Source organism: Alteromonas aquimaris (genome assembly GCF_026183695.1).
GTDB lineage: Bacteria > Pseudomonadota > Gammaproteobacteria > Enterobacterales > Alteromonadaceae > Alteromonas > Alteromonas aquimaris.
On the sequence record NZ_JAPFRD010000009.1, the window covers coordinates 173,015 to 230,685 of the forward strand.

The following is a 57,671-nucleotide window of genomic DNA, read 5'->3' on the forward strand; positions in this document are numbered from 1 at the left end:
CATACGTCCTTTAAAATGTTCACGGGTGATGTCGTCACCAAAAATGGTAGGCGTGATGAGCTGAAACAAATTATCCGGTATCCGAAGATAGTTTGCTGACGTGGCTTCAAGTAGTTGTTTGATGGCTTTTTTTTGCGTTTCCCCATCGATAATTTGCTGGCCGCTCACATCCTGAGCCGATGACTTTATTTCATATTCATATTGCAGCCCTCCAATCTGTTTGGCTAGCGCAGAAAGTTGGTAGCGATGGAGTAAATAAATGGGTACCAGTACGTCCTCTATGGCTGACAAGCCTTGTCCTTCGCGAATAGTGTCCATCCCTAACTGCGCTAACGCTATTTCGCGAATAGCCGAAATTTCTTCAAATGCGCTGATGGGATCGCCTCCATTGTCCCACATGTGTCCGCTACCTGATGCTTCAAAGTGAGCCCGGGTATCTACATCGGTTTTGTAAGGTAGCTTTTGCTGCTTCGCCGATTCGATTTGTTGCGCCAAACCGGCATCCTCGGATGCATGGGTATAGTCCTGATAACCGTACGCAATTGCATGCTTATCCCATTCCCCTATTCCACTTTCGTACGCGCCTTCCAGTGATAGCTTACCGTTTTCGAGTTTAATTAACGGATGAGGGTAATCCATCACCGAGGCGCGATTATTTTCAGAGGCAGCAAAATTATGAGCGATCCCCAACGTATGTCCCACTTCATGCGCAGATAATTGTCGAATGCGCGCCAATGCCATTTCAACCTGGCTATCGGTGGCGCTTTCGTTATCTGTAAATGGGCTGGTTAAACCCAATGCAATGAGGTAATCCTGTCGAACGCGTAACGAACCTAAAGTTACGTGGCCTTTAATAAGTTCACCTGTTCGTGGGTCCACGACCGATGCCCCATAAGACCAGCCGCGGGTTGCGCGATGCACCCATTGAATAACGTTATAGCGTACATCCATCGGATCTGCATCTTCGGGTAACATTTTTACCTGGAACGCGTTGGTGTATCCAATCGACGAAAATGCTTCATTCCACCAGCTGGCTCCATCCCTTAGTGCCGATAGAACAGGTTCGGGAATGCCGGGATCCAGATAGTAGACGATAGGCTCGACAGCTTCACTTTGTTTGGCAGCAGGATCTTTTTTAGCCAACCTATGCCGTATGATATATTTTTTCTCCATCGGCTCATTGATAGCCGAGGCATAGTCAAAGTAGGAGAATTTCCAATATCCTGAATACGGATGAAATGCTCGGGGCTGATAGCCCGCCTCGGGCAATGCGACAAAAGAATGATGCATATGAACCGACACACTATTGGCATCCGGTGCTACCTGCTGCATGTATTCGCCCGGCTTATCTTTCGCAGTGAATGTTACTAACGCTTCCAGCTCTGAATTTTTGATAAATCCCTTACTTCGTGCAAGCACTACCCCACTGCGCGCGGCATCCACTTCGAACGTGCCTTGTTTAGTGTCTTTCAAACGCTTGACAACGCCATGCACGTCACTAAACAAATAAGGGGTATAATCAATCAGCACCCCATCTTTGTTACTGGCAACCACTTCAAATCCGGCTATTACAGAATGGGCAAATGCTTCTTCAATACTTTGTTGCTCAGCTGGGTTGTTAGAATCAGCTCGAAACCGGGTGTTAAGTTGTCTAAGTAGAACTTTATTGCCAAACCGTGAAAATTTAACCAGCCGGGTATCTCCTAGCTGGCCTCGATCCAGGCCAATATCATTGGAGCCTATTCCCCTGGGCAAACTGGTTTGGAAAAGCAGCTCATCATCCAGGGTGGTTAATTCCAGATAAATTTTATCTTTTGACTGGTCATAGTAAAAAGGAATAAATCCGTCATGCCGCTGCATATCGCGGGTAAACTCACCAATAATCGGCAAGGCAGCGGCCGCCTGCAATGTAATCATACACAGAGTAAGTAAAATGACCCTTATCATGCTTCATCCTTCGATATGTGCGTTTGTTGTTTTCTAATGTGTTCACTCAATCCAGAAAATCGTTGCTGACGTGATTGTACGGCGTCCATAAATACCTTTTCCTCACACACGAATGCACAACTATATTTTCCTCGCGTTAATCCTGTATAGAGTAATTCTCGACAATTCAAGCTGAATTGCTGATCACTAGTGGTGTCAGGTAAAATCATCATTACGTTGGTGAATTCGGACCCTTGAGATTTATGTATGGTCATCGCATAGGCTGACTGTACTGAAGGTAAGCGGGATAAATTCACCGATCGCAACCTGCCCATATCAGTATCGAACCATGCTTTCAGGTTGCCTTTTTCATCAGGCCATACAATTCCAACGTCCCCATTATAAAGTTTGTTGGCGTAATTATTTTCCAGCACCAAGATGGGTTGACCCGCGTAAAAGCGTGCTAAGGCACTGCTACCTGTTTGATTAACCCGTGCGGCCCGTTGCCTGGCCACAGTTTCAATCTGCTGATTCAATCTCTCCACTCCCCATCGGCCTTTTTTTACGGGGGTCAGCCAACGGCAAAAGAGCGAAGCATCGAGAGCTTCTCTAGCGCTGGCTGCGCTGAATAGTGGTTGAAAACATTGCTGGATCAACAAGGTTAGGTTGTGGGTGAAAAGCGATGGGGATAAGCGAAAAACTGACTGCGTATTAAACAGGGAGGGTAACTGATCTGAATTTAACTCAATCTGCCGGTTCCACGCCTCTTGCCCATCGCCGGAACGAATTAATTGCGCACCAGCCGCTAATTCTCCCCCGAAGCGCTGAGATGTTTGTAAGGTAAAAGTAAATGACTGAGATGGCTGTACCCGGGTATCTAACAAGAGATTGGGGTTTAATCTGTGTATGTGCTTCAATAAATCCTCACATACAACGTTAGTGGCTGTTTGGGCACCCACTAACGCTTCCAATACATTCCCGGACTCAATGGCCGGCAATTGGTCGGCGTCTCCAACGAGAATTAATTGGCACGCGGGCTTTAGGGCGCGAACGGTACGCACCATTAGGGCGAGATCAACCATTGAAGCTTCATCTATAATCAGGACATCACACTCTAGGGGCTGACTTTGATTTCTTTTTGTACTGACCTCAAAAGGACTGATCCCGAGAAGGCGATGTAATGTGACAGCTTGGGTAGGAACAATTTGCGCCATTTTCGCCAGTGTAGGGTCATTATTTGTCGCTGTCAGCAATTCAACGGTGTGGGCAATGGATTCCCCTAACCGCTGCGCGGCTTTTCCCGTGGGTGCGGCCAATTGAATATCAAGGCTACCGTTTGCTACCGTTTGCAGAGCGAGCAAGATCCGCGCGACAGTGTAAGTCTTGCCGGTTCCGGGTCCGCCGTTAACAATACAAAATGGCAGCATAAGGCTAGCCGCAGTTGCCACCTGCTGCCAATCTTCTGAAGCCGTGGTATCAGGAAATAACAATGGCCAGATTGTGGCCAGGGCATCATATTTCTGGGATGACAGACTATGTAATTTTTGACGTTGGCAAATGGCTGCAGCCAGTTCTTGTTCAAACGACCAATAACGCTTTGTATATAACCGAGTTTCATCCAGAATGATTAAAGCATCAGTCAAGCGGGAACAAATGCTGGCAACAAGTGGTTGTAATTTTTCATAAGGAGGGATATTAATTTCGACACTACTATCGTCACAGTTCTGCACGGTGCGACCGGCAAAGGCGGTTAAATCGAGACACGTGTGCCCCTGCCTTTGCGCCTGACTTAGCAAAATCACGATATTGCGCCATAACACCGCGGTGGCGTCATCTAATTCATAGTCACTTAACACCTTAGCTGTGTACCAATCTATAGGCTCGATATTATTATCTAATTGTTTTCTACCTCCCGGCATGATGGATTCAATGAGTTTCATACAGCCTGCTCCAACTGCTCGTTCTCATTAAATATCGCATCGAGTTCATTTAATAAGGAGCTCTCAAGCGGGCTGTGAAAAACGCCCTCGTATTGGTTATTGTCAGGGTGCATGCCACGAAGATACAAATAGTAGACTCCTCCAAAATGCAATTGAGGCTCGTAACCCGGTAACATTTGTTTTAGATACCTGTGTAAAGCAAGTGCGTAAATCAAATATTGAAGATCATACAAATGATGCTGGTTGTTTCTGGCTAACAGTTCTTCTTGATAATCTGCGTATGCATTTCCCAGGTATGTCGACTTATAGTCTGCCACAAAAAACCTGCCTTCCCATTCGAAAATTAAATCAATGAATCCATGCATCATCCCGCTGAGTATTTGCTGCCCTGGCATTATGAGAGGAGTCGAATCTGTCAGTCTATTCTTACGATGCGCATTAACTAAAGCGGCGAGCTTGGTCGCGTTCAACTTATGTATGGGAAAATAGAATTTGGCTTCACGAATGGTTTTGTCCTTAGGAATCGCTGACAGCGTTAGTCCCGGTGCTGACGCTGAAAGGGGGGTATGTAATGTTTCATCTAACCAATGGAAAAGATCAGTAGATTGAGCATCAGCGAGGAGGTTATGTCGCTTAAGTACTGAGTCCACATTATCACACCAAGCCTCTTGCGCTGTGGCGACATGGGAAAAATCTTTTTCTTCTAACAAGTCGTGTAATAAGTTTCCTGCGGCTGCGCCTTTCTCAAACGAAAAACGAAAGGGGATTGTCTGCACTTCATTATCTTCCTGTTCAACGATTGGAGTAGGCACAACAATTTCCCGTTCCCGCATATCCTGGCGTGTAATGTTTTCGAATCGCGCGATAGACGAAAAGGAATAAAGTCGCCAATCATCCTTTACCGCCCCCGTAAATGTATTGCATTTAAGTGTTTGAGGGGCAGCGATAGGCGCGCTCGTCAGTTGTTGGGCCTGTGCAGAATCAATTGAAATAACACTCGTATCACCACATTCGTTTGCTATCGATTGCAACTGCTCGAGCCATTTTCCACTTGCTTCAACATTACAGGCTTTAGCCAACGCGGACGATTCACTGCCAGCAAAGGGTGCCACCCCAAGATAACATCGATGAGCAGCTCGCGTTACCGCAACATATAAAAGGCGCATGGATTCTGCATTCCCCTCTTCGCGGCAGCGTTCTATGGCAGCATAGGTTGCGCCAAGCTGCAAGCATTGACTTTGATTGACCTCATCAAAATACCGATATTGTTGGGCCAGCTGATTGCCAGCTTTTACTGGATCACGATAATCACTGGCAAAAGGCACAAACACAATCGGGTACTCCAGTCCTTTCGAACCATGTTGTGTCATGATTTGAATTAAATGCGCGTCACTTTCCAGCCGCTGAATATATTCGCTGGCTAACGCGGTGTCGTGGATATGGTGGTCCAGCCATAACAACAAACGTTCACCTTGCTGGTTTGGAATAGTCGCATGCTGGATCACTTCAGCCAGATGCATGTAGTTGGTTACCTGACGCTCATTATCATCTGAATAACTGACAAAATGCTGTTTGAGCAAATGAATGATGACACTCATACATCCCTGTTGCTGCCACATCACCTTTAACTGCATCATATGGGTAACAATGTTATCCCACTGTTGCTCATCTTCACTATGCAAAAACTGAATTAACGAATCTGCCCCCATCCCTAACAAGGGGCTGGTGAGGGCTGTGCGTAAAGCACTGTTGTCTGAAAAGTGCCAAATCCCAGTCAGTAACTTGAGTAAGTCCTTTGCTTCGGCGCTTGAAAACAAGTTTTCTTTATTACTAAGAAACACTGCGCTAAGCCCAGCCTTCGCCAGAGTCTGTTTAACGATAAGAGCTTCCGGAGTATTTCGCACTAAGATAGCGATATCTTTTGGTTCAACGGCTGATGCGCCCAACCTCGCCTGTTCAAATAACCGTACAATTTCATTGCTTAGCCAGGTAGCCAACCCCCTTTGCATGGCCGTTTTATTGTCAGCGAGTTGCGCATCATCTGATAACAGAGCGTAAGTTAATGCACTGCGATCGATAGCGGGATCATGGAGTAGCGTTTTCGTTGCTTTTGCTTGCTCAGTGTACTTAACTGGCTCGTAGTGAATATCAAATCCAAACACATCTGTGGGGTCTGCAGAAAGCGCATTACCGTAGAACAAACGGTTGTATGCATTCACCATTCCTTTAACAGAACGCCAGTTAGTATCCATCACCCAGCGAAAATCTGCGTTTCTGGCTGCCTGTAAATAGGTAAAGATATCCCCGCCCCTAAACGCATAGATGGCCTGCTTGGGATCGCCAATCATCATCAATAAGGAGTGTTCGTCGGCTTTCGGATAGACATGGTCAAGTATTCGATATTGAAAGCTATCAGTATCCTGAAACTCATCAATAAGTGCTGCAGGGTAAAGCGTATGCAGTTGTTCGGCTACCTTACCCCCGGGTTCACTTACTTGTGTAGCGAAAATTCGTATCAGATCATCGAAATCCATTACCCCTAACTGGCGCTTTTGTTTTTCTACATGTTCACGAATAAACAATATGCCTTGCCGCGCCAACGCTAATGAAGCCTGCTTCTCCATACGCGACTGCGCGTCTTTCTCCAGTTGGCTTACGCTGTTTTTGACTTCAGTGATTAATTCCTTCAAAGGTTGGAAAAGTGTTTTTAATTCTTCGTTACCGCGGTAGCGATTACCATTAATAAAACGACCAACCTCAGCGGGAGGCACAGTGAGGGCGCTAGTTGATAACCACTCTAATACACGATGCCATTCCTCTCGGCGCTCAGAAGCGTCCTTTTTACCCTCTATCAGCGTATCGACGATGACGGGTTGGTGTGCTTCCAACGCACTTTTCACCGCAGTAAACAAAAGCTGAAACTTTGCTGCCAGACTTATACGGTACTGAGCCTGGTCATCACACTGTGTTTGCGTATCAGGCACAAAAGGAATTAAATCTGCATAGATAGCCTGTTTGAAATGAGCAAGAAATACCTCTGGTTCATGCCAGCCTTGCTCAGCCAGTATGTCATATTGGCTGGCATGGGCTGCTATAATTCGGATCCAATCCTGAGCGGCTTGCAAATATAATGATGCTGTATCAGTCAAAAGAGTCTGCTTCATTGACACCTTGCTTTCGAACGCAAGCTGGCTGATCATCTTTTTACAAAAACCGTGGATGGTAAATACCGCTGCTTCATCAAGCTCTAATAAAGCTGCTTGAAGACGAGCGATGCCTTCATCCCCTGGCAGATGCTGATACATCGACATATAAACGGGATCACAATTATTCGCCATTTGTCCCGGATTATCTCTGAGCCGCTGCCACACCTGTAAAGCATCTCGCAGCGTGGCACCAATACGCCCACGAATTTCTTCGGTTGCAGCATTGGTGAAGGTCATCACCAGAATTTGCTGCACAGACAGTTGCTTCTCGATCAACAGGCGAAGATAAAGACGGGTAATATTATAGGTTTTACCGGTTCCCGCACTGGCTTCAATTAAATGACGGCCAAATAGAGGTAAGCTGGTAACATTGAGCGGTTGAGGGCGACTATCCATCATACTTTCTTACTCTTTAAGTCCAACGCTAATGCACTGAACACATTCAGCATTTCAGTTATTGGCAGCAAGCCATGCTCTAGCCCGGCGGGGTAAAAAAGCCGCACGTAAGGATCCTGATTAAGACCACTAATCAGTCCCTGTCCGTTAAGTTGGCTGGCGACTATTGCCTTTGCTTCATATGACTCATACCAATCTGCAAAGTCCTGCTCTTGTGGCAATTTTTTTAGAAGTGCATGTGATACGCTGGCGAAAGCGGGCAAAGGCCTGGAGGCGGCACGCTGCATGAAAGACGTAACTCGCTTAAGTATGTCCGCCGCCACCTCTGGTTCTTGCGGAGGAATTACAGCCTTGTAAATACTGGCTTCTCCCCCACTCCACTTCACTGAATAGACTTCCAGCGGTTTGCTAATGCCACCCATATTACAGCTCAGCGCAGTTAGAAGCTGTTCCATAATGCGTTGAATGGATTGGGTACCATAATGATAGGCAACCAGCCGCACGTCCTCTTCCCACACATTTGCAGTAAGCTGAACCTCTTCCACTTCGATATTCAAGGATATTTGTTGCCCATTGGCTAGCCCTATTGCATCAAAAAGCTGTTGCGCGCAGCTTCTCCAATTCTCCATCAATACGGGAGCGAGTGGCGTCGATGGAAGATCTCCACTTAATTCAATAAAACGCTCAACAGTTTCGCTACTTTGCTGTTCACGTATGGCTTCCCCCAGTGCGGACAATGATTGATACCGCGTCAGAGCACTGGTGGAAAAGGGTTCGGCATCATCCAATATTTTACCCTCTGATTCTAAGTATATAGACAGACGTTCATGGGCGAAGAATTTAAGCGGATGGGCTAGACAGCGAGCTAACTTGCCCACGGAGAGTTGCTGGATCGGCACAACTTCAGCCGGTTCGTAAACGGGCACAACAGATTCGTCAATGGGTTGAATTTGCTGAGCCAGACGCATCCAGCCATGGTCAAACGAGCGCGGCTGGTCTATAAAATTAGCCACACTAAACGGGTGTAACGACTGTTGTTGAATGGGAAAACCATCGGTTTTACCCAAGTAACCCTCGTTCAGCAAGGATAGAAACTCTGCCAATACCAAACTTGGTTGCCGTTCACTGTTGTCTTGGGCATGTCGGCCCTGATAACTTAGATAAAGATGATCACGCGCCGAAAGAATGGCTTCTAAAAACAAATATCGATCTTCCTGCCGCCTGGATCTGTCTCCGAGTCTTGCAGGTGTCGTAGCCATTAAATCCACACTCATCGGCTGACTTTGCCTAGGAAAGTCACCGTCGTTAAGACCCAGTATACAGACCACCTTAAACGGTATACTTCGCATGGGCAGCATAGAGCAAAAAGTAACCTGCCCTGTATGGAATTGACTTCCGGTATCGGGTCGGGAAAAACGTTTTATCATGATCTCGCGTAACTGAGATAAGCTTAACTGCTCGAAATATTCCGCTTCATTACAATGTTCTTCAACCGCTGCGGCGGCGTGACTAATTTGCTCCCAGGCATATTCATCGCTTGCAAGGGGAGAAAAACATGAATCTCGCAATTCAATTAGAAAAGTATTCCACTGAGCGGGTGTGCGCTTTTGTTTCAACGCAAGGGCATAGGTTTTTAATTGAGTCAGGACTTGGATAAGCTGGCCCAGCACCAGCGTATTTCGCCCTTCCACATCCGGCACAGTAAGAACATTATCCACAATTAATGAAACATCTTCTGCCAGCATCCCCTTTAATAATCGTTCGAATCCCCACTCCCAGCTATATGTTTCGTTTGTTTTTGGTTGGCCTAATATAGCTGATTGCTGCTGGCCATCTAACCCCCAATGGACATGCGCCTTGTGAAGCCAATGGGTAATCAATTCCAAGTCTTCATTACTCATACCAAATTTAGCCTGGACACTTTCCAGGCGAAGGTAGGCCATGATTTGATTGACGCCAAAGCGGCTGTCAGGCAGGTGAAGAAGTTCTAGGAACGCGGCGATTAACGGTTCTGCATCCAGCGGCGCCCTGTCTGCAATTGAGCATGGCAGCCTGACGGTAGCTGACGCTTCCCACTCTGCGGCGCCCATTACGCTAAAAACCGTACTGACCAGAGGCGCATAGTTTTCAACAGCGGGACACATGACGACAATGTCAGATGGTCGCAATGTTGGATCGTTTTCAATCAACGCCAACAAGTGATCATGCAATGCTTGCACCTCTCTTAGCGCACTGTGGGATGATGAAATGACAATGCTCTGATCGTCGGTATCCCGTTGATCGAAACGACGTGGATAACAAGCATGTAGTACGTCTTGCTGAATTTCCGCTAGAAGTGTCGCCGGTTCAGCGGCTGATTGCTCAGCGAGATCCACATCAAAGGCACTCACTTCAAATGACTGTAGAGGGGTAAGCAAATTAAATAAATCCCTGCCTTGCTTACCTAAATTATTCAGTAGCGGGTTTGCCTGCTCTTCATTTGCAAACGCTTGAATACCTTTTTCTCGAAGCGATTTAGCTAATTGCCGATCACTTTGTCCTTCTCCCCAATAATTGATACAGGGGTTAAGATGAAAAATATGCACAGTAGTATGTTTTGCTAATGCGTCTAAAAAATGGACTAGCTGAGGGGCCATGGTGTTGATGGCAAATACAATCACGTGGGGTGGTAAACTTCGGTGACTATTCGAGTTTAAGGCATCCAGCGTCATTTGATGTAAGCTGGCAGGATGTAAGGGCTCATCATCAGTCAGCATTTGCCAGATAAGCGCCTGCCATGGTTCATCGTCACTACCTAGTAGTGCTGACTGCCGGTTTTCCCACTTTGCCAGCCAATCTGGGCGATATAACAGGTATTGCTCGAACACATCGGCAATGGCAGTGGCAAACTGCAATCGTAGCGTTGATTTTTCGTCTTCAGTGGTTTGACTTTGCCAGTACTGGCATACAGGCTTCGCAGCGGGATGCTCACAAAATGCGTCACTCAACAATATCTCATCAATGCGCCAGACCAAAATTTCACGACGATATGCTGATTGTTTAGGTATTTTGCGCTCCCCCAGTATTTGACGCGCGGTATCCCACATAAAACGAACAGGCAAAGGAAATTGCATGTTCATGGCAATCCCATGGTTGTGCGCTAACTGCATGCTCAACCAGTGCTGCATGCCGGGGCTTTCGACTAATATTGGGTGGGTGGAAAATACAGTCCCTGGTTGCTCTTTAAGCAATGCGCTGAGCAGGAAACTGAGGTGTTCTAATTTATTAGAGGGATAAAGTGCTAGCAAGGCGTCAATTTTTTAGTATTTTGGTAGCCAATACGTTACCAGTTTATCTGGCTATTGCGAACCTCTTTGAGAAAGAAAAGCCATACTAATGCCCGCGCAAAAGGATCGGGCTGGGTAAGCGCGGCAGTGGCATCAGGGATTGACTAACATACCTGTCAGTTGGCAATGAACCGTGTTTCATCACCACCAATCAAAGGGTGAACCGCAACCCCTCGTTTACTAACCAACTTCGCTAGAAGTATATAACCTTCTTGAATTTAAGGGTTATCACGCCCCCTAACACATTCCGATATAGAAGATGCACCTTATTACATCACATATGCCTTGAGATGAGGTCTCGTCATATACACTTCCTATCCAAGCGGCGTTTCGTTACAATTTAGCGATCATCATCTTCATAATTGCAGGCTTTATTATGTTATCTCAACAGCAACTTGCCACCATGCTTAGTTTACAAAATAAAATGAATACCAAAGTAAATGAACAGTGGCTAACGGCAGGCTACGGCTATTTACGCGCCGCCATGGTGGAATCGGTTGAAGCGATAGAGCACCATGGATGGAAATGGTGGAAGGCGCAACACAAAGATTTACCTCAATTACAAATGGAGTTAGTAGACATTTGGCATTTCGCCCTCTCTGCGTGCATTATCGATTACCACGGTGATGTAGATGCGGCGGCAAATGCAATTTCTGCCCAATTAGCTCAAGCGCAACCTCATGTCCAATTTGATGGCAAGGACTATAAACCCGACAGCCAGTCTTTGCTGGATAACTTAGAGTTAATGGCAGGCCTCTGCGCAGCTAAACGATTTAGTGTTCCCCTATTTATGCAAATTGTTGAGCAATGTGAAATGACAGGTGAAGAACTCTATCGACAGTATGTTGGGAAAAATGTGCTTAATTTCTTCCGTCAGGATCATGGTTATAAAGAGGGAAGCTATATCAAGACCTGGCAAAACCGCGAAGATAACGAACATTTGGTGGATGTACTTTCCAGTTTAGATATTAACTCTACCCACTATAGTGATGACATTTATAAGGCACTGGCGCAACGCTATCCCAACTGAGCTCAAAATGGGTAAGGTAAAAAATATGCGGGATGCGAAAGCTTTTTGTTTTCGCTATTTAGAGTGTATTAAATGCACGGAAAACATCCAGCGTGGAAGATGTGGCGTTTCAATAGCTGGGCTACATTCACTCAACATTACCTGCTAAATACCCATATATTCGCTCGAGTTATATGCAAAAAAGCGATGCACTGACGCATCGCCTTATCGAGAACCTTTGTGTATCGCTTAGAACACGTAGTTAACAGCGAAACGAACCAATGACGCATCGTTCGCATCATTAATGTCATCATCGTATTTAGTAAAGTCTGCTTTCAATGCCACGTTGGTATCCCAGTCATAACGGACCCCAAGGGAATATGCATTATTTTTAGCCACTAACTGCTGCTGTAATCCACCCACAATTTGGCCTACGACCGGTTGTACCTGCTCAGGATACTGCGCGACCTTTTCAAGGAATTTCAGGTCGTCCTGGGCATCATTCCACTCAGCGGTCACAAATGGGGTAAACTTACCTACTCTTATACCTGCCGTAATGTAATAGTTCACATCGTTCTGGTAGTAAGAATCTTTAATATCGACTTCTGTATATTCACCCGCAACAAACCAGTTAAAGTTGTCATATTCAAGACCAACCCCGACAAAAGTGCCAGTATCATCCTTTGCATCAAGCAGTTCTGCCAAGTTAGGATCGATACTTGCCAAAGCCTGGATAGTTGGAGTCACGGCAGGAATATCGAAAGTGGCTTCAGTCCGTCCAATGACACCTCTTAATTTCCAGTTTCCATAAGTGGTTTCCGCGGTAAGGTTGACCGCGTTTTTACCTTCAACATTTCCTTGTTGTCCATTTAATACAAAATCCGCATCTAAGGTGCCATATGCAAGCTGAAAGTTATATTCCAGATCTCCAACATAGTTGCTGTAATCAAGTCTGGCGCCATCAATATTATTAAAAACGACCCCATAAACAGATTCAGGTGGAGCAACCCAGTGATAAGAATAACCTACATCAAGGGAGGCTGAATAACGAAACAAGGGCAAACGCAGACGACCAGCGGTAACGCTTACATTGTCTGTCGCAGCATAAGTCATATAGGCCCATTCAAAATCTACATTATAGTCATCGCTGCCTCTTGCAACCAGCTGACCGGTAGCGGTAAGTTTGTCATTTACATCACCACTTACCTGAAGAGCAAATAAGCTTTGCTGATCAAATGAAATATCATCGTTATAACCGTATAACGTGTCATCGCTACTCGCCTTGCCCGCAACGAGATTGGCAAAACCATTAATACGGACCTCAGCTTGAACGCCGGTACTCACAGCCAGTGCAACTGTACTTAATAAAAATAATTTACGCATAATTTTTTTCCTGACTTATTGAGCTGAGATAACTTTCACAGCATCGGTAACAGCGCTACTGTCTACATAGCTAATTGCTGAAGGATCCGCGGCGACTGCGGCGACCGCTGCCGCATCGTCGGCTACTTCTTTTGGTGGTGTACCTTTGCCGGTAAATACCAGTTTTGACCAATATGCTGAGATTTGACTTGAGTTACGCTCAAGCACCTTCTCATCAAACTGATTACGAGTCGCAGCATCACCTTTCTGGTTAATTGGCGTGGCGGCGGTACCGCCTGGAAATTTTTTCTCTTTACCCAGAAAAATTCGTTTAACTGTTTCGTTATCTACCGTACTACTGTTAGCCGGATTCACGATCACCACAACATCAGCTAATGCATAAGGAGCAATAGACAACAATGTCCCAGCGATCATCGAGGTCATCATAGTTGCTTTTTTCATAGCCTTTCTCTTTGTTATTTCAGGTTAGGGCGCGAAATGTAATGTGATCGCGCAGGTAAGGCAACGCCTTAACCCTAAGCGAAATTATAACTATTTATATAAAATTATACCTTTACGTTACCCCTCTTTATTTGAGCGTTTTTTATACAGCGCCATCTATAGGTGAGAAAGGAGATAAACTTCTAATAAAATCAACGTGAACAGTTAAGTGGGTTAGTGTTTTGCGTGAAGGGGAAATCAAATCAGGAGGAGTGAGAGCTAAACATTAAATTTATTTAATACTCCCACTCATCTCGCGCTTACGCTTCGATTCTGGCAATTTTTGAAGGGTACCGAGCCTGTATGATTGTGTCGAAACGTGATTCAAGGATATGTCGTTTAACTTTTAGCGTGGGGGTTAGTAAGCCATTTCCAATACTCCACTCATTCTGCATGATGAGAATATTAGAAACAACCTGATGACTTTCGAGGTGACTATTTAACTGCTTTAGCGTCTCTGTTAAGGAGGCTTCAACTTCATCCTGTGAAGACTTTCTCGCTTCTTCACTTAACACGACCAGCGCGAGAGGTTGCGGTAGATTGTTGCCAGTGACGCACACCTGCTCTATGTAAGCATTTTCCATCAATTTGGCTTCAATAGGTGCAGGCGTAACGTATTTACCTTTCGCCGTCTTAAAAATATCTTTCAGACGACCGGTAATTTTCACGTAGCCTTCGTTATCAATAATGCCCTTATCCCCGGTGCGTAAGAAGCCATCTTCAGTAAACACCTCCTGGGTTTTTTCTTCATCCAAATAATACTCTTTCATATTACAAGGCGCTTTCACCTGAATTTCGCCTTCGTCAGAAATACGAAGTGTGACACCGTTATACGCCTTTCCTATCGTTCCGACTTTGTCGCGACGAAATGGCACGCTGGCCGTGCCATACGCGCTATTTTCAGTCATCCCCCAGCCCTCACAGATGGGAATATCGATGTTGGCAAACCATTCAATGGTAGCAGGTGCCAACGGAGCAGATCCGCTGGCAAATAGACGTGTTTTATCTAAACCCAACCCTTTCTTAATCTTTTTAATAATGAGTTTATTAATGATGGGAATACGCAATAACGTATTCAGTTTCCTTTGCGGCAATTTTGCTAAAATGCCCATTTGAAATTTAGTCCACAACCGAGGGACAGACACAAACAAGGTTGGTCGACATGCTTGCACATCGCGTTGGAAAGTATCGAGCGATTCGACAAACGACACATGTGAACCGGAATACAGGCTTGCCAATTCAATCAACACGCGCTCTGTTATATGCGCCAGTGGCAAATAACTTAATAATCTGTCTTTCTCGGTAGTGGTAAGGGGTTCCAGGCAATGTTGCGCGGCCCAGCATATCGAATGAAAGGTGTGAACCACTCCCTTGGGTACCCCCGTGCTTCCGGAAGTATATATTATGGTCATGATAGACTGCATATCGGGAAGCGGCGAATCCTGCATAGGTTCGCAACGTATAAAATCATTCCAGTCCATATCGGATGGGGTACCAGGATAGGGAAAGGATACTGTGGGTATATGATTATCAATAGCAGCAAGTTGAGCTTCAGGGCTCTCTAATTTACCCACGAATACCAATTTTACATCAGCATGCTCAAGTATATGTCTAATGGTACTTTCACCCGCTGTCGCGAAAATGGGTACCGACACATGTCCAGCCATCATGATGCCAAGATCAGTAATAAACCATTCTGCACAATTTTTAGCAAAAATAGCAATTCTGCTACCCGGGGTAAGGTTTTTTTCATTAAGTCTGGCTGCCACGCGGCGGGCCTGATCTGCAACCTGCCCCCAGGTGTAATGCCTATATTCACCGTTTTCTGGCTGAGAAAGATAAATTTCGTTACTTTGGGAGTTTTCCCAATAATATAGACGTTCCAGTGGTGACTGAATTCGTGCATTCTTGCTGATTAATGATGCCATAAATACGATCCACTTCCTGATGCTTGATTATATTATTATGTTCGGTTCCTTCATCATTTCATACCATACAAATTCGATAAAACTCAATATCGTTGGTTGCCATGTTGAATATTTCGCAAACCTATAATGTTAAACTTTTACCATTGTCTGAAAAGCAATTCGGGCACTTCGTGAGCCGCAACAGGCTCAGAATAATAATACCCTTGCTGAGCAACACACCAATTTTCAGCAAGATATTGAGCCTGAAATTCTGTTTCAATACCCTCTGCTACACACTTCAAATTCAATTTATGTGCAAGGTTGATAGTTGCCATCACCAATGCATGTTCATTGTTATCTTCGCTGACGTCATCTACAAAGCTTTTATCTATCTTTAAGACATTTAACGGAAACTTTTTAAGATAACTTAATGAGGAGTATCCCGTTCCAAAATCATCCAGCGACATCACGAAACCTGCATCGTGAAAACGTCTAATTTGACGAAGTGCATCGTCGGCATTGTCAATTAACACGTTTTCGGTTATTTCGAAACGTAAAGCAGCCACTGGTAAATCAAATTCCTGAAGCATTTGGAGTACACCGTCAAGATCAAACTCAGTTTTAAAGTGTAGCGCTGATAAATTGACTGACATGTAACCATTGAATCCTTGATCATACCAGCTTTTCAGATCTTCCAAGCCTCGTTCCATCGATAATCGAGTGGCATCGATTATGTAACGAAGTTGCTCCAGTACAGGAATGAAATCATCTGGATCAATTGTAGTTGACTGAATGCGGCAACGCATTAACAACTCTACCCCTTCGGTTTTGCCTACCAAGGTATTGACAATGGGCTGATAGTGATTAAAGAATCCCTGCTCCTGCCACGCCAGCTTTACCAAATTTTCTAACTGTAGCCTATTCTTTGCGGCTTCATTCATTTCATGCGTATAAAACGCAAAACCGCTAAGCGTATCTTTTTTAGCTGTGTACATGGCCACATCAGCCTGTTTTAGCAATTCAATTGAGCTAACGGCATCTTCGGGATAAAAAGAAATGCCTACACTACATGACACTCTAAGAACTTCTTTGCCTATGGCGATGGGAGTTTCGACTGCTTCGATAAGGTTGGAAACGATAGGCGAAATCGCTTCCACCCCGGTGACACGCTCTAGCACAATTACAAATTCATCGCCTCCCAGTCGAGCAACTGTATCGTGCTCGGAGGCAATATTAAGCATTCTATTCGCCACCACCATCAGTAATTTGTCACCATAGTCATGGCCGAGGGAATCGTTAATTCCTTTGAATCTGTCCAAATCCACAAATAATACTGCTACTTTGGTGGCATGGTTTTGCGCAAAAGCAATAGCCCGCTCTAGCCTGTCCAATAATAAATTACGATTGACCAAACCTGTTAAGGCATCGTAATTAGCTATTTTAATCAGCTTTCTCTCTGCATCCTTTTGTATAGAAATGTCGGAAAACACCATTAAATAGTGATCAACCTTGTCAGGGTGTTTATCGTCACCCACGGCTGTGATATCAACGAGAACATCAAAACGCTGACCATCAATACCCGCGATTTGACCATCTTCTTTTAAATAAGCGCCTGGCGATAAATTGTTTAGCCGCTGATCAAACTCGCTTTTTAGGGAAGGAAACTGTTTATAAAGGCCCTGAAATTGTTTGCTCAAATCTTTTCTAGATGACAAACCGAAAATACTTTCAAAGGCGGGGTTGATTGCTAAAGGCTGCTTTTTAGCATCAAAAATCACCACCCAATCGCGGGTTTGCTTGAACGCCTCGCCGAACAATCTGACCTGCTTTTGGGCTCGGTTTAACTGTAAAATTTGATTGTGGCGGTGTTGAAGATAGAGAATGGCTAATAGAATCCCCAGAAATATAAAGCTACCGATGGCCACTGGAGAACGAAAAGGTGCGTGCGGCATATCGAATGTGATGGCAGCAGGCAATAAAGTGTAATCGGCGTGTTGCTTATCGGGAGAGACTTCAAATCGATAGTCTCCCGCAGATAAAAACCCAAAGGTGATTCGAGGCTCTCGGGTCACCCCTTCGCTAACCACTTTGTTGTTGCGCACCAATCGATATCGGAACGATAAATCTCCTGCCAAACTGGTTAGATTGGCAGAAAAGTTTATTGTCATACCAAAATCGGTATAGTGCAGGTCAAAATGACTCCCAGAAAGGTTATTCATTGATGTTGGCAGGACCCGCGAGTCTAGTTCGACGGACGTAATGGCTAGGGGCATGGAATACCGATTATCTTCTGAATATGTCAAGATTTTCTGGGGATCAAACAGTAGCATTCCATTTGTCGAACCGAAGGCTAACCGTTCATCCGTTAACTTGACTGCTGCTCCTTCGTTAAATTCGGAAACTGCTAACTCCTGCCCATAGCGGTAATTTTTTATTAGGTTCTTTGCAATGGAATAGTGATGCAGACCAGAATGGGAGCCAAACCATAAGTTGCCTTCTTCATCAGCAGTGAGGCCATAAACAATGTTCGAAAGAAGCAGGTTCTTTGCATCAAGTTTATTTTTTATTGCAAACGTATTGGCATCCAAGCCGTAAATACCATAACGAGGAAAAGCCACCCATAACTTTCCTTTTGAAATTGCATAAGAACTGATGGCTGCGTCATTATTTGTTTGCGACTGGGTAAAGTTGAAAACTTTTCTGGTAGTAAAGTTTTCGGTATCTATTAACCAAAGACCGTCAAGGGTAGATAAGAATATTTCGCCGTCATAAAAAGAATGCTCATTGAGAAATGTCACTCCAAAACTAGGGTCAAATAGATTTTCGGGCAAGGGTAATGTTTCAAGAAGCTGTTCAGAAGGATCGTAACGATAATAGGCATCGGAAATAAAATAAATCCGCCCTTGTTTATCCCTACCCGCCCCATATCCAAAATTCTCGAAAACCTGTGCGGTTTGTTTATCTTGTGTAGGGGGCAAAGAGAGGGAATGCGCAGAGGGGTCAAAAAGTTTTAATGAATCAGACGTTTGAATGATGAGTTTGTCTTCAGACGCGGGAAAGATTCGATTTATCTTAACAGACTTATAAAATTTCTTATCGTCACTGGTAAGGAAAAAATCAGAGGCATTGTTAGTGAGGTTTAATCGCGTAAGTCCATTTTCGGTACCAATCCATAATATATCGTTGTCCTGTTGCCAAAAACTCCAGATTGCGTTGTCACTTAAAATGGGTTGAGCATTAACGGCATTTTGCAACGACTTGATCGACATGGTCTTTGGTGACCAATACAGCGCCCCCCCATTCACCGAACCCAGCCAGAGGTTTCCCCCCGCATCGATTGTCAGGCTGGTAATGGATGTGTTAGAGAGTATCAACTTTTCGTTATCTGGCTCGAGTAAGTGAGTCCAACGCCATTCACCTTCTTCCTTCAGCAATTTTACTAAACCGAGATTAGTGCCCAGCCAGAATAAACCTTCAGATACTTCAACCTGGTCCCAGATATTAAGATCGATGCTAACCATATCAAATTCAGGTTCTGCTGCATCGTTTTGATGTACATACCGAACAAGGCTTTTCATGTCGACGACAAAAAGCCCTTCAACGGTGCCGATCCAAAACTGCTTTTTTTCATCCAGCAAGAAGTGTTTAACATTAATATTGTCAATGGTTGGCGCCGTTTCACCAAGGTAATTAATGTGTTTTTCCGCGGGCGTTGAATCTTTTAAATCAATCGCCACCAGTTTGTGAGTAGCCCCCACCCACAAGATTGAATGATAAAGACTTGCCACACGAATGCTTTGCACCTCTTCCCGATCGCGTTCTGGCAACCGATATAACAGTGAGACATGCTGATCTTCAGGCCGGTAGCGGATGACCTCTTCAGCGAGAGCTATGATCATGTCATGCTGATCACTTTCGAAAAAATGGGTAGCGGGCTGTATCCATTCAGGTGAATCGTTGTACGGTCGTTGGATGACACTTTCGATTTTATTTGCAGATAAATTGTAGCGAAATACTCCGTTACCGGCAGTGCTTATCCACAGATTATTTGCACTGTCGACGAACAGCGTCGTAATACTGGCGTTAACAAACACATTATTTGGGCCAGCGATAACCTCATTGCGATACCCATCCCATCGGTTTAGTCCACCATCTGTGGCAAGCCAGACAAAACCATCTTGGTCAATAACCACTTTATTTACAGTGTCTTGGGATAAGCCGTGTTTCGAGGAGAGATATTTGAAGGTGGGATTTGATACAGCCGGTTCAGCAGCGAGCAAATGACCCCAAAATGTTAAGATGAGTAAGATTACTCCATACTTCATCTGGAAAAATACCCGGACATTACCCGTATCGTAATGCCTGAATTTTGTAATAAAACAAAAGCGCCATCCACTAAAGTATGAGTCCTTTAAAACGACAGGGTTATATTGAATATGTGCGGATTACACGTGTATGAATGATATATCACCAACAAGTTGAATTCAAAAAGAATTCAACTTGTTTTTTTTCAAAATGCGGAGTATAGGGAATACTTTTTATTTTATGGTAATCTGACGTTATTGATGCAACTGTACATTCAACTGATCGATCACCTCAGCCCATTCCGCATCCTCTATTAGTTCTCGTTTAAGAAACTCTGACTGTGATGCATTCCAAAACGGGGCTTCTTCAATATGGCGACTGTCGTTTAGACCACGATGTTTTTCGATGAACTTTTCAATACTTTCATCGCTTGAGTCCAGTCCGAGTTGTTCGAAAAGATCCTGCATAGTCGGTTGATGTGTGTACATAATATTTTAGCCTCAAAGGAGTTTAGATTGATTTCAGCATGCGCCTATAGTTTCAACGAAAACATGAAACGTAGGGATCACGCCCACACATGACCTTTCACTACCGTCACTTCATTGTGAGTTAACATCTCATTATTACACACAAGTAAAAACTAACGACGAAGTTTCTCTGAGAACTCCGAGGGTAATAGTACTTCACCTTCCTCGCCCGGTAATGGGCATACCATAACCAATAAATCATCACCAGTAAGTCCTGGTTGCCACTTATTCAGCCAGTCATCTAAAGATATGCTTAATGGTTGGCAATCGGCCCACTCATCGGTGGCCCAAAGTTGCGCAAGGTCACTGGACGGCCAAATGGGAACCCCATCTTCTTCCTCATCAGTATTTAACATGACGCAGCCATGCTCGTCGTTGAGGATCCAAATTTCTTTATGTTGGATGATTAGATTCAGCGTCTCTTGTAGTCGCTGTTCAGGTGCCATTGCTAATAATGGATGCTCATGTGTTGCCATAATGTTCTCAGATTCATCAGAAAGTTAAAAATAGTTACCCATCTCTATATTGTGTCTAATTTACAGGGTTCAACTGGGTCCACGCTTTGATAGCAGTAAACATATCGGCGACCCCTTCCCGCTTGCTGGTTTTCAACATACTTAAATAAACGGTTACGCCTATCCCTTCAACAGGCTGCAGCAACCTCGCGTGCGGAAAATGAATAGAGTGACCGTTGGGTTGCATTGGTAATATTGCCAGACCCCCTTCTGAACTCAACGTCGAAATAGCTACATTTAAGGAGTTAGTTTGCAGTTTTGCATCCCTTAAATCGGGGTGCAAATGCATCAAAAATTCGTGCGCCTTGCTACCCCAGTCCACAGCAACAAACTCACTCGACTGGATCTTCGTATTTTCGTTCAAGCTGAAAAGCCCCAAAGGAATAGAAACAATGGGATGGCATATTACATCCTCCGATTTAACTGGCTCGGTGGATAACGCAAAATCGACCACCCGCTCGTGTAACTGACGCGTCAGGTGGTCTAATGTTAACACTTCAGCCTTAATCGACCATGCATTGAAATCACTGTGTAAAAATCTGAGCAGATCCACCAGTCGCAGATCAGACGCTAATTGCGTTGCCCCCAGCACCACATACTCTGCTGTTTGTTCACGCAGCGCTCGTTTAGCTTGATTCAGTGTGTCACACAGTTGTTGAGCAAAAGGAAGTAATTTCTCACCTGCCTGGGTTAATTGAATACTGTTTCGATGCCGTTCAAATAAAGAAGTATGAAAATATTCCTCTAACAATTTGATACGAGCGCTCACAGCGGACTGAGTCAGGTATAAATTTTCTGCTGCTTTGCCAAAATGACGGGTATTTACCACTTCGAGAAAAGTAGTGAGGAAACGAATATCCATGAAATTTTGTTATAGAAGTGAATCTGAGACATAAGCTGTCACAGATTCACTTGCATGTAAACCTTATAGGTAGATTTACCACCAACAAGGAGTGGTATGAGATGCCGCTGGAGCTGACATCTTCAGGTAATGTTAAGGATTATATGATTAGTCCTGATGAAGACGGCGCTGTTTTTCCTTTCGCTGAAGATCTCTCTTTTGTTTATCTTTAACCAAATGACGACGATCAGCACCTTTCTTTAAAGGTCGATCATCATCTTCTACCGAGTCCCATTCTTCTCGCTGGTAACGATAGTCTTTACTCATTGTAGCCTCATTGTGATAGTTCCATGCGCATTATCATGCGACTATTAAAAATAGGAAATGAATAATAATTGTCGTAACGATGAATAATTTTTAACCGAGCAGCTAGTACATTGCAAGCTGATTTTTGCTAGTTAGCTCTGTATACCGTCAATCAGTAAATTTAGCACAAATATTTTATCGGTCTATTCTGCCCAGCGACTTGCAGCAATTTTTTTTATGGATAAGGACATTTTTTTTTGTTTCCCTTTTGCTGAATTCTCTATTAAAAGTCAGCCTGAGTTAATTAACAGGTGTGAGAGTAATTATGAGAGCCCCTGACATCCGCATTTCTGCCAAACCATTTATAGATCGTCAACATTTTCCCTATGGTTTTCGCAAATCAGGCGATTTTAGTATTGCCGAGTCTGATTTACTGACCCAATATGGCAAAAACCTGCTCGCATTTGAAAGCGGCGAATTAGCGCCTGAAACGGAAGACGAGAAACATTTCCTGGATTTTATTCAGGGGAAAACTGCTGCAACGAATGCGGTGGAAAAGGCGTGGCAAAAATATGTTCACCTTGCCCGCGGTAAAAAACATTTTTATACATTGCATAGTTCAGCCAGTAATCAATCCGATTATGATGAAGATTTCTCAGACGAGGAATTCGATGTAGCATAACACTCGCATATGCTTAGTCGGAAAAAGGCGAACCCGTTTACGAGTTCGCCTTATTTATATGTGGTAGCGCTATGATCCTTCCTTAAATTTCCAACGAATGGAGTTAAAAAGCGTTTTTCCCTCTACACTTAGTAGACGTAGGAAGTTTAAGGAATCGATATGTTAATTTCATTTAATCAACTTACCCACTTTGCTATTCATGCCACCGATGGTGACATTGGCGGATGTAAAGATATTCTGTTTGATGACCAGGATTTTGTTATTCGTTATTTTTATGCCGATACGAATACCTGGCTTCCACTGAGCCGCAAAGTCGTCCTACCCCCCATCGCCATTATTAAACTGGAAACAGATGATAAGAAAATTCATGTCAACATGACGAGAAAAGAACTCAAGGACAGCCCATCGATTGATGAACACAAACCCGTCTCAAGAGAGTATGAAGAAACCTTATTTAAGTACTTCGGATACGGATATTATTGGATTGGGCCAGGAGCGTGGGGCGATTTTGCGCATCCAACAGAGTTAGCCAACGTCGACTTGGACAAAGCGCAACAAGATGGCCATACAAACGTGGTCAATCATTTGCGCGCATGCAGTGAAGTTCAGGGTTATGAAGTCGCCTTGGGAGAAGATGAAACCGGGCACGTTGAGGATTTCTTAATCGATCCTCAGAGCTGGCAAGTACAGTTAATTGTGATTGATACCCATAATTGGATGCCCAATGGCAAAAAATTTGTGATTGCTCCTTCCCACGTTGAAAAAATTGATTGGTCCTCACATAAAGTCGGCGTTAAATTAGATAAGGATGCGCTGCTTTCGCAGCCCGAAATTGATATGGATCGCATACAGGATGAATCATATATCGCTGAGTTAATGGCGCAGGTAAGGTAAGTGTCATGAGCGATCAACATCTCTACCAAAAGCAAACAAGCTTAGCTGTTGAAAACTTTACTATCGGCAATACCCCTATGCCCGCCACGTTCATACAGGCGCTTGGATTTGTTAAAGCATCCTGTGCCCAGGTCAATAAAGAATTGGGGTTACTTGACGACGATGTAGCCGAAGCAATCTGGGAAGCAGCCACCGCTGTCGGCCAGGGCGAATACTACGACCAATTTCCAGTCGATGTGTTTCAAACAGGTTCGGGTACAAGCACAAATATGAATGCGAATGAAGTTATCGCGTCGTTAGCCAGTGAGGCACTTTCCCGCGCAGTTCATCCCAACGATGATGTTAATAAGGGCCAAAGTTCAAATGACATTATTCCTACCACTATTCATGTGAGTGCACTTTGGCAATCCACTACAGTGTTACTCCCTGCAATCGACCGACTTATTACGGCGATTGATGAAAAAGCAGATACCTTCGCCGACGTTATAAAAACAGGGCGAACTCATTTAATGGACGCCATGCCCATTAAATTATCCCAAGAACTATCAGGCTGGCAGGCACAATTATATCTAGCAAAGAACCGTCTTACTGATACCCATGTCAGACTCAGTCAATTAGCCATAGGGGGAACGGCAGTAGGTACAGGTATCAATACTCACGCTGAATTCGGAGCCAGAGTCGCATCCTGCCTCACCCAACAGCTGGGTATCACGTTTACGGTTACCGACAATCACTTCGCGGCTTTATCCTCGCAAGACACTGCCGTAGAATTTTCTGGCCAATTGAATACTTTAGCTGTGGCATTAATGAAAATTAGTAATGATTTACGTTGGATGAACAGCGGCCCATTAGCAGGTTTAGGCGAAATTGCGCTGACTAAATTACAAGCTGGCAGCAGTATTATGCCGGGTAAGGTGAATCCGGTCATTCCCGAAGCCGTGGCTATGGCTTGTGCTCAGGTAATGGGTTTACATACCGCCAATACGCTTGCTGGACAATCTGGTAACTTTCAATTAAATGTGATGTTGCCATTAATTGGCTTTAATCTGTTAACTGCCATTCAGCTACTTTCGCAAAGTTGTGACCATTTAGCCTCTAAAGCCATTTCTGAAATGACGGTGAACCAGCAACAGCTTAAAAAGGTGCTTGCCAAAAATCCTATTCTGGTGACCGCGCTTAATCAGCACATTGGATATGAAAAAGGTGCTGAAATAGCGAAGGAAGCCTACGATAGTGGTGAAGATATTCTTACTGTAGCCGCGAAAATGACAGACTTCAGTGAAGATGAATTAAAACGTATCTTAGACCCTGCCAAACTCGTAAGCCCAGCAGGGTAAAGCGCTAGCAGTAAGCTCACCCACAAGAAGGGGTGGACTATGCCACCTCTTTTTGTTCACAAAAGAAGGAGTAAAGTAACGCTATTGTCTGCTCGATGCGACTATCTTTCAGGCTGTAATAGATGACTTGTCCGTCTCGACGGGTAGCCACCATTTTTGCTTCTCGTAATAGCGCTAAATGTTGGGATAAAACCGGTTGAGTCACTGGGATGCGGGTTAACAACTCTGAGACCGATAATTCGTTTTCAAGTAAAGAACACATCACCATAAGGCGGGTTTTATTGGCAAACTGCTTAATGAATCGCTCAGCACTAGATGCGTTGTCAAGCATTTCGCGGGTATCAATTGTATTGTCTAATTCCATGATAAAACTCTTAGAAACCTGCACGTATTTCTGCTGCGAAAAATGTAACCAGCAGAATAAAAATAGTTAAACCTATCGTATGATAATCAACCAGATATTTCGTTTACGCTATGAGGGAAAATATAAGACGTTTCTTATAGTAAACTTCACGCAAACCTTTATGGAGACACGTTTACATGATACTCAACATGCAGCAAAGATTGCAATCAATTTCACCGTTAGTTCGAAAAGTAACCGCCCAGGAAGCGGCGAAAGAATGCGCACAAAATAAGGGAACCGTTTTAGATGTGAGGGAGCCTGCCGAATGTGAAACTTCGCCAGTGAAAGCAAGCATCAACATTCCTCGCGGCGTGCTGGAAATGAAGATAATTGAAAAGTTTAAGGACCCTAACCATCCTTTTTACATACACTGCGCGTCAGGCGTAAGGGCACAATTAGCGGCGGAACAATTGATTCATATGGGTTACACAACGGTCAGCGCCATCACCTGCGATATTAAAACGCTTACCAGCGTTAACTTTTCTGACTAGATCGCATTTATCCCCTATCGGAAATAATTCATGTCGTAGGACAGTTTGATATGGTGTACGCTGTTAAAAATCAATAAATATTACGTAGTATTATGCCTAAAGCAACGTTAGAACAATGGCGTATGTTTAAAGCTGTTGTTGATGCCGGGGGGTTCAATCAAGCCTCAAATGTGGTGCATAAAAGTCAGTCAAGCGTCCATCACGCTGTTAACAAACTAGAAGAGACACTCGGGGTGGCTTTATTTGATAACGATGGACGCAAAATAAAGCTCACTGAAGAGGGAAAGTTACTGCTTTCGCGGGCCACTTGGCTGCTGGAAGAGGCTAAAAAATTAGAATCAGTTGCTCATGGTCTGCAGCATGGCGTCGAGAGCCAACTTCGCATCGCCGTTGATTTGATATTCCCAGCAGATATTTTGCATGCAGTGCTCAATACCGTTTCTGCCCAATATCCCTATTTACGAATTGAATTAATCGAATCCGTGCTAAGTGGTGCGAACGCCTTACTAACTTCCGGCCAGGTGGATTTGGCAATATGTCCCTTCCCCTACCCTGATGGCTTTACCGAAGAATTATGTAATATAAATTTTATTGCTGTGGCCAGCCCTGATCACCCATTAAGCCAGCAAAATAAGACATTGACGACCAAAGACTTAAAAACGTATCGTCAAATTGTGATACGAGACTCATCAAACGAAAGGAAGACAGATGCAGGTTGGTTAGGTGCGGAGCAACGTTGGACAGTCAGTCACATAAGTACATCAATAGAAATGATAAAAAAGGGTTTTGGCTTTGCCTGGCTTCCTGAAAAATTGATAGAAAAATATTTGTCGGATAGCACCTTAAGAAAATTACCCCTCAAACAAGGAAGCAGTCGACAAGCTACGCTCTATTTATGCTTTGAAGATGGTGAACTCCTTGGCCCCGCCGCGCGTGAGTTCATAGGTAGACTGAGGTATGAATTAATGCAATTACAACAAATTGAGAGCTAGTCAATTAGAGGAGTATCTCTATTAAAACAAGGGAGGAATCATTGCACATTCAGACAGAAAGCGTTATAACAGGGACGTTGCCGTATAAAAATCAAAAATAAAGGCGCTTATCATGTTCCCTAAGACGAAAACGGAATTCAAATCCCCCTATTTGTATATCCTGCGGGAAAGGTCAACAAACCCCGAAGTATTATTTATTCAGCCTTATATGGAAATTTGCTGAGATCTCATTATGCCTTCCAAACTTAGTCTTCTAAAAGAAAACAGCCAAATCAGAAAACGGATGTTAATCGGCTCTGTGGGTTTGACTCTTATAGTCATTTCCATATTTTCCTATCTTGGCTCAGACATGTTATTGAACTTGGAATCACGACTTGCCCAACGTACATTTAATGGGCAATTAAGTGGAATTGCTCGGGTGCTCAATGAATATCCAGAATTAGTTCATGCTTCACTCCCGCAAGCTGAAAGTGAGTCTGCCCCCACGTTTTTATTGCCTGTTCAACGAGATTTGGTGGTGTTACTGGTTGGCAACCAAACCGTGTTCCGAAGTCCTACAAACGCACCATCCCTACCCCTTGATATCAACTTTATCAAACGCAGCCCCTTGGGTTTTACCTCAATCAGCAACGTGCCTGTCTTTATTAGCAAACAATGGTCAGATCAGCACAAGCAATACGTTACAGCCGTCTGGTTAGCCAAAAGTCAACATATTGCTACCCGAGAGGTAATTAATCATCTTACATTGACGGCGATATTAACTTTTATGATTGCGGTTTGGGCGGCAGTCATCATTTCTGTTTTAGTAACCCGAAGATTTGAAAAGGCTAACCGTTTACTGCAAAAAATGGCACTGGTAGATGCATTGACTCATTTACCTAATCGAAATGCATTGTTAAACAGTGTGCGCGTAACGGGCAATTCGGGAGCGTTATTCTTTATTGACTTAGATCGTTTCAAAGAGGTTAACGATGAGATGGGTCACGACGTTGGCGACAGTTTATTAATCGCATTTGCAAAGCGGTTAACGCAAATCGCTGGTGACAATGTCAGGGTGTACCGTAATCGTAGCGACGAGTTTGTGTTATGGCACCCGGACCTGGCGCAGAGCAATGCTAATGAATGGGCTTTTTCCTTGCTGTATCAGTGTCGAAACGCGCTATCTATGCCAGACTACACATTTGAAGTGGGTTGTACAATTGGGGTAGCCTGCTTTCCAGAACATGGTAAAAACATTAGCATGTTATTGAAGAATGCTGAACATGCTATGCACAGAGCCAAGCAGCTTCGTCTAGGCATCGAAATTTACAATGATGCTCATGAATACGGCTCAGGGCTCCAGGTTGCCTTGCGAAGCCAACTTTATCATGCATTGCAACAGCGCCAGTTTCATCTTTATTACCAACCTAAAGTTAGAATGGACTCTCAGGAAATGACGGGCGTCGAAGCTATCGTGCGCTGGCACCACCCTGATGAAGGCATGCTTTTACCAGCCTCATTTATCGACTTAGTGGAACAAAGCGGCATCATTCATTCCTTTACGCGTTATACGGTTGAAGAGGCGGTAAATCAGATCAAAATTTGGCAGAAGCAAGGTTTTGACGTACCCGTTTCAGTTAATTTGTCAGCGTATAACCTACTCGATGATGCATTTATCGGGTTTATTGCAGATTTGTTGGCAAAAACAGGTGTGAGCCCCAGCCTGCTTGAATTCGAGTTGACCGAAAGTGCCACCATGGTGGATATTGATGTTAGCAAAAAAATGATAAAAACGTTTAAAGAGATGGGAATTAAAACGTCTATCGATGACTTTGGCACAGGTATGAGTTCATTTGCTTACTTGCGAGAATTAGATATTCATACTGTCAAACTGGACCGTTCCTTTGTCAAAAATATTCATCAGATTGAAAAAGATGAACGCATCGTTGAGGGTATTGTCGCCTTGTGTCGCAGTTTATCTATTAATATCATTGCAGAAGGTGTTGAAACCGCGAGGCAGGCGGAAATATTACAAGGCTTGGATTGCCAGTTTGCACAAGGATTTTTATTTGGCAAACCCGTGCCGTCAGGCTTGGTGCATTCGTTACTCCCTTCTATGAAGTCATTAGCCACACAGCCCGTCTAAACGTTTGAGAACGTCTAATTTATCAGGGGTAAAAGATGATAACCCGCAGTAGCCAGACCAAATGTGGCGAGCGATAACCCGAGTAAGGCTACGGCTCCATCATCTGTGGCCATACCGATCGCCATGATTAATACCGCGAACGCTGGAACTAACCCCATGAACGGGACAAGCTCCAACGGGACCATCAAAATGCCACAACATGCACAGGTCAGCGCAATGAAGGTCCTAAACAACGGCTGGCGAATAAACAACCACCTGGGAAAAAGAAAGCGGTCAATTTGTAATGCCGCAGGCTTAATCTTGGTGATGCCGGAATTAAGCGACACTTTGTCGATAGTAATTTGTTTGATGGCCGACGGTAGCCATGGATGACTCCTCGACAGTAAAACTTGCAAAGAAATAAGAAAAATAGTGATACCCGTTACCGTTGGTATACCCGGAATCGCACCAATGGGCGTCGCGCTGATAAATGCCGGTACCGCCAGCATTGCCCCGAAGCCCCGCTTTTCCACCAGATGCAGAAGTTCACCAAAGGTAACTTTGTCGGTGCTGCCTGACGTTTGCATACGCCCTAATAATTCGTATAGCGTCAATGAGCGTGATAGAGTTTCGCTATACATAGCTGATTCCTTGTCATCAATGTGCGGCAACATTCATTAACCCAATGTAACCAGAACTGGCGAGTAACATTTGTTATGCGAGTTTCCTGCCAGGTTTGTTTTAGGATTAACAGTGGACTGCGCAAACACTTTTAGAATAAGCTACACAGAAGAAATTTATTGATCTTAACCTCCACTTTGAATGTACATTTGTCATTCGTAGTTAAAACCATAATAAAAGGAAGTACCTGTGCTAACAGTATTACTCGTTGATGATGATCCAGAGTTCACCGACGTAGCCTGCACAATTATAGAATTCTTAGGTCATGAAGTCTTAACTGCCGGAAACTTACAGGAAGCGAGGGACTGGTTGGAAAAAGAACAGTTTGACCACGTTCTGCTCGACTTTATGCTTCCTGATGGTAGCGGCGTGCATTTGTTTGAAGAATTGGATCAGCTTGCCAAACGACCTCGTGTCACTCTTATTACTGGACATCCGTCTGTACGTGGAATCATAAAAGGGTTATGTGGCCCCAATATCGATTATCTTGTCAAGCCTATCCAACGTGAAGAAATCGAAGCCGTTCTTGAAGGGAAAAAATCCTCGAAAGGGACAGGTGGATCAAATATTAAAAAGCATTTTGGGCACTTGATTGGCGAATCAGCCCAAATGAAAGAACTGTATAAACTCATTGAAAGAGTTAGTCGAACCAGCGCTAACGTTATGCTGTTAGGTGAAAGTGGTGTTGGTAAAGAGGTGGTAGCAGAATCCATTCATGAAGCATCCGAAGTGGAAGGACCGTATGTTGCGACAAACTGTGGAGCCTTCTCAAAAGAACTGATTGGCAGTGAATTATTTGGCCACGAAAAAGGGGCATTCACAGGCGCCGTGGGCCGAAAATCAGGTGTGTTTGAACAAGCTGAGGGCGGCACCCTGTTTCTTGACGAAATTACCGAGATGCCTATAGACATGCAGCCAAATTTGCTGCGGGTGTTGGAAAATAAAGTTGTTATTCGCGTCGGGGGCACTAAAACCATCCCTGTAGCATGTAGAGTGGTTTCGGCAACCAACCGCACCATGGAAGAAATTGCAGAAAGCAAAGTCTTGCGTGAAGATATTTATTTCCGTTTAGCCGTCTTTCCTATCACAATTCCTCCACTACGCGAGCGCAAAGAAGATATCCCGTTATTGGCAACCTACTTTATCGATGAACTGAATAAAGAGAATGACACCCGATTTGAATGGGATGAGAGTCAACTTGATATGCTTACTGCGTACGATTGGCCTGGCAATGTCCGTGAATTGCGTCATTTTGTTCACCGTGCTGCTATCATGAGCGATCCGGACAAGACAGAATTAGAGCTGCCTAAAACCATTGAATCGCCTTTTGCTAAGAAACAATCTACTACCCCAGCACTGCAAGCGGGCAGAACCATAGAAGACGTAGAAAAAGAGCTTATTTACGCAACATTAGAGAAAGTCAACGGAAACAAAACCTTAGCAGCTGAGATGCTAGGCATTAGTACCAAGACACTATACAATCGGTTACACGCTTACGGCGACCTGAGTAAAGAAGAATAATAAGAGGGTTTCAACGTGAACGAAAAAGAATTTTCCATCGTGACTGCCCATGTTCACGATGCAAGAAAGCCTTTGAACAGAATTTCCATGCAGGCAGAATTAGTGAAAATGGCCTTGCAGGGAGAAGTTCCCGTAGACAGGGCGTTAACCGCATTGGATAAGATTATCGCAAGTACGAAGGACTGCAGCGAACAATTGACCCACATGGTAGATATTTTGGGCAATTCAATAACGGAATAAGTTGTATGAAAAATGGGCTGCTGCAGTCTCTTTATAGTTGGATTGCGATTGTCGCTATTGTTGTTACCGTCATTACAGGTAATTCTTTTTATGTAATTAGTACTCTAGACAATCTGGCAGAGCTTGAAGCCAGATTATTTAACGTCACTAAAATCACTGAATCTATTACTAAACTTCACGTTGCCATTCTTCGCACCGAATCTGGTAAGCGGGGCTATTTGCTCACACGGAACGAGCAGTATTTATCAGATTATACGGATACGTTGAATAAGCTTAACGGTCTTTTAGAAGAAGTTGAGTACAAATCGCAGGAGTTAGATAATGATCAGGACGATCAAATTGATCAGCTATTATCGTTAAGTAAAGTCAAATTGAATGACATGATCAGTACGGTTGAATTAGCGCGCAATGGACGTTTCGATCAGGCGATGGAAATTGTGAATTCAAATCGTAGTCTGATTTTATACGAAGAGTTTGAGAATACTTATAAGGAAGTAAGACGCCAGGTTAATAAAATGCAAAACAAGCATTTAAAAAATCTGGTCCAGCTCAGGAAAGAGTCATTTACTACTCTGGCTGTATCGGGCATCTCAACCGCCCTACTTATCATTCTCATCTTCATCCTGCTTAAGATAAATGTAAGAGAAGCATATCGGCATCAAAAGGAGCTTGAAGCGCATAACGAAGAACTTGAGGAAAAAATAGATCTTCGGACTCAAGAACTGCAGATTTATTCTGATGAGCTAGCCCGTAGTAACCGGGAGCTAGAAGACTTTGCTTTTGTTGCCTCTCACGACCTTCAGGAACCACTTAGAAAAATTCGCGCTTTTGGTAATCGCCTGGAGTCAGGCTATGCTGATGTAATTGACGAGCGTGGGCGCGATTTTATGCGGCGAATGCTAAACGCTGCTGAGCGCATGTCACTGTTAATCAGAGACTTACTCGCCTTTTCCCGCGTCGCCACACGGGGAAAAGAATTCGCCAAGGTTGACTTGAATAATGTCCTTGAAAACGTTAAAGGTGATCTGGAAATTGCCATTGACGAGTCGGAAGCCACCTTAGAATGTGATAAGCTCCCAATAATCAACGGTGACCAGAGCCAGCTTGAACAACTATTCCTCAATCTGTTATCGAATGCGTTGAAATTTCGCCAACAAGATATTGCACCGCGAATCAGCATTGGGCTACAGTCTCCCGACGAGGATGACTTGGAGCATGTGTTCAAAATTGCCGAATACACATGGATTAAAATAGTGATAAAAGACAACGGAATTGGCTTTGAACAATCTTTTGCAGAGAAAATATTCGCTCCATTCCAGCGTTTGCATGGACGCAGTGAATATCAAGGTACGGGTATTGGTCTAGCCGTATGCAGACGAATTGTAGAACGTCATAATGGTTATATCAGCGCAAAAAGCTCACCGGGCACGGGCGCTATATTTTCAATTGTAATTCCTGTTGATGGTGAACCGTTCGCCACGACAATTGGTAAAGGAGTAACGGATAATGTCGCGTAATACTGCAACCGCCATTAACATATTAATGGCTGATGATGATGAAGATGATCGTTTACTTACCATTGACGCATTAAAAGAAAGTCGCGTACTCAATAACTTGTATTGCGTAGAAGATGGGGTGGAATTATTGGAATTCCTGCGCAGAGAGGGTAAATATAGCGATCCAAAAGACTCCCCTCGCCCTAGTTTGGTGTTGTTGGACTTAAATATGCCTCGTAAAGACGGTCGCGAAGCATTAGAAGAAATGAAAAAAGATCCAGCGCTTAGAAGTATTCCAGTCGTGATCCTTACTACCTCTAAGGAGGAAGAAGATATGCTAAGGGGTTACGACCTGGGTTGCGCGTCATACATTACTAAGCCCGTCAATTTTGAAGGCTTAGTCGAACTGATGCGAGCATTAGGCAAATACTGGATAGAATTTGTTGAGTTGCCCCACGATTAATTAATTCATTAAATGTTAGGTAACAACTTTTTGTGACGGATATCATTCGAGTTCTTCTCATTGAAGATGATGAAGACGATTATTTTTTAACTGCTGATTATCTATCTCAGTGTGAAGACCCGCGTTTTCAGTTGAGTTGGGTTACCAATGGGGAAGATGCGTTAGCCGCGTTGAAAAAGAAACCGTTTGATATCTGTTTACTCGATTACATTCTTGGGCCGGAAAACGCCTTGGATGTGCTTGAAAATCTTAAAGCACATGGTATTTCGGTTCCCGTTGTCATATTGACAGGTCAGTCTGACACGCAAGTCGACGAAATGGTTATGCGTGCGGGTGCAGCTGATTATCTCACTAAATTAGAAATTGAGACGCCTCGTTTCATGCGCACTATACGCTATGCGATGGTCCGTAGTGAAATAGAAAACGAGCGCGTTGAACGACATAAAGTCGAGCAACAAAATAAAGCCAAAGATAAATTCCTGGCCCATCTGGGGCACGAATTACGCACGCCACTCACCTCGATATTAGGTTATACCGAGCTGCTTCTGGATGATGATAAAAGTGAAAAAATCCAGCAGGAATTATCTATTATTCATACCAACGGTAAACATCTGCTCAGTTTATTAAACGATTTGCTGGATATGTCGCGGATCATGGCAAATAAGCTGGAATTATCGCCACGCACTATTCATTTCAGTCCGTTTATGACCGACGTTCACTCCTTGATGAACTTGGCCGCAAAAGATAAAGGACTATCATTAACGATTCAGTCTGACACACTAGTACCAGAGCAAATTTTTACTGACCCTACCCGGCTGCGTCAGGTACTCATAAATCTCATCAGCAATGCGGTTAAATTTACTGATTCTGGGAAAATTGTGGTCACTGTTTCACTGCAAAGTGGTAAGGGTTTGATGGCACCGCCCAAACTTCAGTTCGATGTAGAAGATACCGGCATAGGCATGCCACCAGATAAGCTGGATTCGATATTCCAACCCTTTGAGCAAATTGAAGATGTCATGCGGGCCAACCACGGTGGCGCAGGACTTGGATTGGCTATTAGCCGTGAACTCGTACATAAAATGGGAGGTGAGCTTACGGTTACTTCCCGCTTTGGTGAAGGCAGCAAATTTACGTTTAGTATCCATCCTGGTGCAATTAACGAGGGTAAACTCGAACATTTAAGCCTGACTTCACCGCAGGCCACGGTCGCCAATGATCCTCATTTACATGTGACCGGTCGCGTGTTGATTGTCGATGATTTAAGAGAAATCCGCAGACTGACCGGCCATCTCGTAAGCCAGTGTCATGCCAAAGTGGGGTATGCTGAGAATGGAGTGAAAGCGCTTGAAGCCGTGCTTTTAGCAGAGGAAGAAAATCATCCGTACCATTTAGTCTTAATGGACATTCATATGCCGGTGATGAACGGCATAGACGCCTTAAATGCAATCCGTCGTCATAAGAGCCAGGTGGCGGTAGTGGCTATTACCGCTGCAAGTCGAAAAGGCTTGAAACAGTCTTTACTCGAACAAGGATTCGACGATGTGATAGGCAAACCTATTGATAAAACCGAGTTATTAACTGTCCTCGATAAATATCTTATTCGCACGAATGAACCTACTAATGCAGGCCGTGAAAGGGACAGTGTAGTACATAGGCATCTCCCCAAAGATAACGCTAGTCAACGAAAGAAAATTCTGGTTGTTGAGGATGATTTTGACGCATCTGAGTTAATGCAACTGCTGCTTACGCATCAAGGGCACGATGTGATGATAGCCCATAATGGAAAAGAGGCGGTACAGTGCCTTAAAGAATCCAGCTTTGACTACGTTTTACTTGATCTCACTTTACCAGATACTGATGGTTACGCCTTGGCAGAAGACATAAAGACCTACCAGGGGGATATTCGTATTGTGATTGTTAGCGGTTATGAGCCCGATCATGACAAGATGTCAGAGCTTGGAATTGAAGAAGCCTTGGTTAAACCTGTTAGCAAAGAAATGTTAGCCAATTTAATTAACTGAATTTGTTTACGAAATTATTACATGTCCGCTGCACATTTTACCTGCCCACCTATTACTTTTCACACCTTCCATAATAAACCCTTTTGATTTCAGCTTGTTAAAGAATTTTACTTAATGGTATGTGCTTTGCAACGGTTTGTCTGCATTTGCAAATTATTAATCAAGGAGATTCTTATGGCTACGCACGCAACGCATTCCTCTACTCCCGGAAATGCCACTGCTCCAGGTAATGTTGCTGGAGATACACGGGCAAACAGTGTTTCAGATAATTCTCACCCTGTAACAGACAAACTTAAAGATACCCTTCATACCTCCGTTGATAAGCTAGCAGGCTCAGCTGCACGGGCAGAAGAGAACCTTCGTAAGTCAGCCCATGATTCTGCAGAAAATTGGGAAAAACGTAAGGTTGAAGCTGAACAAAAGTGGCAAACATCATCAATTCGTAAATATGCGGTTGAAAACCCTCTGACCACCGCTGGTATAGCGTTTGCCGCCGGTATGTTGTTAACTTCTATATTCCGCAGCAAATAATCGATGGAAGCGTCCAATTCTCAGCGCGAACAGACGCCCCCCATAGCTGACGAAAAGGATCCATATTGCCCGGCCAGCAAAACTGGCCGGGCAAGCGATTGTAGCGAAGAGACCTCATTGTATGATGAAGCCTCACTATCTCGCACAATCGAAGTTGCGAAGAACGCATTTGCACTAAAAAAACAGGAGTTAGAAGCAGTCGGAGAAGTCGTTGCAGCAGAAACTGAGCTGTTTAAGAAATCGGCTATTATTACTGTCGCTTCGCTTGCCGCCGCATTTATTTTCACCTGTTTTAGCTGGATCGCGCTAAATGTTCTTCTCGCTTTAGGATTAGTCGATTTAGGTCTGCACTACTTAGTTGCAGTTGCAATTGTATTGGGTCTGAATATCGGCGTAGTTGTCTTTGCTCTGGTTATCGCAAACCACACCTACAAACGGGTTTCATTGCGTCCTATTTTTGAAGCGCTGCTAGGCAAAGCCGGAAACTAGGGAACTATTATGAGCATGTTTATCAGTAAAGAACTTCATGCTGTGAAAGCTTCGCGTCGCCGTTTCGATATAGCTAAACGAAAAAGCGACCTCACTACGCAACAGTTGAAACTGAATAGCAAACTATTAATTGCCTCACCCGTAGGGATCCTGACATTTTTTAGTATCGGCGCCTATAAAGGTGCTACTACGGATAGCCCACCTTCTAGACGAAGGCAGGCAATACTCATATTTTTACGCAGTACCCTCATGAAATTTCTATCGTAAGGAGTTGAGCATGTTCGAACGGAAATCGTTAACGCGTATAACGTATTTTATAAGTAGCGCTATTTTCGCACTAACACTTACGTTGGCATGCTCTACCGTACCGAGCGCCTCGCCCACTCCCTATCAGTCTGCCACCATGCCTAACGGATATGGCTATTCAAGCATACAGTTAGCAGATAACGAATATAAAGTTCTTTTCAAAGCCACCGATAAAACCTCTGCTGATTTAGTACAGGAATATACGTTAAGAAGGGCAGCGGAGCTGGCCAAAAAGCAAAACTTCTCGTGGATATCTATTGTCAAAACTGACGTTGAGAAAAAGCCTGGTATTGGAAAATCAATCGTCAGGAATAAACCCAGCCGTAATGTGAAAATTCCCCAGGACCAGCAGTGTACCATGTCTGGTTGTGAAGAAGTCGCCCAACCCTTTATCGAAAATCAGGATGATATTGAGGTAAGGGACACCCCTATGTCGGACATTTATTACTCTATTATCGTGCGTATGAGTCAGAGTAAGCCCCCCGGAAACGCTTTTGCCGTAAATGAAATTTTAACTAACGCGAGCCAGGCAAAAAACGCCAACGCCGGCTAATTGCTTACATGCAGATTAAACTGTTAACGCGATCAGAGGATATTTTTGTCCGGAGCTTTGAATATTTTATAGACTCATTAGGAAAAAAATTCGCTCTCCACCTCCCCTCGTTCTCCACGTGTAACATCACATCCTCAACCCACTGATTTATATATAATATTTTTACACATTAAAGATAAGTAATTGAATTAATTCAGGTATACCATGTGCAGCTTGTTCTTAGCTATTTGTGTCGTCTATGTTATTCAAATAAAGGAGAAAGCTCGTGGATCATCAAGCTCCTAGTGTCCAAAAAGTCTCAGAAATTATAAAGGTTCTAAATGGTGGGATTGAATTTTACCAAGATGGTGTCGAAAAAGTGAACGAAGCACGAATAACGTCATTGTTTACAAGGATGATTGAAGAGAAAAAGGAAGCGGTGACCGCTTTACAGCCTTACGCAGTAGCTGAGCAAGGCCGCGCAGAAACAAATCATGATGTTGGCGTTGATATTAGGAATATGTACACCACTCTCGTTGGTAGCATTACTAGCGACAAAGCGCATACTTATATCAAACAGTTGGAAGAAGTCGAGGATAAAGTCCTTCTTTCAATCGACGAAGCGCTGGAGGAGGAGCAACCCTCAAATTGCGCGGCTGAACTCAGGCGCATTCGTACTCGAATGCAACAATGTCATGATGAAATGAAACTATTGCAGACAGAAACCGCTTAACCGTAATACTGGCTGACCTCCTCTTAGCCAGGAGGCGCAGCTTACTTATTAAAGATGCACATCATTAGAGCGAGCAACCCAATCCATATCCTTTGTTTGCTCGTCCAGGGTACCTTTCGCATCCTCCAGAAAAATTTGGCAGAAATAGTCGACACATTGATACTGCTCACGGTAGGACTTTAATTGAACCTCCATTTCTTGCATTGCATTGGCAAACTCGGAATTTGATTTTGATAGTTCATAATCACATTTGAGGTATGCACATAACACGTCAGCCGCTTTTGCCAGTCTGACATGCATATCCTGCTTATCTTGCTCTATCAAAGGAACATAGCGCTGCTGAAGCGTTTCTGGCAGTGTTTTGATGAGCATTCCTTCAAAGCGTTTTTCCAACTTTTTGATAGCTGCGGTAGTCTCAGGATCATGGTATTTAACTGGACTGGGAATATCACTCATACCCGCAATTTCACTACCTTCATGGAATATGGCCATACTAGCCACCCTATCTGGATTTATCTCTTCCCCAAAGATATCCGCCGCAATCGTTCCTAGCATGTGGGCAACCACAGATGCCTCATAAATATGTGTTGACAACATTTCCTCTTGAAACTGTGCCATCAATGGCCACCGCTTTACGTTTCTAGCACGTTGCATCAGGCCTATAAACGCTGAATGATCTTTCGCCATAATTTAACTTGTCCCCTATTTGCAAGATGTGCTGTATTGTATCAACAATTGGACGTGAGCATGACGATTAATGGTTTGCGCTTAAAGATGATAATGACCAGGAGAAGTTTTGCTGTGTAAAAAGTGCAAGATTAAATGTAATTAATTATTGTGTATTCCTTTCCGTCGTTCCCACAACCAAACAATTTACCTTAATTTCAACAACTTACTTCATTGGCACAAAAAAAGCATAAGTACTTTTGACATTAAATGAACTCGATAAGGGGATTACCATGTTAGGTTGGGCTATTACATTCTTTATTATCGCCATTATTGCAGCAGTTTTTGGTTTTGGCGGCATTGCTGGTGCAGCAACTGGTATTGCACAATTTTTATTCTTTGTTTTCGTAGCGTTACTCGTCATCTCATTGGTAGCGAATGCACTACGGGGCAAATCACCTAAAGTCTGAACTAGGAAAAGGAGAAAGGATTTATGATTTCTTATAAAGCATTTTTGAAAACATTATTAGTCGCAGGTTTTGCGATGTCACTAGCGGCTTGTGATGAAGGTCCGGCCGAAGACGCAGGTGAAGAGCTAGATGAGGTCGTGACAGACGCAGGTAATGCAGTAGAAGATGCCTGTGAAGATGCTAAGGAAAATATGGATGCTGACGACGAAGATTGCTAAATAAAGCAGTTAATTAAAAAGCCAGGAGCAAATGCGTCCTGGCTTTTTTGTATGAAATTAAGAATTTAATTCTTAACTTGTTGAAGCACATAGCAATAGTGTTAAAACACAAATAACGACACCGTGAAATAAGGCATACGAGCATAAAATCATTGAGAGGGTGTGGGCTATTTTAGGCCGGTCGCGTGGCGTAACAACCTCCTGCTAACTTTTTATTTTTTCATCTCTAAAGGTTGCGTTGTTGACGCCGAATCAGATTATTAACATTTGCTTCAGTCGCGCTAACCCTTCGCAGATTGGCTTTAAGAAGGTGGTACCTTGTCGCACCATACTAAGGTAGGACGTGAATGCAACGTTGTGGGTTTTGGCCTCTCGTTTTTGCGTTAAATATGTTGAGTGGCATGTTCATTTAATTACTTTGGCTATCATGAGAAGCTGAAACGGAGTGATAAAATACGAATATCACTTTATATGCAAACCGTGCTTTTCAAAGAGTGAAAACGTCTGGTCCAATACAACAATGGACGATTAGTCTTATTAAAAAGCTATTCCCACTTTAAAAACACATTTTAAATGTATTTCCTCATATCACACGGAAATGACAATTGAAAAAGCTGAGCGTATGAACGGACCCTATGGTGAAGTATACCGCTTCACGAATATCACACTTTAATTATCGGTCTCTGGCTCTTGACGTGTCCAATGAAGGAACACTGCCAACGCCACTAATAATATGCTTGCAGAGATAACTACAGCGACTGGATAAAATAAGTTTCCTGCCATATCCAGTTGGCTATATTTAATAACTAAAATTAGCCCTTCTAACACCAACGCAATTACCACCACACTGACAAAACGGGTGACAGTGCGCCTGATGGACCAGATCAGTCCAATGTCTTCGTCACCCTTACCTCTGTACTCTTTAAATATGCCTACTGATAATTCGTAGGTAGCCAATGCAATAAAGAGGTCATTTATGCTGCGAATAATCCCTGTCACAAATTGTTCATCTGATTGTAGCGCGGTGACGAAGTGATATATTGCCATTCCCACCATGGAGTACGAAACCACCATGAACAAAACGGAAAACATTGAAGCAGTCGCTTTGCGGATCCATTTCTTTTCACCTAACACACTACTTTCCCTTGTGCTTATCCGCGACAAACCAATTTAGCAGTGCTGGCAGTAGTGTCACATCAGTAATTAAAGCCATCAGCATAGCGGTGGCAGTGAGCAGGCCAAAGTAAACACTGGGCAAAAAGTTCGAGAAGCCAAACAGTGAAAAACCAATAGCAATGATGGTGGTGGTAAATAGAATGGCTAAGCCGGTATGCCCGAAAGCACTGTTACTTGCAGCCTGCGCTTGTGAATGGCTTTCGTCGGTAGCCTTTAATCCCTGCAGGTAAGCATGTAAAAAATGAATGGTATCGTCCACTGCTATTCCCATTGCTATTGCTGCAATAGTAATAGTCATGATATCGAGTGGAATTCCTATCCAACCGATCACTCCCAGTATTCCAAGCGTGGTGAGAATATTCGGCACTAACGCGATTAAGGCAATCTTCATTGAACGAAATATAGCCAGCAGGACTAATCCGAGAACCCCATACACAATGCCTAAAGTTTTAATTTGGGAGTCAAATAAGCGAGATAAAATATCCTGGTATAGAATAAATAAATTAGTGAAGGTGAAATTTTGTGCCTCCAGGCCTACGGATTTCAGATCAGCTGAAAGATTTTCAATGAAAGTTTCTCTATCCAGACCTTCGGTGGTGTCCTGGATCCTAATTGATACCCGCATCTGCTTCGAATCGGGGGAGTAGTATGCTCCTACTAGCTGGTTAACCACCTCTTTATCGAGTAAATGATAAATTGTTGTTAACTCATACTCTGTCAGCGGTATATCGTTATTGAGCTTTTTTGCCAAACGTGTGAAATTCACCACCGATGTCACGCTGCCTGTGGCATCGAATGCCTCGATAGCTGCCTGCACTAATTGCAAGCGCCCCACACTATCCGCAGTCAATTGCAGTTCATCATTTTGATTACTCTGCTTTAGGTCAATGATGACATCCAGCGGTGTGGAGCCACCAAATTCTTTATCAATAAAGGCCAGTTCTTGATGGACTTGTGTATCCTGGTCGAAATAATCGATAAATGAATTTTCTACATCAAGTCTCGTAATACCAAGGGCGATTAATATAGCGACTATCAAACTGACTGACACCACGGTTTTCGGAATGGCTAAATTCATCCGTTTAAGTACGTTCAAAATACGTTTAACGAATGTAAAGTCTTGAGTTTCTTTGGTTTTCGGTAACAGACAAAGTAACGAAGGAAACAACAAAAGCCCAACGGCCATAGTAACCAGCATCGCAGCCAACATCATCCATCCAAACGCGACTACAGGCTGCAAGCCACTGAATATCAATGAGCCAAATCCGACAGAGGTGGTTAAAGTAGCGAAAAAACACGGACTGAGTTTGTCTTCAAGCGTCGCCACCACCCGCTCTCGCTGGGACAGACTGTGATCATCCCTGCTGATATCGCGATAGCTTCCAATTAAGTGAATCATCACCGCTAAGGTCAGAATCAATTGCAAAGCCACGAAATTTGCCGAAATAACTGTGGTGCGCATGTCCAGCATGCCAAAAATACCCATAGTTAACAGCACGCTGACAGCACAGGCAAACAACGGAAAAAGAACCCACTTGATTGAACGATACAACACCAATAATAAAAATGCGATGACACCTGCAATTGCGCTACCAAAACTGATTAAATCTGATTTGATAATGTCGATGAGATGCTGCCCTACTACATAGGAGCCGCCCATATATGTGCTGGCGCGATCCTTTACCTCACTGGCAATATTCTCTATTTGCGCGATTTCTTTTTGTCGTTGCTCTGTCAGCGCTTGTTTGATTGGGTCAGCTTGCTGCTGCAGTGAAGCGAGGGTTTGCTCCTCTTCTTCGGTTAACTCCCGGTTAAGTAAGTTTGCCTGAATCTTAGTCATCTGAGTTTCAATATCGGCCAGCTCAGAGTTTTGCTCAAATACAATTTGGATCGCGGTAGCCGTTTCTTGCTGGTTAATGAGAAGATCAGTAAAGATTGGATGGCCACTGATCAACTTTTCCATTTGTGCGGGTGAATAGCGCTGCTTTTCCCAGGTTAATGAGCTAACTTCCGTTCCCCCCGTTAATGCATCGGCATTATTTATCAGCGGGACGGTTAAAATAGAAGTAACCGCTTTAACACGCTCGAGCTTTCTTAATGACTGGGTTAGGCTATGTAAATCATTAAAGGTGGCTTCGCTGAAGAGCTTGTGCTCTGGCTTGTATGCCAGCAAAATAAACTCATCGGGCGAAAAACGCTGATTTGCGATTTGCGTCTGTATATATAGTTTGTTGTCTTTGACCAGCAATGTTTCTGCCGATGCATCTATCTTGAATTGGGTGACAAAGTATCCCATTACTCCAAGAAGTGCTGTAAACAATAAAATTATCGGCCACCTTAAGGTGACAATCGCGTGAGCTATCCTATTCTTCATCTGTTTGTTTATCTTGATATTTAAAAAGCTCGTCGCGACGCTGCCCCTGAATGTACTGATTCCTGAAATAAAGATAAGGGTCACTCGCGCTGTTATAGATTTTTTGATATGTCTCAGATTGATTCGAAAAATCATCAAAACCATCAAATATACGGATTTGGTAGGATTCAGGCGGCTCAGCAAACTGATTTATGGGATGGATGAAGCCTTCCGTAAACGTTGAAAACCCTCCCCTTACGTCAGTGGGCCCAAGAATAGGTAGAACAAGATAGGGACCTGCAGCTACATCATAACGTCGTAATGTATCGGCTATTGTTTGCTTTTTCTCTTCGATATCAAACCAATCTGTGGCGGGGTCAAATAAACCAAATATCCCGATCGTCGAATTAATTAAAAAGCGACCAACATTACTGCCAGCTTCATCAAACTCTCCAGCAAATACGTTATTTAAAAAATTAAGTGGCTCACGAATATTGTCAAAAGCATTATCGATTTTATCCCTGACCACATCCGGTACAATATAGCGATAACCATTGGTAGTGGGAATTAGCACATATTCGTACACTGCATGGTTAAAAGTAAACATGCGACGATTAAACCCTTCCCATGGGTCATGATAATATTTTTCGTTGTTGACCTCATCCATGCGTTGCGCATCAGTTACTGCCACCACGGTAGGTTCTACATTTATCTCGCCCTGGCTCGTAGAAATGGTAACAGCATTTCCGGCACTTAATTCATCAACTTTTTCACTTTGAAGGGGACGGGTTCCCTGTTCTTTCGAAGATGAGGTTGGGACAGGTTCAGACGGCGTTGCACAACCAAACAGTGCTACGATGAAAATATTTACAAGTACCTGGCGGTGTAAAAACATAAATATTTTTCCCTGTGCTATGCGTCATCGACAAAGTTCGGTTTGCTTTTGGCAGATGCGACTTAACGATTACACTTTATACTGATCTGGTTCTAATAAGATTACATGCATTTGAATTAAAAGCGCAATTTCGACTTTCGCGCGTGTATGCAATTATGGACATATCGCATTTGGTTGGCATAGTGAAAAAGGTACAAATGCTGGTGAGAAGAATGCGAGCAGGGATTGGGGCGATAAGAGCCCTGCCCGCACCCTTTTAGTTACTGGTTAACTTGCTTGACCATCCAGTGGTTGTACATAAGTTCCGACTGGCTCGTCGAAGCCTGGTCACGCTTATTGTCATTGTATCGGTCAAACCAGTTGAAAACTGGTTGGCTTTGTAAGTACTTCTCAAATCGGTTGCTTGGTTGGGGAGTTAGTTTCCGCTTAAATAACTTCATTTCGTGAAATCCTTCCTAATACATCAATTGATACAACGTTGGTTACTAGGAGTTATTCAATTTTTGAACCAACATGGAAACATTACCTGAAATTAATAAAACCCTTATAATTCAAGAGCTGTAAGCCGTCGCGCAAATCACCGCACGGGAATCATAATAGGTGCCAGTATAAGCATTTCTTACACAAACGTAATTTTTACATGTTTTTCTCACGCCGCTTTCCAACCCCCATTTTGTCCAAGTATGCAGACAGATATAACGCTTCACGCGCCTATTTCCATCATTGCCACTCACTATAGTGAAGCAGACAACTGGGGTGGTCCAAGATGAGCAATTATTGAAGATGAGGTTAACTTGAAGAGATAAATGTGGATTATAAGAACCTGATGCAAAATAAAAAAAAGGTGCCGAAGCACCTTTTTTATAATTTACTTTTTCATAGCGGTTTGGCGTGTAACTTTCATATTATCTTCGACATCTTTGACGTCATCTGCATTGCGAGCAATTTCAATTGCTAATTCACGCTCTGCTTCAGAATCCACATTGCCTGATAACGTAACATTACCTTCTTTTACATCAACATCGATATCAAAGCCCGAAATATCAGAGTCCATTAGCAAGCGGGTTTTTACAACGGTGGCTATCTTAGCGTCTGTAAGAGCGCTAACCCCCTCTTCTGTCTCTTCCTCGGTCTCTTTGGCCAATTCATCTGTTTCCTCGTCAAATTCTTCCAACGCTTCTTCACGGTCCATGTCATCACGAGGATCGTCTGCGGCCATCATACTCTTATTGGCATCTTCCATTTCCTCAGCGTCTTCTGAAGGCATTTCAACTACTGTCAACTGATTATCCACATCAGTAACACCATCAATACCTCTTACAAGTTCTTCAGCCAATTTTTTCTCAACGGAATTGTCCACTTTACCCGTCAAGGTAACTTTGCCATTTTGCACGTCTGTATTGATATCAAAAGAATCCAGATTACCATTAAACAGTAAAGTTGCTTCAGCTTTACCGTCTATCCACGCATCCTTTGCACTTTCCTCCCAGGTGTTATTACCTGCAGCCACTACAGAGGTCGACAAAGTCCCAGCTACGATCAAGGATAGTATTGAACGTTTCATAAGTAGCTTCTCCTTTTGTTTAAGCTGCATGAAAGTCTGCTATTTTTAAGCCAAATTTGTAAGTTAATGATAAATAAGTAATTAAGCAAAAGTGAGGAAAAGTTAATCATTAAACTTATGAAAGCTTTACGAGCCGACGGAAGTTTTTACCTGGTTGCTCAACGGTAAAAATTAGCGATCTATTCGTTGTTTAAACAGGTATTGAGTGTTTAAGTTAAAATATAAATACACATTCTGCGTAGCTGGATTAGGTGACAGTTCTACGCCCTTATTTCGATGCAGAGGGAATATGTTAACCTTTCTTATAATCGCGAGCTCACTGTTTTTAGCCACTTCAATTTTACCTTTATTTCCCGGCCACCATTGGCTTATCAGGGTATGGGAATTTCCGCGGGTACAACAAGCCGTATTAATTCTTGCATGTATTAGTGGCTGGCTTTTTTATTTACAGTCAAATAGTTGGTTGAGCAGTGCTTTCATCGCATTGCTCGTGATTGCCCTCATCTGGCAATGTCGCTGGATATTCCCCTATACCTTCCTTGCTCCCAAAGAGGTACATCAGGTTGAAGAGGAGCAGGAAAAAAATACAATCAGCATTCTTACCAGCAATGTGTATATGCATAACAAAAATTTTGAGGGATTACTTAGCCTGGTAAAGCAGTATGATCCTGACATGGTGGTGACCCTGGAAAGTAACAGTTGGTGGGAATCGGCATTAAGTCAATTACATGATACGTATCCCCATCGAATCGCCTGCCCGCTGGAAAATCTGTACGGTATACACTTGTTCAGTAAAATACCTTTTGTTGAAAGTAGCACACGCTTTATCGTTGAGGATGACGTGCCCTCGATCGAACTTACTATTGATATGAATGGACAGGCAGTCAAGATGTACTTTTTACATCCCAAACCTCCTAGTCCCACCGAAAATGAATCCGCCGAGCCACGGGATCATGAATTGGCAATTGTGGGGAGAGAAGTCAAAAAGTCCAGCATACCTGTTGTGATAACGGGAGACTTAAACGATGTGGCGTGGTCGCCCACCACCCGCCAGTTTAGAAAACTTAGCGGCACCTTAGACCCGCGTATAGGTCGTGGGTTTTTCAATACTTTCCACGCAAAGTATCCGTTAATAAAGTGGCCGCTCGACCATATTTTTCACACTAAAGAATTTGAATTGATCGCTATTAAGCGATTACCGGAATATGGTTCAGACCACTACCCACTGTATACTAAACTACAGCTTACACCTCGTCAGACTGGTTCTGTTTCTTCATCGGCTCAGCAAACTGAAAAATAATAAATCCCATTATCGACAATACAATACTTATTTCATAACGGGCGTAGGCCACGGAAACCCCTAGCGCTCCTACTAACCAAATACCGGCGGCGGTTGCTGTGCCGACCACGTATTTTGACGTCTTTAATATTGCGCCGCCACCGATAAAACCTATACCGGTTACAATGCCATACATTACCCTGGCTTCTGCTTCTCCATCCTCGTATACATCTCTGCCTACCAGCATAAATGCACACGCTGAAATAGCAACAAGGGGAAACGTACGCAGGCCGGCACCATTTGCGCTGTGCTCACGATTAAATGCAATCGGTAATGCCAAAACAAACGCAATACCCAACTGATAGAAGTGATAAAAGATTTGCTGTAAATCCATTGCTAACCTAATCCGTTAATTCAGCGTGAAGCTACGCTGAAAGCCTGGTAGCTGGATGCATAGGTGGACGCTTAGCCATTACTGCATGGCACCGATTGACAATCTCTTTTAAATCATTGGAGTCAGGAATGATATTATTCACAGTATGATCAGCAATGTTGTATAACTCATCGCCATCAGACATTAATAGTACGGTAGGTTTCGACTCGGCTAACAACGAAAAGTTATCGGATACTTCCTGAAAGGTCATATCAGGCAGTTTCGTGCTTACTAATACCACATCATAATCATGACAGTTACCGTGATATAGCGCCATCTTTCCACTCGCAGCATAATCTACTTGCCATCCCAATCCGCGTAAGAAACTGGTGATTTTGCTGGCAGTGAGAGGGCTGTTTTCAACAACTAAAACGGACAATACTGGCTTCATGGAGCCTCCTTGCTGAGAACACTTTTTAAAACGAAATTCTTGCAGAACTCATACCAGAAGTTTAAGCATAGTTATTTGCAGCCGGCTCCGCCCTATCCAGTAGGTGCGTGGCGAAGGTTGTATTCGTTAAGTTTGCGTAATAGCAGAATGAAAGGGCAACAAAGCAGAAATTATTTCACAGTCATTCAATAAGAAATTACAAGGTCGCTCTTTTCAGCTCGTTAGGCATTTCAATATATTTGCGAATTTTTCTACATAAGCGCGCGGATGACGTATAGTAAACTGTCGCAAGTAACTTGTCCTCCCGCGGCCACACAGCTTCATTTAAAATATCTTTGTCTGCATGACTGAGACGATTCTCTTTTAATAGGATAGCTACCGCCTTTTTATTTGGCTTAATTGTCGTAGCTTTTACCCCCTCGATAAGGTGCAAGGGAACACATATGTACTTACGCGCCTGAGGATCACATACCACGCCTATCTCTTCATCTAAATAAATGATAGCAGGCCAACCTTCGTCCAACCTGTTTTGAGCAAACATGACGATGGTAAAAACAACGAGAATGGTTAACGTCATTAGTACAAATGAATCGCTTAAGTCTGGAGCTGCAGCCACGATTGCAGCAACCACGAAACAGAAAAGTAACCAACCGATAAATACCCTTCTCAAAATGGCGGGACTGATGCCGGACAACACTTTCGCTTGCTTCAACTGTGTTTTATCGAACTCTCGGAGGTTTACTGCTGAATTCATGATTACGACGCTAATCCATTTTATGTAGCTTTAAAAAAAAGGTTAATAATTACATTATAGATGTAAACAGGATTTTCAAAATCCATTTTTTAATTATCTCTACGAAATAAAATTTAAAAAGTTTATTTCGTTATATCTAGTAACCAACTCACTATCGAAAATATATATCGATATGCTTATCAAACGTGATACGCACTTCCATTATATGACCAGTCAGAGCAGCCAACTTAGAAGCCTAATAATGCACCGCTCTGTCCGTTGGAACAAATAGAATTTTGTCCCTTTCTACCAATATTAAAAAACACTACGGTTACGCATAAGCTTTCCCCACATTGCCGACAGATTAACTTCCCAATATTTACGTCGACAACGGAAAGACGCTTTAAAGTATATCGCAATTAGTACAGCCTTGGTTTTGCATCCGCTATCACTTAATCGCAGATCTAATTTTGATTGGGATATAATCCATCAAATGCCCTGTTTTTCTCGTTCGTGTTCGTCGTAACGTTAAAAAACTCCCTCAACTTTCTGTACGTTTACATGGACACTGCGTTTTTCCAAATCACCGATGACACGATTTCCCAAATTACGGGTAATTTTATTATCAATCCGGTCTTGCCAAAACAACCAATTCGGTCTTAAAATCCGCCGCAATTCAGTTACCTGCCGTAAGGTTTCTGTTCCTACTCCCCCCAAGGCACATCTCTGAAGCACCCTTAATTGTTGTTTGCAGTCATATTTTTGAAGTGGAAAATAAGCAGTATGCAAAGGCTACGCGATTTAGCGCTTGAGGTTTTAAACGAGTACCACCTATTGTCTATCGAATTTGGTGGTTTTCAACAACAAACAGGTCTTAGTTGTATAAAGAATTGCGGCGCGTGCTGCAATAATCCGCAGGTTGAGGCCTCTATCCTGGAAATGCTTCCATTAGCGTTGCACCTGTTCGATACGGGCCAGGCTGAAAGTTTCCTGGAGCAAATAAGTGACTCAGCAGGCTTTTCCTGTCAATTGTTTCAACGACACTCGCTTGATGGTACAAAAGGCACTTGTACGGTATATGAATGGCGGCCAGGAATCTGCCGTATGTTTGGCGTGGCGGGTTACCGTACCAAAACACAGGCCCCTACTATCTCGGTGTGTGCACCGATAAAAACAGCACAGCCACATAGATATGCGAATGCGTTAATCGCCATTACCACCGCGCCCCCACCCATGTTAGCAAATGGTCGCCAGCGTATCGCTAAAATCGATTATGCATTAGGGGAAACGCTTTTGCCCATCAATCAGGCTTTAAGAGGAGCGTTGGAAAAAGTGTTGTTAATGGCTAGCTACAGCGATGTGGAGGATAATAATGTCGCTGCGTAAAATTGAAGTGGATATTGGCGTTGATGTAAAAGAAGATGAGATCAAACAGGTTTAGTAGATCACTAAAAATGTATGTAAATAGGACATATATGTCCTAGTTAATTCTATTATGCAGGGACCAAAGAAAAAAGTGATTATCGCTAGCTAGAAGTATCCATTGGTAGCTCAATTTTTTAAATCGTGCGCAAATTCTGTACTGCAGTACAATTTTAATCCTGTCTGTCTCCTATAAATTGGTGATGTCGAATAGGTCGACGACTTTAAAAGGAATTGAAAAATGGATTTATATCTCAACGATGATATTCAGCTAATGACCGCAAAAAGATATTGATGCAGTAAATGGTGGGATTCTGGCGAATATTGGTATGGGTATCGCAGGTGCAGCTATGGCAATGGGGGCATACGCCATGTCAGGAGGGTCAGGGGCTTAAGTGGTGCGGGATTTGCTGGGGTTGCAGCTGGCGGTTTCGTTGCAGGAGCCGGCGGATTTAACGCAGCGAGTGCCTCTGCTGGAGCTGCGGTAAATGGTGCTGTTTATGCGTTTGTTAGTAGTACAGAAGATGAATAAAGAATTATAAGGGGAGCACTCTCCCCATCAAAAGGAAGTATTAATGAATACGAAAACTAAGAACGCAATACTGATCATTGCATCGGTTTTGGTATCCGTAGCTTTCGTAAATGGTATTTTTTGGGCTTTTTCTGTTACCGAACAAGCCTTGATTACCACCTGGAGCGCCATACTATCCGCTTGCTTAGCAAATCAATGGACGTGGATAATGGCGAAAAAAGACATCAATGCCGAACGGTACTGAACATATTGATTGCTCAAATCGTAGTCCTTTACGATGTGGGGTGAAGGGGCCGCTATGCACTGTAGAGCGGTCCTCAAAAAACGTCATCTCCGCGCATGCGGAGATCTGTTTCGTCCAATTGTACTGAGTAGCTCTTTTTTGAAGTTACGATAACAGTTTTGGAGGTTCCCATTTCCATGGGAATGACGACTCTTCGAAAATGCATCTTTAACGACGGCAATTTGTCTATGGGTTCTACCTTCTTCTGACGGTGCACCGCCACCAATTATCACGCCTTGCTCTTCCAGAGCTTGCTGGATGGCTTGTTGAGGTGATGCATCATTGGCGATGGCCTCTTAATTTTCTTTCAAAGGCATTATTTGTTGATTGAGTCGCTCCAGCCCTTACGATGCTGTTACCAATCGCATTGCCAAAGGCATCGGCCGTAACTACTTGGTTGTGCAATCCTTCTTCAAACGAGCATAAAAAATCAAGTCATATGTTGCATTCAGTAACATTCTAATAGCCAAAAACAACATGTAAGTCATTAATGTGCCGATAATATATGCACCTAAAATCGTATGTATAAATGGAATGCATAGTACAGATGCTAACCCTACTAACTGTGCAGACTTTCTATTGTCATAAAGCCGACTAAACATACTATTAACTAGTAAATTTTGGACTGTTAAAGGTCGATATTGAACTTTAAAACTGATATCTCCGTTTGATTTAAACCTTCCATCGGCGATGGCTGAATTCAAACCTACCTTATTATCCAGCAACCTAATTGTTAGTGAAGTTACAAAGCTAGCTGTAGCAACAACCGCTACGAGCAAAAACAACAATCTGGAAGAAGCTGCTTCGTAAAATGCATGATATACGTAAAGGAAACTTGCTAAAGTTATTGCAAAATAGGCCAACCACCTAACAACTAGGTAGCCATAGCTTTCTTTTGTAGTAGTGAATCTAAAAGATACAAAACACATCACTCCTATGAACATCGCTGCTCCTGAAAAAATCAACTGCAAATGGACTTGCTTAGGTTCAAAAACTCTACTCACAAGCCCGAGGCATAAGATCATGTAAACGAGGCTAAGCCCGAACACATGATCAATTGAATCTTTATAGCTAACCTCCATCATTTTGGTCGGTAATCCTTAATCTGATATTCGATAGCCTCAGATGTGCCAATAGCTGTGATAAACCCTACAGCAAAGCCTCCAATTGTCCCAAGTCCGGGGAATACACTTCCAGCTGCGGCACCTACCAGCCCTCCAGTTATAGCTGAGGTTACACCTTTACCAAAATCCAAGCCCAGATTTGTAGCGAATTTTGAATCGAAACCAAGAAAACTTGACTGACCATCAACGGCAAGTATTGGATCACCATTAATCGACGCATTGATAGTGGTACTGATAGGTGAAACAACAGCTCCAATAGCACCGCTACGTTTCGCGGCATCCAATAGAAGGCCGCCAGTTGCTGCTAATCTTAATCTCTCCGATGCGCTGTTCTGTACAATACTGGAAGTTATCACAGGGCCGCCAACTTGATTCCCTCTTGCAATTACGGCTAGGGCATTTCCGGAAGGCGACTGCAAAGTATATGTTCCAAGACTACTTGTTGTTCCGGTACCAATTGCACCAGCACCACCTATTAACAGGTCATCAACAGAACTTGCAGCTATTCCGGGTAAAGCTCCTATTCCAAAGTTGCGAGCGTTGAAACTATCTTGACGGGATAGTTCAATATAATCGTTATACGCTGATCTCGCAGACTGCCCAAAATCACCAATATCTGTGCTTAAACTTTGCCCGCTAGCAATGCCATCTGCCCAGATACTTCTCTCGTATCCTGCTTGAGCATAAACACTACCAGCAATCTCACTAGAACTTAATCCAGATACCTGTCTATTGTTTACACCTGCAGGATAGCTCGCTTCACCTCTTGCGAGACCAGCATCAAATGATTGCTGGATGGGTTCAGCGGCTGCCTGTCTAGCTTGTAAACTCTGGCTCGCCAGAATATTCCCATGGTATCTGTAAGCTACGCTCTGAGAAACGAAATCAGAAGCTCTTTGCGCAGAAGCATCCTGATTAGCTGCAATCACTTCATCAAACTCTGCATTCTGCTGCGCTTGCTGAGCTTCAGTGATAGCCGCAAGGTTATCAGCGCCTTGCTGCTCGACTTCACCTAGAATTCGAGCATTCGTTTCGTTAATACTGGAATTAACAGAACTACCTACATTGTCACTGATAGATTGACCGATTGAAGCAAATGGATCTGAGGTGTTAACTCCCCCCGTCGTACCATTAGGTTTGCGACCTTTGTCTCCTCCACCAACTTGTGGCTTCGACTGAGAAGCTCTTACTATGGAGTTCCCAATCGCATTGCCAAACGCATCGGTCGATTTATTCTTAAATCATCTTTCGTACTCGTTCTGCCAACCTGCCTCAAGACCCGAAATGCCTTTACTTTTCAATGTCGAGAATATTTTATTAAAATCACTGAGGCTCTCATATATGTATTCTTCTTGCCCAAATTTTGTTTTTACTAGTAAAGCAGAGCCAAAAAGGTTTAATTTTTTTGGCTTTAGTTCTCGATTTATCTTTTCATTGTAAAATATATGGATTGAGCATATATCTGAAAACCAGAAAAAATCTGATTTTTTCGTTTTAACATTTACAAACTCCAAACCATTTTCAAATAAATTTATATCTTTGTAGTCTTTAAATGCTTTAAACAACAAGTTATGTAAAGAGGTTCCGATCAAAAGAAACATGATTAAAAATATGGCTATTTTTGTAACCACACTAAAATCATCGTTCCAACTGTAAATTATGACCAAACCAAAAAGAACTGTTGGAATTAAGGCCAATATAAAAGTCCTAAGTCTGGCTAAAGGCCCAGCTCTATGTCTTGAAATTAGTTTTCCCTTATTTCGTATATCCATAAATTACAGTTTACCCGGTTCAAACAATCTAAACTCTGGATTTAAAGCTTGATTTCTATCAATTACAGACGAGGTTGAGTCAAGAATGTTAGCTGTACCGTTAAAGAAAAATCCTCCAACATTACCTGAAACTATTGTTTTACCCAACGATACTCCCTTCGGAATTAAGTTTCTTGTAAACTCTCTGCCAGAATTTCCGATGATGTTGCTCAAACTATCAGCAGCATCATCTAAATTAAAACTGGTTGTGAATTTATCAAAATAGTTATCTACGTGACTTTGGTTCAAGCTGCCAAATCGAGTTTTACTTATAGCATTACCAAGCAATTCACCTGAGGCAAAACCAAGGCCAGAAGTCGCCGCAACACCAGCTAGCCTTCCAAGATTAATCTCGCCTGCTGTAGCCAACTGGTAGCCAGTATCGACCAAGGTATTCCCTATTACATTACCAGCTAATTGCTGACCGTAAGGATTCCTAATAAATGATCCAGCAATTACTGTACTTCCGGGTACAGCAGCTGTTCCAACTACTCCCCCTAGAGTAAAGTTTAACGCGGCGTTCCTTATTATCGAATGTGTATCAAGATCGGAATTATATGAATCAAATACACCGTTTATACCAGCGCTTACGGAACCATTTAATGCATAGGTACCACCAAATCCTAATGGCATAACGGATCGACCTACAAGGCCGGTAATTGTAGCCCCTATGCCAGCAGCCGAAAGAGTAAATGGTAATGCAGCAGCAGCTGTAACCACCACTCCAGTTCTTACTACTTCGGCAAACGCATCTTTTTGATTCAATGCCCAAGCAGCTCGCATGGCATCATCATTCAAATCAACCCTAACCCCAGAAACTCCAATCGCATCAAACTCTGCAGCTGCCGCAGCATTTCCAACACTATATCGCTGATTTCGATAAGCACTCATCTCAGCATTGTGCTGCCTCGCTTCATCACCTTGCTTATAGACGTTATTTAAATACCCTACTGTATCATTGTACGCGCCAACTGATGAGTCATAGAAATTTTGTAATACAGCCCCGCTTCTATAGGCAGCAGCAGCCTCTTCTGCTGCATAAAAACTTCCGCTTCCTTCATTTGCTAAAAGAATAGTGACTGTATCAGAAAGGTTTGTGGCTTTTTGCTCTGCGATATCACTGACTTGTTTATCAGTCGCCGCATTGAATTCACTACCAAACTTCTTAGCCAATTTCGCATCAAGCTTTGATGTGTCAACTGAACCTTTGAACCTCGGCTCTGGCCGCTGCATCATACTACTTGCGATACTGTTCCCAATTGCATTGCCAAAGGCATCCACCAACACATTCTGATTATTCCAGCTTCCTTCATTATTGACAATCTTCTTCGTCGCATAGCCTGCGGCTGTACCCAGTATTGAATTGCCTACATCCATAATGAAATTACCCGAACCTGACTCACCTACAATAGGCGAACCCAAGGCGGAACCCACTGCACTGGCTGCAACGTTAGTCCAGCTAAAGCCAGATGGTTCATCTAATAGTTTGTTGGTTGCTGAAGATGCCAATACGTTTCCAACGCCAGCAATTGCCCGCCCTGTAGCATTCAGCGTCGCAGCGGACCCTTTGCCCACCGTCAAGGTGCTGTTCAGTTCCGCGCCGTTGGCTGCTTTCCCCATCTTGGACACACACAAACCAACCCAGCGTACAGTATTTTTTTACTGCCAATAATCCAGAATTAGTTTTCTATTGCTTGAGAATTTATGCCTGATGCCTCGACCCAGAAGTTCGTTAATTTCACTTAATGAAACACCTTACTACCATTGCGTATCGCGCTGTGTGCGGCGTGCCTTTTTATGTGGCAAAGATAAGTTCAGCGGTCAATGTTATGAGCATCGCCGTCAATGGGTGGAAGACCGCTTACTGCATCTGGCTTCAGTATTTGCCATAGATATATGCGCTTTTGCCGTTATGAGCAATCACACCCATATCGTACTGCATGTTGACGAGGCTCAGGCATTATCCTGGTCTACATTCGACGTAATCGTGCGCTGGCATAAACTCCATCAGGGCACGGTACTAACGCGTCGTTACGTCGATAGTAATGAGCGTGACTTACTATCTCCTGTTGAGCTTGCTGCCATTGAGGAGTCTGCCTCAATTTATCGGCAGCGCTTGTACGATATCAGTTGGTTTATGCGCTTACTAAATGAATTTATCGCCCGACAAGCCAACAAGGAAGATAAATGCACCGGCCGCTTTTGGGAAGGACGGTTTAAGTCGCAGGCATTGCTTGACGAAACCTCTTTAGCAGCCTGCATGGCGTATGTGGATTTAAACCCCATTCGTGCATGCATGGCAAAAACACCTGAGCAATCTCACCACACCAGTATTCAAGCGCGCATTCATGCAGCTAAAAAACATACCCAACCAAACGCCCTGCTCCCCTTCTCTGGCAACCCTCGCCAGAATATGCCAAAAGGTTTACCCTTTCGCTTGGAGGAATACCTTCAACTGGTGGAACAAACGGGCCGCTATTTTCACCCTGAAAAGCGTGGGCGCATCACTAGCGAAGTAGATATTTTGCAACGAGCGCGCATCGCTCAAGTAGATTGGAATTGGTTGGTTGCAGGAATTGAAACCAACTTCACAACTTCTATCAGTATGGAATTAGTAAAACAAAAATTAGAGAAGCAAAATTTGGCCAACACGAGTTAACCAACATACAAATCAGCTTCCTATAAATTTTCGCATTGAATCAATCTATTCAAAGCTTTCCCGCGCCCCTAGCCTTCCGTATTAACGAAAATACATGTTAAACATCGGCGCTGCTCATCAAATTACCGTTATTAAAACGTCGTTTATCCCTTAATTCTTTTAAAATATTACTGAAACGCCTTAACCACTAGAAATATTTTGGAGTGGGTGTCTTTGATCTTGCTAATTTACTTAAGTATCATAAAAGGCCCAAACAGCACTAGCCATCCACCAATACAGAAAGCTAGAGCCAATAGCTGCTGCTTGACATTTTGAGCTAAGTTTTGGGGCGTATATTTGGTGATATAAACATCTGCCACTTCTGGCGGATAAGTCTTATTTAATATAAGTAGTGGGACTATAAATATTGCTATCAATAGCACGCTAAACACTTCTTTAGGTAAAGATTTTGGAACTTTAGGCTCAAACAAAAAAACAAGGTTGAGCATAATCCCTAATACATAAGCACTGCATATCAAAGACAAACCCCATCGAGCTCTACTTGTTTTATTCTTGTAACTACTACCCACCGCCCAACGGCGGCAGATAGCAATTAACCAACCAAAAAACTCTTTAATCATTTGTACCTCTAAAACTTAGGCCCTATCCTTGGTGGTAAATTGTTATCAATATTAAATTGATTTTCCTTTACCTGATTTTCATAACTAATTCGAGATGCATCTAACAATGGCTCCCTAAATGTATAACCCAAGGCAACCGTTGCTCCAACTGGCCCTCCAAAAGTACCAATTGCACCGAATGTAAAATCTAGTCCCGTTTGAATAGCAAGATCCGTAGTTTCTGGAGATACTGAATCAAATGAGTACCCTGACCTATCGAAATCGTTGATCAAACTGTTACCAAGTTCAATACCTTGCAAAGCCGTTTGAGCGTAGAATACTTTCTGCCCTAAGGAGTCCAAAGTATCAGCGATCGATACCCCGTTGAACTTGCCAGCAACACCATTGCCATTGAATGCGATTCCTAAGTTTCCATTTGCAACGTTTTCTCCAGCACTTAGAACACTAAATGTCGGATTGTTTAAGTCTGTGTATATGGGCAAGCCACCCAATACACCAGTAGTTGCAGTTTGAGTCAGTCTGCCAAATTGGTCAGTATATCCCACTATAGAATCTGCTGTGTTAAACAAGAGTTTTTGTGAACTAAGTTCAATCCCTCCAAGTGGCAATTGAGACACCAAATAACCGCTTGTTAAACCCGTGCTCACATCTCCTGCTACATCTAACAGCCCTGCAAGCAAACCTTCGCTATTTAGATCATCTGGGAAAATATAACCGTCTCGCCAAGGTCTCGGAGTTGTTGGCAGTTCAATTAGACCGTTTCCACGCTCATTATTGTACTGAGCCAAATAGCTAGCATCTCTAATTGTATTCTGACCAGCAGTGGCGGCTATACGGGCATTCACTTGTGAGACTCGATCTCCAAGTACTCGAGCTTGCTCACGATACTGGTTAGCAGATGCAACACCATTTCTCGCAACTTGCAGGCCTAAACCAGTCATAGAGAATGGCGTGTATGGATCTGGCTCTGACAAGTCAAGCACAGCTGTAAACGCTTGAGTTCCGTCTTCTGTTATATAAGAGTCACCGCTTCGGGTGTTCAATGCGCCAGTTTCA

Annotated in this window: 52 protein-coding genes (2 of these 52 running past the window's edge); 23 read left to right on the forward strand and 29 right to left on the reverse strand. The window is 43.4% G+C overall.

What is annotated here, in order from left to right; all coding sequences use genetic code 11:
* The 4 genes in view from OPS25_RS06945 to recC are tightly spaced (each overlapping or abutting the next) and all read right to left on the reverse strand, a layout consistent with a single transcriptional unit that may run on beyond the window.
* Positions 1–1,947: the 5' portion of a zinc-dependent metalloprotease gene (locus tag OPS25_RS06945; RefSeq protein WP_265616919.1), read on the reverse strand. 438 nt of this gene lie to the left of the window's left edge; 1,947 of the gene's 2,385 nt are visible here — the first part of the coding sequence; the start codon lies at positions 1,945–1,947; its stop codon lies off the left edge, out of view.
* Entirely contained in the window at positions 1,944–3,866 is a 1,923-nt protein-coding gene (gene recD / locus OPS25_RS06950; RefSeq protein ID WP_265616920.1) for an exodeoxyribonuclease V subunit alpha, read from the reverse strand. The genes OPS25_RS06945 and recD overlap by 4 nt, the downstream gene beginning before the upstream one ends.
* Positions 3,863–7,471, reverse strand: coding sequence for an exodeoxyribonuclease V subunit beta (recB, locus tag OPS25_RS06955; RefSeq protein ID WP_265616921.1), 3,609 nt, complete (start codon positions 7,469–7,471; stop codon positions 3,863–3,865). The genes recD and recB overlap by 4 nt, the downstream gene beginning before the upstream one ends.
* A complete protein-coding gene (gene recC, locus OPS25_RS06960; RefSeq protein WP_265616922.1) occupies positions 7,468–10,755 on the reverse strand; it encodes an exodeoxyribonuclease V subunit gamma in 3,288 nt (1,095 codons plus the stop codon). Before recC ends, recB begins: the two co-directional genes overlap by 4 nt.
* Positions 10,756–11,170: 415 nt before the next feature.
* On the opposite strand from recC, the gene OPS25_RS06965 reads away from it, so the two are divergent.
* Complete coding sequence (locus OPS25_RS06965; protein ID WP_265616923.1) at positions 11,171–11,824, forward strand: dUTP diphosphatase; 654 nt, start codon at positions 11,171–11,173, stop codon at positions 11,822–11,824.
* A gap of 228 nt (positions 11,825–12,052) precedes the next feature.
* Here the strand turns inward: OPS25_RS06965 and OPS25_RS06970 are convergent, their stop codons facing one another.
* The 8 genes from OPS25_RS06970 to OPS25_RS07005 form a co-directional block, all read right to left on the reverse strand.
* Positions 12,053–13,186: a topoisomerase IV gene (locus tag OPS25_RS06970; RefSeq protein WP_265616924.1), complete on the reverse strand. Its 1,134-nt coding sequence runs from the start codon at positions 13,184–13,186 to the stop codon at positions 12,053–12,055.
* A 15-nt stretch (positions 13,187–13,201) separates the two neighbouring features.
* Positions 13,202–13,627: a phosphate ABC transporter substrate-binding protein gene (locus OPS25_RS06975; protein WP_320411952.1), complete on the reverse strand. Its 426-nt coding sequence runs from the start codon at positions 13,625–13,627 to the stop codon at positions 13,202–13,204.
* A gap of 299 nt (positions 13,628–13,926) precedes the next feature.
* Entirely contained in the window at positions 13,927–15,594 is a 1,668-nt protein-coding gene (locus OPS25_RS06980) for an AMP-binding protein (RefSeq protein ID WP_265616926.1), read from the reverse strand.
* Positions 15,595–15,731: 137 nt separating this feature from the next.
* Positions 15,732–19,898 (reverse strand): EAL domain-containing protein, encoded by a 4,167-nt coding sequence (locus OPS25_RS06985; protein WP_265616928.1) that lies wholly within the window; start codon positions 19,896–19,898, stop codon positions 15,732–15,734.
* Positions 19,899–20,132: 234 nt separating this feature from the next.
* A complete protein-coding gene (locus OPS25_RS06990; RefSeq protein WP_265616930.1) occupies positions 20,133–20,366 on the reverse strand; it encodes a DUF2789 domain-containing protein in 234 nt (77 codons plus the stop codon).
* Between the two features lie 152 nt (positions 20,367–20,518).
* A complete protein-coding gene (locus OPS25_RS06995) occupies positions 20,519–20,881 on the reverse strand; it encodes a DUF2750 domain-containing protein (RefSeq protein ID WP_265616932.1) in 363 nt (120 codons plus the stop codon).
* Positions 20,882–20,936: 55 nt separating this feature from the next.
* Positions 20,937–21,782 carry a LysR family transcriptional regulator gene (locus OPS25_RS07000; RefSeq protein ID WP_265616933.1) on the reverse strand — a complete coding sequence of 282 codons (846 nt, stop codon included), beginning with the start codon at positions 21,780–21,782 and terminating at the stop codon, positions 20,937–20,939.
* Between the two features lie 147 nt (positions 21,783–21,929).
* Complete coding sequence (locus OPS25_RS07005) at positions 21,930–22,088, reverse strand: hypothetical protein (RefSeq protein WP_265616934.1); 159 nt, start codon at positions 22,086–22,088, stop codon at positions 21,930–21,932.
* 304 nt (positions 22,089–22,392) lie between these two features.
* Between OPS25_RS07005 and maoP the strand changes: the two genes are divergently transcribed.
* From maoP to OPS25_RS07020, 3 genes are all read left to right on the forward strand, one after another.
* Positions 22,393–22,749, forward strand: a complete 357-nt coding sequence (maoP, locus tag OPS25_RS07010; RefSeq protein WP_265616935.1) for a DUF413 domain-containing protein — start codon at positions 22,393–22,395, stop codon at positions 22,747–22,749.
* 159 nt (positions 22,750–22,908) lie between these two features.
* Positions 22,909–23,643 carry a PRC-barrel domain containing protein gene (locus OPS25_RS07015; RefSeq protein ID WP_265616936.1) on the forward strand — a complete coding sequence of 245 codons (735 nt, stop codon included), beginning with the start codon at positions 22,909–22,911 and terminating at the stop codon, positions 23,641–23,643.
* 5 nt (positions 23,644–23,648) lie between these two features.
* Positions 23,649–24,980, forward strand: a complete 1,332-nt coding sequence (locus OPS25_RS07020; RefSeq protein ID WP_265616938.1) for a class II fumarate hydratase — start codon at positions 23,649–23,651, stop codon at positions 24,978–24,980.
* A 37-nt stretch (positions 24,981–25,017) separates the two neighbouring features.
* Here OPS25_RS07020 and OPS25_RS07025 read toward each other — a convergent pair whose 3' ends face one another.
* Complete coding sequence (locus OPS25_RS07025; protein WP_265616939.1) at positions 25,018–25,344, reverse strand: ArsR/SmtB family transcription factor; 327 nt, start codon at positions 25,342–25,344, stop codon at positions 25,018–25,020.
* A 188-nt stretch (positions 25,345–25,532) separates the two neighbouring features.
* Between OPS25_RS07025 and OPS25_RS07030 the strand changes: the two genes are divergently transcribed.
* The 3 genes from OPS25_RS07030 (at position 25,533) to OPS25_RS07040 (ending at position 28,991) form a co-directional block, all read left to right on the forward strand.
* Positions 25,533–25,874 (forward strand): rhodanese-like domain-containing protein, encoded by a 342-nt coding sequence (locus OPS25_RS07030; RefSeq protein WP_407080220.1) that lies wholly within the window; start codon positions 25,533–25,535, stop codon positions 25,872–25,874.
* 92 nt (positions 25,875–25,966) lie between these two features.
* Entirely contained in the window at positions 25,967–26,866 is a 900-nt protein-coding gene (locus OPS25_RS07035; RefSeq protein WP_265616941.1) for a LysR family transcriptional regulator, read from the forward strand.
* A gap of 232 nt (positions 26,867–27,098) precedes the next feature.
* A complete protein-coding gene (locus OPS25_RS07040; RefSeq protein ID WP_265616942.1) occupies positions 27,099–28,991 on the forward strand; it encodes a putative bifunctional diguanylate cyclase/phosphodiesterase in 1,893 nt (630 codons plus the stop codon).
* 14 nt (positions 28,992–29,005) lie between these two features.
* On the opposite strand, the gene OPS25_RS07045 is transcribed toward OPS25_RS07040, so the two are convergent.
* Positions 29,006–29,611, reverse strand: a complete 606-nt coding sequence (locus OPS25_RS07045; protein ID WP_265616943.1) for an exopolysaccharide biosynthesis protein — start codon at positions 29,609–29,611, stop codon at positions 29,006–29,008.
* A 229-nt stretch (positions 29,612–29,840) separates the two neighbouring features.
* On the opposite strand from OPS25_RS07045, the gene OPS25_RS07050 reads away from it, so the two are divergent.
* The 10 genes from OPS25_RS07050 (at position 29,841) to OPS25_RS07095 (ending at position 37,986) form a co-directional block, all read left to right on the forward strand.
* The gene (locus tag OPS25_RS07050; protein WP_265616944.1) at positions 29,841–31,172 is read left to right on the forward strand and encodes a sigma-54-dependent transcriptional regulator; all 1,332 of its coding nucleotides are present in this window, start codon (positions 29,841–29,843) and stop codon (positions 31,170–31,172) included.
* A gap of 15 nt (positions 31,173–31,187) precedes the next feature.
* Positions 31,188–31,412 (forward strand): hypothetical protein, encoded by a 225-nt coding sequence (locus OPS25_RS07055; RefSeq protein ID WP_265616945.1) that lies wholly within the window; start codon positions 31,188–31,190, stop codon positions 31,410–31,412.
* 5 nt (positions 31,413–31,417) lie between these two features.
* On the forward strand, positions 31,418–32,929 hold the full coding sequence (locus tag OPS25_RS07060) for a sensor histidine kinase (RefSeq protein ID WP_265616946.1): 1,512 nt from the start codon (positions 31,418–31,420) through the stop codon (positions 32,927–32,929).
* Complete coding sequence (locus OPS25_RS07065) at positions 32,919–33,371, forward strand: response regulator (RefSeq protein WP_265616948.1); 453 nt, start codon at positions 32,919–32,921, stop codon at positions 33,369–33,371. Before OPS25_RS07060 ends, OPS25_RS07065 begins: the two co-directional genes overlap by 11 nt.
* A 32-nt stretch (positions 33,372–33,403) precedes the next feature.
* The gene (locus tag OPS25_RS07070) at positions 33,404–35,395 is read left to right on the forward strand and encodes a response regulator (protein ID WP_265616950.1); all 1,992 of its coding nucleotides are present in this window, start codon (positions 33,404–33,406) and stop codon (positions 35,393–35,395) included.
* A gap of 174 nt (positions 35,396–35,569) precedes the next feature.
* The gene (locus OPS25_RS07075) at positions 35,570–35,926 is read left to right on the forward strand and encodes a DUF883 domain-containing protein (protein WP_265616951.1); all 357 of its coding nucleotides are present in this window, start codon (positions 35,570–35,572) and stop codon (positions 35,924–35,926) included.
* A gap of 3 nt (positions 35,927–35,929) precedes the next feature.
* The gene (locus OPS25_RS07080) at positions 35,930–36,415 is read left to right on the forward strand and encodes a hypothetical protein (RefSeq protein ID WP_265616952.1); all 486 of its coding nucleotides are present in this window, start codon (positions 35,930–35,932) and stop codon (positions 36,413–36,415) included.
* Between the two features lie 9 nt (positions 36,416–36,424).
* On the forward strand, positions 36,425–36,682 hold the full coding sequence (locus OPS25_RS07085) for a hypothetical protein (protein ID WP_265616953.1): 258 nt from the start codon (positions 36,425–36,427) through the stop codon (positions 36,680–36,682).
* A gap of 10 nt (positions 36,683–36,692) precedes the next feature.
* Positions 36,693–37,274 carry a CC0125/CC1285 family lipoprotein gene (locus OPS25_RS07090; protein WP_265616954.1) on the forward strand — a complete coding sequence of 194 codons (582 nt, stop codon included), beginning with the start codon at positions 36,693–36,695 and terminating at the stop codon, positions 37,272–37,274.
* A 265-nt stretch (positions 37,275–37,539) separates the two neighbouring features.
* Positions 37,540–37,986 carry a PA2169 family four-helix-bundle protein gene (locus OPS25_RS07095; protein WP_265616956.1) on the forward strand — a complete coding sequence of 149 codons (447 nt, stop codon included), beginning with the start codon at positions 37,540–37,542 and terminating at the stop codon, positions 37,984–37,986.
* A gap of 48 nt (positions 37,987–38,034) precedes the next feature.
* On the opposite strand, the gene yfbR is transcribed toward OPS25_RS07095, so the two are convergent.
* Positions 38,035–38,673 carry a 5'-deoxynucleotidase gene (yfbR, locus tag OPS25_RS07100; RefSeq protein ID WP_265616957.1) on the reverse strand — a complete coding sequence of 213 codons (639 nt, stop codon included), beginning with the start codon at positions 38,671–38,673 and terminating at the stop codon, positions 38,035–38,037.
* 272 nt (positions 38,674–38,945) lie between these two features.
* On the opposite strand from yfbR, the gene OPS25_RS07105 reads away from it, so the two are divergent.
* Together OPS25_RS07105 and OPS25_RS07110 are read left to right on the forward strand one after the other, a co-directional pair.
* Complete coding sequence (locus OPS25_RS07105) at positions 38,946–39,122, forward strand: DUF1328 domain-containing protein (RefSeq protein ID WP_044057346.1); 177 nt, start codon at positions 38,946–38,948, stop codon at positions 39,120–39,122.
* A 23-nt stretch (positions 39,123–39,145) separates the two neighbouring features.
* Entirely contained in the window at positions 39,146–39,340 is a 195-nt protein-coding gene (locus OPS25_RS07110) for a hypothetical protein (RefSeq protein WP_265616958.1), read from the forward strand.
* Positions 39,341–40,009: 669 nt separating this feature from the next.
* Here the strand turns inward: OPS25_RS07110 and OPS25_RS07115 are convergent.
* The 5 genes from OPS25_RS07115 to OPS25_RS07135 form a co-directional block, all read right to left on the reverse strand.
* Positions 40,010–40,474: a hypothetical protein gene (locus OPS25_RS07115; protein ID WP_265616959.1), complete on the reverse strand. Its 465-nt coding sequence runs from the start codon at positions 40,472–40,474 to the stop codon at positions 40,010–40,012.
* A gap of 1 nt (position 40,475) precedes the next feature.
* A complete protein-coding gene (locus OPS25_RS07120; RefSeq protein WP_265616960.1) occupies positions 40,476–42,890 on the reverse strand; it encodes an efflux RND transporter permease subunit in 2,415 nt (804 codons plus the stop codon).
* Positions 42,880–43,764 (reverse strand): MlaA family lipoprotein, encoded by an 885-nt coding sequence (locus OPS25_RS07125; RefSeq protein WP_265616961.1) that lies wholly within the window; start codon positions 43,762–43,764, stop codon positions 42,880–42,882. The genes OPS25_RS07120 and OPS25_RS07125 overlap by 11 nt, the downstream gene beginning before the upstream one ends.
* 260 nt (positions 43,765–44,024) lie before the next feature.
* Positions 44,025–44,204, reverse strand: coding sequence for a hypothetical protein (locus OPS25_RS07130; RefSeq protein ID WP_265616962.1), 180 nt, complete (start codon positions 44,202–44,204; stop codon positions 44,025–44,027).
* Positions 44,205–44,632: 428 nt separating this feature from the next.
* Positions 44,633–45,328: a BON domain-containing protein gene (locus tag OPS25_RS07135; protein WP_265616963.1), complete on the reverse strand. Its 696-nt coding sequence runs from the start codon at positions 45,326–45,328 to the stop codon at positions 44,633–44,635.
* A gap of 289 nt (positions 45,329–45,617) precedes the next feature.
* Between OPS25_RS07135 and OPS25_RS07140 the strand changes: the two genes are divergently transcribed.
* Positions 45,618–46,628, forward strand: a complete 1,011-nt coding sequence (locus OPS25_RS07140; RefSeq protein WP_265616964.1) for an endonuclease/exonuclease/phosphatase family protein — start codon at positions 45,618–45,620, stop codon at positions 46,626–46,628.
* Here OPS25_RS07140 and OPS25_RS07145 read toward each other — a convergent pair.
* The 3 genes from OPS25_RS07145 to OPS25_RS07155 all read right to left on the reverse strand — a co-directional run bounded on the left by OPS25_RS07145 (position 46,573) and on the right by OPS25_RS07155 (position 48,185).
* Positions 46,573–47,001 (reverse strand): MgtC/SapB family protein, encoded by a 429-nt coding sequence (locus OPS25_RS07145; RefSeq protein ID WP_265616966.1) that lies wholly within the window; start codon positions 46,999–47,001, stop codon positions 46,573–46,575. The two genes, OPS25_RS07140 and OPS25_RS07145, sit on opposite strands and share 56 nt — an antisense overlap.
* A 31-nt stretch (positions 47,002–47,032) precedes the next feature.
* Entirely contained in the window at positions 47,033–47,431 is a 399-nt protein-coding gene (locus tag OPS25_RS07150; protein WP_265616967.1) for a hypothetical protein, read from the reverse strand.
* Positions 47,432–47,627: 196 nt separating this feature from the next.
* The gene (locus OPS25_RS07155; RefSeq protein ID WP_265616968.1) at positions 47,628–48,185 is read right to left on the reverse strand and encodes a hypothetical protein; all 558 of its coding nucleotides are present in this window, start codon (positions 48,183–48,185) and stop codon (positions 47,628–47,630) included.
* A gap of 762 nt (positions 48,186–48,947) precedes the next feature.
* Between OPS25_RS07155 and OPS25_RS07160 the strand changes: the two genes are divergently transcribed.
* The gene (locus OPS25_RS07160; RefSeq protein ID WP_265616969.1) at positions 48,948–49,550 is read left to right on the forward strand and encodes a YkgJ family cysteine cluster protein; all 603 of its coding nucleotides are present in this window, start codon (positions 48,948–48,950) and stop codon (positions 49,548–49,550) included.
* 611 nt (positions 49,551–50,161) lie between these two features.
* Positions 50,162–50,362 (forward strand): hypothetical protein, encoded by a 201-nt coding sequence (locus tag OPS25_RS07165; RefSeq protein WP_265616970.1) that lies wholly within the window; start codon positions 50,162–50,164, stop codon positions 50,360–50,362.
* A 428-nt stretch (positions 50,363–50,790) separates the two neighbouring features.
* Here OPS25_RS07165 and OPS25_RS07170 read toward each other — a convergent pair whose 3' ends face one another.
* From OPS25_RS07170 to OPS25_RS07185, 4 genes are all read right to left on the reverse strand, one after another.
* Positions 50,791–51,486, reverse strand: a complete 696-nt coding sequence (locus tag OPS25_RS07170) for a hypothetical protein (RefSeq protein WP_265616971.1) — start codon at positions 51,484–51,486, stop codon at positions 50,791–50,793.
* Positions 51,483–52,454 (reverse strand): hypothetical protein, encoded by a 972-nt coding sequence (locus OPS25_RS07175; RefSeq protein WP_265616972.1) that lies wholly within the window; start codon positions 52,452–52,454, stop codon positions 51,483–51,485. The genes OPS25_RS07170 and OPS25_RS07175 overlap by 4 nt, the downstream gene beginning before the upstream one ends.
* Positions 52,455–52,766: 312 nt before the next feature.
* Complete coding sequence (locus OPS25_RS07180; protein ID WP_265616973.1) at positions 52,767–53,297, reverse strand: UbiA prenyltransferase family protein; 531 nt, start codon at positions 53,295–53,297, stop codon at positions 52,767–52,769.
* 3 nt (positions 53,298–53,300) lie between these two features.
* A complete protein-coding gene (locus OPS25_RS07185; RefSeq protein WP_265616974.1) occupies positions 53,301–54,956 on the reverse strand; it encodes a hypothetical protein in 1,656 nt (551 codons plus the stop codon).
* Between the two features lie 91 nt (positions 54,957–55,047).
* On the opposite strand from OPS25_RS07185, the gene OPS25_RS07190 reads away from it, so the two are divergent.
* Entirely contained in the window at positions 55,048–55,995 is a 948-nt protein-coding gene (locus OPS25_RS07190) for a transposase (RefSeq protein ID WP_265616975.1), read from the forward strand.
* Positions 55,996–56,222: 227 nt separating this feature from the next.
* Here OPS25_RS07190 and OPS25_RS07195 read toward each other — a convergent pair whose 3' ends face one another.
* Both OPS25_RS07195 and OPS25_RS07200 read right to left on the reverse strand, forming a co-directional pair.
* On the reverse strand, positions 56,223–56,615 hold the full coding sequence (locus OPS25_RS07195; RefSeq protein ID WP_265616977.1) for a hypothetical protein: 393 nt from the start codon (positions 56,613–56,615) through the stop codon (positions 56,223–56,225).
* Positions 56,616–56,623: 8 nt separating this feature from the next.
* On the reverse strand, positions 56,624–57,671 hold the 3' portion of the coding sequence (locus OPS25_RS07200; protein WP_265616979.1) for a hypothetical protein. Its footprint extends 224 nt past the window's final position; 1,048 of the gene's 1,272 nt are visible here — the last part of the coding sequence; its start codon lies beyond the right edge, outside the window; it ends in the stop codon at positions 56,624–56,626.

What these genes read in the sequence shown, in the direction of transcription:
- recD (WP_265616920.1), bottom strand. Translation starts at nt 3,866, where the DNA reads ATGAAACTCATTGAATCCATCATGCCGGGAGGTAGAAAACAATTAGAT.
- recB (WP_265616921.1), bottom strand. Translation starts at nt 7,471, where the DNA reads ATGATGGATAGTCGCCCTCAACCGCTCAATGTTACCAGCTTACCTCTA.
- OPS25_RS06965 (WP_265616923.1), top strand. Translation starts at nt 11,171, where the DNA reads ATGTTATCTCAACAGCAACTTGCCACCATGCTTAGTTTACAAAATAAA.
- OPS25_RS06970 (WP_265616924.1), bottom strand. Translation starts at nt 13,186, where the DNA reads ATGCGTAAATTATTTTTATTAAGTACAGTTGCACTGGCTGTGAGTACC.
- OPS25_RS06975 (WP_320411952.1), bottom strand. Translation starts at nt 13,627, where the DNA reads ATGAAAAAAGCAACTATGATGACCTCGATGATCGCTGGGACATTGTTG.
- OPS25_RS06980 (WP_265616926.1), bottom strand. Translation starts at nt 15,594, where the DNA reads ATGGCATCATTAATCAGCAAGAATGCACGAATTCAGTCACCACTGGAA.
- OPS25_RS06985 (WP_265616928.1), bottom strand. Translation starts at nt 19,898, where the DNA reads ATGAAGTATGGAGTAATCTTACTCATCTTAACATTTTGGGGTCATTTG.
- OPS25_RS06990 (WP_265616930.1), bottom strand. Translation starts at nt 20,366, where the DNA reads ATGTACACACATCAACCGACTATGCAGGATCTTTTCGAACAACTCGGA.
- OPS25_RS06995 (WP_265616932.1), bottom strand. Translation starts at nt 20,881, where the DNA reads ATGGCAACACATGAGCATCCATTATTAGCAATGGCACCTGAACAGCGA.
- OPS25_RS07000 (WP_265616933.1), bottom strand. Translation starts at nt 21,782, where the DNA reads ATGGATATTCGTTTCCTCACTACTTTTCTCGAAGTGGTAAATACCCGT.
- OPS25_RS07005 (WP_265616934.1), bottom strand. Translation starts at nt 22,088, where the DNA reads ATGAGTAAAGACTATCGTTACCAGCGAGAAGAATGGGACTCGGTAGAA.
- maoP (WP_265616935.1), top strand. Translation starts at nt 22,393, where the DNA reads ATGAGAGCCCCTGACATCCGCATTTCTGCCAAACCATTTATAGATCGT.
- OPS25_RS07015 (WP_265616936.1), top strand. Translation starts at nt 22,909, where the DNA reads ATGTTAATTTCATTTAATCAACTTACCCACTTTGCTATTCATGCCACC.
- OPS25_RS07020 (WP_265616938.1), top strand. Translation starts at nt 23,649, where the DNA reads ATGAGCGATCAACATCTCTACCAAAAGCAAACAAGCTTAGCTGTTGAA.
- OPS25_RS07025 (WP_265616939.1), bottom strand. Translation starts at nt 25,344, where the DNA reads ATGGAATTAGACAATACAATTGATACCCGCGAAATGCTTGACAACGCA.
- OPS25_RS07030 (WP_407080220.1), top strand. Translation starts at nt 25,533, where the DNA reads ATGCAGCAAAGATTGCAATCAATTTCACCGTTAGTTCGAAAAGTAACC.
- OPS25_RS07035 (WP_265616941.1), top strand. Translation starts at nt 25,967, where the DNA reads ATGCCTAAAGCAACGTTAGAACAATGGCGTATGTTTAAAGCTGTTGTT.
- OPS25_RS07040 (WP_265616942.1), top strand. Translation starts at nt 27,099, where the DNA reads ATGCCTTCCAAACTTAGTCTTCTAAAAGAAAACAGCCAAATCAGAAAA.
- OPS25_RS07045 (WP_265616943.1), bottom strand. Translation starts at nt 29,611, where the DNA reads ATGTATAGCGAAACTCTATCACGCTCATTGACGCTATACGAATTATTA.
- OPS25_RS07060 (WP_265616946.1), top strand. Translation starts at nt 31,418, where the DNA reads ATGAAAAATGGGCTGCTGCAGTCTCTTTATAGTTGGATTGCGATTGTC.
- OPS25_RS07065 (WP_265616948.1), top strand. Translation starts at nt 32,919, where the DNA reads ATGTCGCGTAATACTGCAACCGCCATTAACATATTAATGGCTGATGAT.
- OPS25_RS07075 (WP_265616951.1), top strand. Translation starts at nt 35,570, where the DNA reads ATGGCTACGCACGCAACGCATTCCTCTACTCCCGGAAATGCCACTGCT.
- OPS25_RS07080 (WP_265616952.1), top strand. Translation starts at nt 35,930, where the DNA reads ATGGAAGCGTCCAATTCTCAGCGCGAACAGACGCCCCCCATAGCTGAC.
- OPS25_RS07085 (WP_265616953.1), top strand. Translation starts at nt 36,425, where the DNA reads ATGAGCATGTTTATCAGTAAAGAACTTCATGCTGTGAAAGCTTCGCGT.
- OPS25_RS07090 (WP_265616954.1), top strand. Translation starts at nt 36,693, where the DNA reads ATGTTCGAACGGAAATCGTTAACGCGTATAACGTATTTTATAAGTAGC.
- yfbR (WP_265616957.1), bottom strand. Translation starts at nt 38,673, where the DNA reads ATGGCGAAAGATCATTCAGCGTTTATAGGCCTGATGCAACGTGCTAGA.
- OPS25_RS07105 (WP_044057346.1), top strand. Translation starts at nt 38,946, where the DNA reads ATGTTAGGTTGGGCTATTACATTCTTTATTATCGCCATTATTGCAGCA.
- OPS25_RS07110 (WP_265616958.1), top strand. Translation starts at nt 39,146, where the DNA reads ATGATTTCTTATAAAGCATTTTTGAAAACATTATTAGTCGCAGGTTTT.
- OPS25_RS07120 (WP_265616960.1), bottom strand. Translation starts at nt 42,890, where the DNA reads ATGAAGAATAGGATAGCTCACGCGATTGTCACCTTAAGGTGGCCGATA.
- OPS25_RS07125 (WP_265616961.1), bottom strand. Translation starts at nt 43,764, where the DNA reads ATGTTTTTACACCGCCAGGTACTTGTAAATATTTTCATCGTAGCACTG.
- OPS25_RS07130 (WP_265616962.1), bottom strand. Translation starts at nt 44,204, where the DNA reads ATGAAGTTATTTAAGCGGAAACTAACTCCCCAACCAAGCAACCGATTT.
- OPS25_RS07135 (WP_265616963.1), bottom strand. Translation starts at nt 45,328, where the DNA reads ATGAAACGTTCAATACTATCCTTGATCGTAGCTGGGACTTTGTCGACC.
- OPS25_RS07140 (WP_265616964.1), top strand. Translation starts at nt 45,618, where the DNA reads ATGTTAACCTTTCTTATAATCGCGAGCTCACTGTTTTTAGCCACTTCA.
- OPS25_RS07145 (WP_265616966.1), bottom strand. Translation starts at nt 47,001, where the DNA reads ATGGATTTACAGCAAATCTTTTATCACTTCTATCAGTTGGGTATTGCG.
- OPS25_RS07150 (WP_265616967.1), bottom strand. Translation starts at nt 47,431, where the DNA reads ATGAAGCCAGTATTGTCCGTTTTAGTTGTTGAAAACAGCCCTCTCACT.
- OPS25_RS07155 (WP_265616968.1), bottom strand. Translation starts at nt 48,185, where the DNA reads ATGAATTCAGCAGTAAACCTCCGAGAGTTCGATAAAACACAGTTGAAG.
- OPS25_RS07160 (WP_265616969.1), top strand. Translation starts at nt 48,948, where the DNA reads ATGCAAAGGCTACGCGATTTAGCGCTTGAGGTTTTAAACGAGTACCAC.
- OPS25_RS07165 (WP_265616970.1), top strand. Translation starts at nt 50,162, where the DNA reads ATGAATACGAAAACTAAGAACGCAATACTGATCATTGCATCGGTTTTG.
- OPS25_RS07170 (WP_265616971.1), bottom strand. Translation starts at nt 51,486, where the DNA reads ATGATGGAGGTTAGCTATAAAGATTCAATTGATCATGTGTTCGGGCTT.
- OPS25_RS07180 (WP_265616973.1), bottom strand. Translation starts at nt 53,297, where the DNA reads ATGGATATACGAAATAAGGGAAAACTAATTTCAAGACATAGAGCTGGG.
- OPS25_RS07185 (WP_265616974.1), bottom strand. Translation starts at nt 54,956, where the DNA reads ATGGGGAAAGCAGCCAACGGCGCGGAACTGAACAGCACCTTGACGGTG.
- OPS25_RS07190 (WP_265616975.1), top strand. Translation starts at nt 55,048, where the DNA reads ATGCCTCGACCCAGAAGTTCGTTAATTTCACTTAATGAAACACCTTAC.
- OPS25_RS07195 (WP_265616977.1), bottom strand. Translation starts at nt 56,615, where the DNA reads ATGATTAAAGAGTTTTTTGGTTGGTTAATTGCTATCTGCCGCCGTTGG.